This is a genomic window from Ruegeria sp. HKCCD6647-2 (genome assembly GCF_057221075.1).
Map to the genome: position 1 here is coordinate 226,923 of NZ_JBWVBD010000002.1, position 57,162 is coordinate 284,084.

Below are 57,162 nucleotides of genomic sequence, written 5' to 3' on the forward strand. Positions count from 1 at the left end.
GTGGCCTGAAAATCGTTGAACTTGCTGAAGGTGTCGCCGAGGATGAGATTCGGGCGGCGACCGAGGCGAAAATCGTCAACTGACGTCCCACCAGAGTTAAGGCCCGCCAATCGAGCGGGCCTTTGTTAGTTCAGTGTTTGGAATACGCATCCATCCGAGATCAACTCGGGCGGCGTGGCGCATAAGGCCTTGGCCACCTGAAAGGCGGCCAACACCTTGGGAACGTAGTCGCGTGTTTCCGCATAAGGCGGCACCCCGCTGTGCTTGTGCACAGCCCCCTCACCGGCATTGTATCCTGCCAGAACCAGAATCGGGTCGTTGCCGAACTCTTCCATGAGCCAGTTGAGGTATTTGACTCCTCCGGCAATGTTCTGCTCGGGCACGAGGCTGTCGTTGACGCCGAATCTGGCCGCCGTTGCAGGCATCAATTGCATCAATCCCTGCGCCCCGGCAGAACTAACTGCTTTTTCCCGTCCAGCCGACTCAACAGAGATCACCGCCAGCACCAGCGCCGGAGAAACCTTGGTTCCAACGGTTGAGCGAAGGATATCCACGCCGCGCTTCTGCGCAATATCCTGAAGCGTCTGCAGTCGTGGCGACGCTACTCCGGTCGACGCCAAAGCCTGAATTGCTTCGGTCAGTCGGCCAGAACTGGCATTTGCCAGATCCGGAGAAACTCGGTTCCAGAACGCTTTGTAAGAGCCGACGGGTTTAGAGGCAGCCCCGGCCTGTGGCAGGTTTCCGGGCGGTACTTTGGTACGCGCGATAATTTTAGATACGACCAATTCTGCACCGGTACTGGGCGCTGAAGGTTGCGCTGCATGTTCTTCAGGAGAGATTTGAACGGTCACACGGGGACGGCTGCCCGGTTTGGGCGCTTTGATACGTTTGTAAACACCGCGCGGTTCCTGCTCGGCGGCGAACACTGTGGACGCATCGGTCGTCAGCAACACCGCAGCAATTGCGCTCACAAGAGCGTTTCTAAAAACCATCTTTGCCTGCCTCAATTCGTCTTTTGGTTGAATTTGAACTCTGAATCGGCCTGCAACGCCAGAAAAACAAAGCGAATTGGGGCAATTTTGCCTCATTTGGCGCAATTTTGCACCGCCCGGATACGTACCAACAGAAAAGTTCAAACTATTTTTTGTTTAAAATCTGATGGTTACAAAAATTCCCAACAAAAAGTTAAGCTTAGAGAGAAAAAAATGCCGTTTGGCCCAATTCCTGCCACGCCGACCCGTCAAACATAGTGCCATACCGAGACGATCGGGAGCGGACTGAGAGAGAATGCTCTGGAAGACGCCGAGGTTAAATTACTTTTGATCCTTTAGGAGGGACGTAACATGATCAAGTTCATCAAGAACTTCCGTAAAGACGAAGACGGCGCCGTAACCGTTGACTGGGTCGTTCTGACCGCAGCCGTTGTTGCTCTGGCAGCCATCGCATACAACCAAGTTCGCACCGGCACCAGCGATCTGGCGGGCGACGTGAACAGCGCCCTGCAGGGTGCAAATGTTGGCTCGATCAACCTGGGCAACAGCAACTAATCCGCGACTGCGGAATAGCCTAACTGTATCGACGTAAAGTCGTGTGTGGGGGTCATGTCTTGGATAGAGGCATGACCCCTTGTTTTTAACCACTGTTGAATTGGTGACCTTATGCTGACCCAACTAAAACTCTTTGGGCCGGATGAAAGCGGCGCAATTACAGTCGACTGGGTAGTGTTGACCGCAGGCATTGTTGGCCTGGGAGCGTTGATGTACTACTACCTGAGTGGACCAATTGAAGAGATCGACAGAAAAAACGGGGAAGCCCTCGCGAACATTCAGGTCGATCCGATTTCCTTCGACTAATTGACCAGCGCTGGGCACTTCCGCTCAGATTTCGCACATCATTTCGCGAAATAGCTTACAAAATTCAGGATTGTCCCATTTTTGAACACAATTGGGACTTACTGTGAATTTCGAACAGAAGTGATGCTGGGCATCTTGGTATCGCAAACAAAGAAGAGACGAGGGACAAATGCGAGCTGTTTTTGGACTTGTTCTGGTTATCGGGGTCGCCCTGGCTGGGGGGGCTGTCTATTTGGCCCGCGACTATATTTCAGAGAATCAGGCCCAACTGGCACTGGAGAGGCAACTGCGTGAAGAGGCACTGGCCAACGTCAAATCGGTTCCGACCGTTGGCGTTATCGTCTCCAATCGATCGCTTCGGTACGGGGAAAAGCTGACACAAGAAGATGTGCGTGTCGTGCATTGGCCGGAAGACGCGATTCCCGAGGGGTCGTTCGTGGATTTGGCCGCGCTCTTTCCGGAAACCGGCAACAATGACCGATTTATCCTGCGAGCGATGGAAAAAGACGAAGCCGTGATGGAAGTGAAAATTACAAGACCCGGTGAAGCAGCCGGGCTTACCTCGCGTCTCGAAAAGGGCATGCGCGCTTTTGCCATCAGCGTTGACGTATCCTCTGGTGTGTCGGGTTTCCTGCGCCCAGGCGACAGGGTCGATGTCTATTGGACCGGATCATTGCGCGGCCTGGTTGATGGGGCGGGAGGAGAAATCACCCGTTTGATTCAAACCAACATCGAGTTGATCGCCGTAGACCAAACCGCTGGGTCGGACATCACCGGAGCGACGATTGCTCGCACAGTCACCGTTGCCGCAACACCGGAACAGATTGCGGCGCTGGCCCAGGCTCAGAACACCGGGCGGCTGTCACTGGCATTAGTAGGGGTACAGGACGAAACAATCGCCAGCGCGGTAGAAGTCGATCAGAGGAAGCTTCTGGGAATCAAAGAAGCAGCGCCCGCTCCCGTTAAAGCTGAAAAGAAGGTTTGCACCATTCGTACCCGTCGCGGCGGCGAGACAGTGGAGACCCAAATACCCTGCACAAACTGACGCCTAATCAGACTGTTAGGTGGTGAGGGCCGCGCATTCTGCGCGGCCCTCTTCGTTGCATTGTTGCGCATTATCCACATAAGGAAAATTCCAGAAACCATTGATTATTGCAAAAAAACTGGTTTTCGCGCAGGGTTCCGAGACATAGGGCACAAGACCCGAAAAAACATAGTGGTGATCGGAGAGGCAGGTCACATGACAATACGTTCCTGGATCAGCGCAACCCTGATGGGGTTGACGCTTGTTATGGGTCCGATCGGCGACGCCGCTTGGGCTGAAAATCTTCGCGTGGTGAAAAAGGGGACGGCGGAATCGCTGGATGTCCCCATTAACCGCGCGATCGTAGTGGAAAGCGAAGTCCCCTTCGCTGAACTCAGTATCGCGAACGCTGGTATCGCGGATATCTCATCGCTTTCAGAACGCACAATTTATGTTCTGGGTAAGGCGCCGGGTCTGACGACGCTGACGCTGTTTGACGGTGCCGGTAACCTGATCACGAATGTTCAGGTTCGTGTTTCACCGGATGTCACAGAATTTAAAGAACGGCTGCGTCAGATTTTGCCTAGCGAACAAATCGAGGTTCGCACCGCAAATGACGGGATCGTGCTGTCCGGTACAGTGTCCAGCAGCGCGAAACTGGCCCGTGCCCTAGAACTCGCCGAGCGGTATGCACCCGAGCGTGTTTCGAACCTGATGAATGTCGGCGGCGTTCAGCAAGTGATGCTCAAAGTGCGCTTTGCCGAAATGAACCGGTCCGTCGCCAAGAGCCTGACGGCATCACTCGGTTTCGGTGGTGGCGATGTCACTGGTGGCTTCAATACTTTGAACACGCAGGGTGCGCTGACCAACGCTTTGAATAATAATATCCCGTTAACCCAAACCAACACAGGCGCAATTCTGTTTGGCTTTGGCGCTGGATCGACGCAGGTCCGGTTGTTGCTGGAAGCCCTTGAATCCAAAGGGATGGTTCGCAGTCTCGCGGAACCAAACCTGTCTGCGCTTTCCGGTCAGGAAGCGATATTCCTTGCAGGCGGAGAAGTCCCGATTCCAGTGCCGCAGGGCGATGGTGTGGTCGCAATCGAGTACCGTCCGTTCGGGGTCCAGCTCGACTTTGTTCCTCGTGTCGTGGATGGAAACCTGATCAATCTCGAACTGACCGCCGGTGTTTCGAGTATCGACCCCAACTCCAACACGTCCATCAACGGCGATCCCGTTCCGACATTCATTGTTCGTCAGACCAGCACAACAGTTGAACTGCGCGATGGTGAGAGTTTTGCGATTGCAGGTCTGCTTCAGGATGATTTCACCGATCTGAACAATCAGATTCCATGGCTGGGTGACGTACCCATTCTGGGCGCGCTGTTCCGCAGTGCTCAATACCAACGTGAGCAAAGTGAACTGGTAATTATCATTACCGTGCATCTGGTGACACCGACTCGGGGCGAGGCGCTTGCCCTGCCCACGGACCGCGTGAAACCGCCCAGCGAGTTTGACCTGTTCATTAACGGCCAAACCGCACGAACAGAGCGCGCGGGCAACGGCGCAGCCTCAGAAGTGGCCAAACAGGACTTTGGCAGCTCCTACGGCTACGTCCTGGATTGATTGGGAGGATTGACCAATGCAGAAGTGGATCATCATCCTGGGTCTTACCGCCTCATTCGCAGGTTGCACCCGCGAAGCCGGCTATGAGATTGACCAGGGCGCATTCGGAAATGCGACACTGAACAATATCCAGGTTACAAACGGTGAATTGTCCTATGCACAAATCCTGGGCCAGCGTTTTGCCGCCGAGGTTCCAACACAGATCAACTTTGCCTTTGACAGTGCACAGCTTGATGCATCGGCTCAACGTATTCTGTTGCAGCAGGCCGATTGGATCAAACAATTCCCAGAGGCTCGGTTCCGTGTATACGGCCACACCGACGCCGTAGGGTCTGTGGCCTATAACAAAGCCTTGGGCCAGCGCCGCGCCAATGCGGCGGTTGCATTCCTTACCCGGCAGGGCATCTCGCGGAACAGGTTGGAAGCGGTTGTTTCCTTCGGTAAGTCCAGACCCCTGATCGATACACCGAACAGGGATCGGCGTAATCGCCGCACAGTCACCTCAGTTTCCGGTTTCGTTGATCGGCATCCGCAGCTTTTGGATGGTAAATACGCCGAAGTCATTTACCGAGAATATGTCGAGAGCGCCGTACCAAGAAGCGAATTGACTTGGCAGCCCGATCTCGGCGGTGGCGACGAGTAAGACAATAAAACGTGATTGGGCGGCATCGTCGCCCAATTCCCAACAATTGGTTCTTTTGCGCCTAAATCTCGCCCAACTTTCAAGCGACATTGAAAACAATAGGGTGACCTGCGGCCAGGATTGACCGCACCAGGGCGACAGCAGACCAGAACATTTCTTCCAAAGATTGTGCGGTTTGCTCAGCCCTCTCTACGAGGATTGTGTTAATGACGAGCGCGACGCCGCAAGACGAAAATACAAGCATTCTGGCCTGCACCGTCAGCCGGGACGTTCAGAATTTCGATCTTCTTATCGAAGATATGGAAGCCTCGCTGGGGGAAAGGTGGGGTGACCTGGGATTTGCCGAAGCACTCGCATTTTTTAGCCAGCCCGAGGCCGAGTCGTTGCAGTTTATTGCTCTGGCCCTTGATGGCGAGGACGAAGACAACCTGACCCTGATGGGTGAGATCATTACGCAGGCCAAAGAAAAAGGCATCAAGGTCGTATTGATCGCAGAAGATGTGACGCCTGCTTCACTGCACCAGCTGCTGCGCAGAGGTGCAGACGAATTTGTCCCCTACCCGCTTCCCGAAGGTGAATTGCAGGAAGCTATAGATCGGATGAATCAACCCGATCCGGTCGTCGCCCCTCAGGCTGCAGTTACTCTGTCGGACAGTTCAGCGAAGGAAGGCGCCCTGTTTGTTGTACAGGGACTGGCCGGTGGCGTGGGTGCAACAACTTTGGCCGTCAACCTTGCCTGGGAACTTGCGACTGTATCTGACAAAGACGCACCCAAGGTCTGTTTGATCGATCTGGATCTGCAGTACGGTACCGTTTCGACTTATCTGGACCTTCCCCGGCACGAGGCAGTGTTTGAAATGCTGTCGGACACTGACACTATGGACGAGGAAGTCTTTGGTACGTCACTGCAGACATTCGAAGAAAAGCTTCAGGTCCTCACGGCACCCTCCGATATGGTTCCGTTGGACATTATCACGCCCGAAGACGTCCAGCGGGTGATCGACACGGCCCGCGCGCATTTTGACTATGTGGTTATCGACATGCCGAAAACGTTGGTGCATTGGTCCGAAACAGTTTTGCAGGCCGCCCATGTTTATTTTGCTTTGCTCGAACTGGACATGCGATCTGCCCAGAACGCGCTGCGACTGAAACGCGCGCTGCAGGCCGAGGAACTTCCGTTCAACAAGCTGCGGTTTGCGATGAACCGGGCACCCAAATTCACTGATCTCAGCGGCAAGGGTCGGGTCAAACGCATGGGCGAAAGCCTGGGCATTTCGATTGACTTGCTTCTGCCGGATGGTGGCAAGCAGGTCATGCAAAGCGGTGACCACGGTCTGCCCCTGGCAAGTTCCGCCGCGAAAAACCCGCTTCGACGGGAAATCGCAAAGCTAGCGCAATCGCTTCATAGCCTGGGCAGCAGCAGCGCCGAGGCCGCATAGCACGAAGGGGAGCCGCCGTGTTTTCAAGATACAAGAAACAACCCGCCGCGCAGCCAGTAGATGCGCAACCACAAGCTCAGGCAACCGCTGCGACTACACCTGAAGCACAGGTTTCGCAAAGCACGGCAATGGTTCGGAAACCGATCAAGAAAAAGGTGGCCGAGGTTGTCGGCACCGACAAAGAGCGTAAACGCAAAGAGCGTTTGGGCGAGATCAAGCTGGAACTGCACCGGGAACTGCTCGAAAATCTCAACCTCGCTGCGCTGGAAAATGCCGCTGAGGCAGAATTGCGGGCCGAGATCAGTGCGATTGCAAGCGAAGTTCTGGAAGCCCGCAACATTGTTCTTAACCGTGAAGACCGCACGCAGCTGAACAAAGAGCTCTATGACGAAGTCACAGGGTTGGGACCGCTTGAGACCCTTCTACAAGACGATTCCGTCAACGATATTCTGGTGAACGGCCCGCAACAGATTTTCGTGGAACGCGCGGGCAAGCTGGAAATCAGCGACATTACATTCAAGGACGAAAAGCACCTGATGCGGATCATCGACAAGATCGTGTCCGCCGTGGGTCGTCGTGTCGATGAATCCAACCCGTATGTTGACGCCCGTCTGGCCGACGGCTCGCGTTTCAACGCCATGGTGCCGCCAATCGCGGTGGATGGTTCGTTGGTTTCCATTCGTAAGTTCAAAAAAGACAAGCTGGGCATTGACGATCTGGTTAGTTTCGGCGCGTTTACCGAGGAAATGGCCGCCTATTTGCAGGCTGCCGTGTCCACCCGCCTGAACATCATCGTTTCGGGCGGTACCGGTTCCGGTAAAACGACGACGCTGAACGCACTTTCCAGTTTTATCGACGACGCTGAACGTATCCTGACCATCGAGGACACAGCGGAACTCCAGCTTCAACAGACGCATGTGGGTCGGATGGAAAGCCGCCCGCCAAACGTCGAAGGCAAAGGGGAAGTCAGCCCACGCGACTGTCTGAAGAACGCCCTGCGTATGCGCCCCGACCGCATTATCGTGGGCGAGACACGCGGCGCCGAAGTGATCGACATGTTGCAGGCCATGAACACCGGTCACGACGGCTCGATGACCACGATCCACGCCAACTCGGCCCGTGACGGGATCTCGCGTCTGGAAAACATGATCGCCATGGCCGGGATCGAAATGCCGATCAAGGCGGTGCGTAGTCAGATTGCCTCGGCTGTGAACCTGATTGTACAGGCCAGCCGCCTGCAGGACGGTTCGCGCCGCATGACCTCGATCACCGAGATCACCGGTATGGAAGGCGACGTGATCTCGATGCAGGAAATTTTTAAATTTCAACGCGTTGGACTTACTCCGGACAACAAGATCATCGGCCATTTCACGGGAACAGGTGTGCGCAGCCACTTCTCGGAACGCTTCCGTCTGTGGGGCTTTGATCTGCCGGCGTCCATCTACGACCCAACCACGATGTAGGAGACCAGGGTTATGCAACTCCCAACAGAGGCGCTTATCTATGTCGCCATATTTGTCGGCGTTCTTGCTCTGGTCGAAGGTATCTATCTGGTCGCCTTCGGAAAATCCATCAGCCTGAACAGCCGGGTCAACCGCCGCCTCGACATGATCGACAAGGGTGTCGGTCGCGAACAGGTTCTGGAACAGCTGCGCAAGGAAATGCGGCAGCACATGAAAAGCCAGAGCATTCCGCTTTATTCCCTGCTGGCGGACAAGGCGCAGAAAGCTGCGATCGCTTTCAGCCCACGGCAACTGATCATGATCATGGCCCTGGTTTCGGGCATGGCTTTCATGGCGCTTAGCATCGGTACGGCGACTGACGCTGCCCTGCGTGCAGCGATTTCGGTCGCCATCGGTGTTGGTGCTGTCTATGCCTGGGTCAACAACAAGGCCAAAAAGCGGATGGCTCTGATTGAAGAGCAGCTTCCGGACGCAGTGGAACTGATGGTCCGCTCGTTGCGTGTCGGTAACCCTTTCGCATCTTCCGTTCAGATTGTCGCGTCAGAGGTCGAAGACCCTCTGGCGACGGAGTTCGGCGTGATTTCGGACGAAGTTGCCTATGGTCGGGAAGTCGGCGAAGCACTCAAGGAAATGGCTGAACGCCTGGATATGCAGGATTTGCGCTTTCTTGCGGTTGCGGTGTCCATTCAGCAGCAATCTGGTGGTAACCTTGCTGAAATTCTGGCCGGCCTGGCCAAAGTGATCCGCGCCCGGTTCCGCCTGTTCCGCCGCGTCAAGGCGATCACCGCCGAAGCACAGTGGTCAGGGAAATTCCTGTCCGGCTTTCCCGTGGCCTGTCTGGTGTTCATTCTGGTCAAGGATCCGAACTACTATGACTCGGTTCTGGATCACCCGTATTTCATTCCGGCATGTTTCTTTGTCGGCATCATGCTGACGTTGAATCTGATCGTCATGCGCATTCTCACCAACATCAAGGTCTGAGGTCACTGCCATGGAAATCCTTTCGCAAGCAAATGAGTTTCTGACACAACACCTTGGTGAGTTCGGCCCTCTGATCGTTATCGGGGTCTTGGGTCTTTTCATGATCCTGATCACCATTCCGATGATCCTGAATCAGCCGGAAGACCCGTTAAAGAAACTGCAGCGGTCCAATACTCCGCCCAAGAAAAGCAAGAAAGACAAGAAAGAGCGCCTCCGCAACTCGGGACAGAACGAACAACTTGAGAAGTTTGCGAACTTCCTAGAGCCGAAGAGTCAGGAAGAATACTCGGCGGTGCAACTCAAACTTCGTCAGGCGGGGTATCAATCCAAAGACGCGGTGCGGTTTTTTCATTTCGCCCAGTTTGCGTTGGGATTGGCCGGGCTTCTGATTGGAGTCCTGTTGGTGACCGTCTTTGCCGGCGATCAGGAATTCGATGCTCAGCAACTTCTGATCCGGGTCCTTGTTCCTGGCGCCATCGGCTATTTCATTCCCAAGTATTGGATCACCCGTCGCGTGGCCGAACGTGAAGAGGCAATCACAGCCGGCTTCCCGGACACTCTGGATCTGATGCTGGTCTGTGTCGAGGCCGGCCAGTCCCTGGATCAGGCCATTGTGCGCGTCGCTTCGGAAATGAAGGCGTCCTACCCCGACATCGCGCTCGAGTTCGAAGTTGTCGCCCACGAAATGAAGGCGGGTAAAGAAAAGGACTCGGTCTTGCGTGATTTTGCGACACGATGTGGCGTGCAGGACGTCAGTGCCTTTGTCACCGTGATGATTCAGTCGGCAACATTCGGTACATCAATCGCCGAGGCATTGCGGGTCTACGCCGGAGAAATGCGTGACAAGCGCGTGATGCGCGCCGAAGAGGCCGCGAACAAGTTGCCAACCAAAATGACACTTGCCACAATGATGCTGACCGTGCCTCCGTTGCTGGTCATTCTTGTGGGTCCTTCGGCAAAAGGTCTTACGGAGTTCGGCAGCGGCGGTGGAACAACCACCGGACTTTGACACCCCGATGAACCCGGCAATTTCTGCTGCCCTCGGACGGCTTCGAAATGCAGCTCAGGCCATCATGGTATTCGCCATGGTGGCCTCTTGCACAGATGACGGATTCGGCGACGATCCTTTCGCACCAGGGGTTGATCCAAAAGGGGCACCCATTGATGAAATCGCGGTTGGCAATCGTTTGATGGCTGCGGGCGAATATGAACTGGCGCTTGAATCATTTACCCGTGCTGCCCTGAACGAAGGGATGACGCCTGAAGTTCTGACATCCATCGGCACGGCAAATCTGGGGCTGCGCCGGCTAGGGCAAGCGGAACCTCTGTTGCGTCGTGCTGTCAAAAACGAACCAGATTGGCCCGTGGCCTGGAACAATCTTGGTGTCTTTTTGATGGAAACCGGTGAATACGCCGAAGCGGCACAGGTCTTTCGGCAGGCTTACGCGCTGGACAATGGCGAAAGTGACGCAATCCGTGACAATCTGCGGTTAGCACTCGCAAAAATGGAAAATCCTGCTAATAATACCCCTAAAGAACAAGAATTTGAGCTGGAGCAACAAGGGAACGGAGAATTCCTGTTGCGTAAAATCCAGTAACAGAGGCAAGAGCAGTAGAGGACGCAAAAATGCGCCAACCCTTCTTGATTCCGACCATCGTTGCGTGCGGGGTGGTTCTGACCGCCTGTGCAAAAGAAACCGAAGAGGAAAAGGTCGAACGCACCTTTCAGGAAGTGAACGTCATTGACGAGACCAACCTGAATGACGTGATGCTGAGCGCCGCCAATCCGAACGAAGCCGTAACCTATTTCCAGGGCGCGGCGGCCAAGAATCCCGACAGAATAGACCTGCAGCGTGGGCTGGCTTTCTCTCTCACGCGGGCCAAACGCAGCACCGAGGCCGCCGCCGCATGGAAGCGTGTCACTCAAATGAAGGGTGCAAGCAACGCGGACAAAGTCGAGTACGCCGATGCGTTGGTGCGCAGCGGCAACTGGAACGGCGCCAAGACGACGCTGGATTCCATTCCTCCGACCTATGAAACATTCAAAAGGTATCGGCTTGAGGCTGTCGTCGCCGACTCGAACAAGGACTGGAAACGTGCGGATCAGTTTTATGAAACCGCTGTGGGCCTGACAACGCGCCCGGCCGGTGTCATGAACAACTGGGGATATTCCAAGTTGACCCGGGGTCAGTATTCCGAGGCTGAACGCCTGTTTACAGAAGCAGTCCGCCAGGACAATTCCCTGTTCACTGCAAAAAACAACCTCGTCCTGGCGCGCAGCGCGCAGCGGAAATACAGCCTACCGGTTGTTCCAATGAGTCAGACCGAGCGTGCGCACCTGTTGAACACGATGGCCATCTCGGCGGTCAAACAGGGCGACATTAAAACAGCCAAAAACCTGTTCCGCGAGGCAATCGCCACGCATCCTCAGCACTACGACGAAGCTGTCCGCTCTCTCCGCGCGCTCGAGGAAGCCTGATCCATGGCCATACCGGCGCTGGCGGCGGCATGGTTCTTACCTTTTGTGCTGCCGATCTGCTTTTACGTGGCGTTCACGGACATGCGTGAAATGCGGATCAAGAACCATGCAGTTTTGGTGCTGGCGCTGGTCTTCGTCGTCGTAGGTTTTTTCGTGCTGCCTCCGTGGTCCGGAGCGTGGGTCTCGGGCAATGTTGGGCCACTGGCTTTGACCCTGCCCGTATATGTCTGGCAACTGCTTCATATCATTGTTGTTTTGCTGATCGGGATTGTTTTGAACGCAGCCGGTGTCATGGGGGCCGGGGACGCCAAGTTTTGTGCCGCTGCGGCCCCGTTTATCTGGCTGGGAGACGTGCTTCTGGTTCTGATCATCCTGATGGCAACGACGCTTGCCTCTGTTGCCGCACACAGGCTGGCAAAACACACAAGGTTGCGCCAAATCGCGCCACATTGGGAAAGCTGGGACAGCGGCAAGAAGTTCCCCATGGGTTTCACATTGGCCGGCGCGCTGTCCATCTATTTGATTCTGGGCATAATTAACGGATCGTAAACAATCATAAGCCCGCCTTGCCTGCGCCTTGGTCATGCCACAAATCCGCGCCACATTTTCCCAAGCTGCCCCGCGTGGGGCGATTGGTGTGACGACAGGACAGACGAGCGACGCTCATGAATATGCAGACCACCGCCGTTATGGCCCCTCCTGCCCCCAAAGGGTTGGGCGAAATGCAACTCCCGCTGGTGATGATGCGGGATATTCTGCTGAAAACAATCTTTCGCAAAAACGTGAATACCGTCACCGAAGTGGCCGAGGCGATCTGCCTACCGGGTTCCGTGACCCAGGAACTGATCGACATCGCGCGCGAACAGAAGCTGATCGAGGCAACCGGCACGCTGAATGCCAACAGCGGCAACGAGATGGGGTACCAATTGACCGACGCCGGCAAGGCGCGTGCTCTGGATGCGCTCAGCCAGTCGGAATATTTCGGCGCCATGCCTGTACCGCTTGACGTGTATCGCGAGCAGGTAAAGCGTCAGTCGATCCGCAACATTCAGGTCACCCGAGATCAACTGACAGGTGCGATGGGCCATCTGGTCCTGCCCGACAGCTTGCTGGATCATCTGGGTCCGGCGGTTAGCGCCGGACGTTCGATCCTGATGTATGGCCCGCCGGGTAACGGTAAATCGTCGATTTCTAACGGGATTCGCGACGCGCTGGGGGACAATGTTTATGTCCCGCGCGCCATCGAATATTCCGGTCAGGTGATCACCGTTTACGACCCGATCGTGCACACGGCCATTGAACAGGAAGCCGACGACCCCAACAGTCTGCGCCGCCGCAAACGTTTCGACACGCGATATGTGCAGTGCGAACGTCCGACTGTTGTGACCGGTGGTGAACTTTCGCTCAGCATGCTTGACCTGGTCTACAACCCGACCGCGCGAACGTATCAGGCGCCTTTGCAGCTGAAATCGACCGGTGGCATCTTCATCGTGGACGACCTTGGCCGTCAGCAGGAACCGCCCCAGGCGTTGATCAACCGTTGGATCGTCCCGCTGGAAGAAAGTAAGGACATTCTTGGCCTGCAGTCGGGAGAAAAGTTCGAGGTTCCATTCGATACGCTGGTCATCTTCTCGACCAACTTCCACCCGAATGAAATCTTCGACCAAGCGGCCCTGCGCCGTATCTTCTTCAAGATCAAAATCGACGGCCCGAACCAGGAGAACTTCCTGAAAATCTTTGCAATGGTGGCCCGCAAACGCGGTATGCCGCTGGACGAGGCGGCGCTGGTGCATTTGCTGAAGGTCAAATACCCGACCATCAACAACATCTATGCGAACTATCAACCGATCTTCCTGATCGACCAGATGATCTCGATCTGCGAATTCGAGGGCATCCCCTATCAGATGAGCCCGGACCTGATCGACCGCGCCTGGTCCAACATGTTCGTCAAAGACGAGAAAATCGTAAAATAACGCCATGCCAATCCGGCGCGGAGACGGGTAGTCTGCCTCCATGACGCAGATTCCCGCCCGGATTCAAGACTGGTTCACCGCCAGGGGTTGGTCCATCCACCCACATCAGCAAGACATGTTCGACCGTGCGCGCGACCCCGCAACCTTGCTGATCGCGCCTACCGGTGGCGGCAAGACCATGGCCGGGTTTTTGCCCACCTTGGCGGAATTGTCCGGTGGGTCTTATTCGGGTTTGCACACAATATACGTCTCGCCACTCAAGGCTTTGGCCGCGGATATCCGACGCAACCTGCGCATCCCGGTTGATCAAATCGGCTTGCCTATCCGGATTGAAGATCGCACCGGCGACACTTCGGCCACGCAAAAGAAACGGCAGCGAGTGGATCCGCCCCATATCCTGCTGACGACGCCCGAAAGCCTGGCTCTGTTGACCTCATATGAAGACGCGCCGCGCATGTTTGCCGGGGTGGAGCGAGTGATCGTCGACGAGATTCACGCCCTTGCTGAAAGCAAGAGGGGTGACCAGCTTATGCTGGCTCTGGCGCGCCTTCAGACCCTCTGCCCAGATCTGCGTCGAGTCGGGCTTTCCGCTACTGTCGAAGACCCCGAGGCGATTGCCCGCTTTCTAGCCCGCCATCCGGATCCATGTGAAATCATTCAGGCGGACCCCGGTCCCGACCCCGACATTTCGATGCTGGAAACTACGGAAATGCCACCCTGGTCCGGCGGTGGGGCCGCTTATGCGATCCCCGCCGTTTTGGACCAGATCAGGCGCCACAAAACAACGCTGGTCTTTCACAATACGCGGGCTCAGGCCGAGATATTCTTTCATAATCTCTGGCTTGCCAATGACGAAGGGTTGCCCATCGGTATTCATCACGGCAGCCTCGACCGACAACAGCGCGAACGGGTCGAAGCTGCCATGGTACGCGGAGACCTGCGCGCGATAATCTGCACCGGCAGTCTGGACCTGGGCATTGACTGGGGAGACGTCGATCTGGTGATCCAGATTGGCGCGCCCAAGAACGTCAAGCGGCTTGTGCAGCGGATCGGACGCGCGAACCATCGCTACAACGCGCCTTCCAAGGCTCTGCTGGTGCCTGCAAACCGGTTTGAGGTGGTCGAATGCGTCGCAGCCCTTGAAGCTGCGAGGGCTCATGAACTGGACGGTGAACCGCGCGGCCGGGGTCCAAGGGATGTCTTGTGCCAGCATATATTGATCACCGCTGCCGCGGGTCCGTTTCAGGCCGATACGCTGTATGCAGAAATGACTAATGCCGGTCCCTATGCGCATCTTTCCCGGGCCGAGTTCGACGCTTGCCTCGACTTCTGTGCCACCGGTGGCTATGCGCTGCGCGCCTACGACCGCTGGCAACGGCTGCAACAGCGACCCGATGGTTCATGGCAATTGCGCGATCCCCGGGCGGCGCAACGTATCAGGATGAATCTGGGCACGATTCAAGACACCGACACCCTGAAAGTTCGCCTGAAACGCAATCGGGGGGGCAAGCCTCTGGGCGAAATAGAAGAAGGCTTTGCCGCGTCACTTACGCCCGGTGACACATTCCTGATCGGCGGGCAGATCGTGCGTTACGAAGGCCTGCGCGAAATGGTGGTCGAAGTCAGCCGGCGCGCAGACAAAAAGCCCAAGATTGCAACCTTCATGGGCACGAAGTTCGCCACATCCACACAGCTAAGCGACCGAATTCTGCGCATGTTCGCATTGCCTGACTGGCCGCAGCTTCCGCCCCACACGGCGGATTGGCTGGCCCTGCAGCGAGACATGTCCCGCCTGCCCCAACGCGACCGGCTGCTGATCGAGAGCTTTCCAAATGACGGCCGCGAAAACCTTTGCGTCTATGGATTTGCCGGACGCAACGCACAACAGACCTTGGGCCTGCTGCTGACCAAAAGAATGGAGGAAACGGGTCTCGCTCCGCTGGGGTTCGTAGCCACGGATTACGCCACGCTGATCTGGGGGCTGGATGCGGTGACCGACCCACGCCCCTTGTTCAATCTGGATGCTCTGCGTCAAGGGTTGGAGACTTGGCTGGCAGGGAATGCCGTGATGAAACGTACTTTCCGCGCTTCGGCCACAATTGCCGGTCTGATTGAACGCAACACCGGCGGTCAGCGCAAATCGGGTCGGCAGGCGACGTTTTCGTCCGACATCCTTTACGATACACTACTGAAATACGACCCCGACCATCTTCTGATGCAGGTTACCCGAGAAGAAGCCATGCGGGGCTTGGTTGATTTCGGGCGAATAGAAGCGATGATTGCCCGTATTGGCGACAGGATCGACTTGATGCGGTTGAACCGTGTCTCGCCCCTTGCCGCGCCACTGTTTCTGGAAGTTGGGAAAGTCCCCGTCAAAGGCGCCGCCGAGGAACGGTTGCTGGCGGAAGAAAGTGCACGTCTGATGAGCGCGGCCGGTCTGACCATGGGTTGAAGCCACTTGCAAATCCGAACGGAAACGGCAAAGAACAGATCATGAACGCTTTTGAATTCTCGTTTTCCGGCCAGCGCATGATTGCATTGGGGACAGGCGCTTTGTGGTGGCCCAAGCAAGACCTACTGTGTGTTTCCGATCTGCATTTGGGAAAGTCCGAGCGTATAGCCCGGCGTGGCGGCCCTACCCTGCCTCCGTATGACAATCGCGAGACGCTGAACAGGCTAGCAGCGGATTTGACACGGGCGATTGCGAAAACGGTTGTCTGTCTGGGCGACAGCTTTGACGATCTGGATTCTTCCCGCTCAATGGACACGGCGGACAGATTACAAGTTACTTCTCTGCAGGCAGGTCGGCGATGGATCTGGATCGAAGGCAACCACGATCCGGGTCCGGTTGAACTCGGCGGAGAGCATTTGACGGATTGGTCATGCGGACCGCTGACCTTTCGCCACATCGCGCAAAAAGACGCCAAATGCGAAATCTCGGGTCATTATCACCCTAAGGCACGAATAAGCGTCAGAGGCCGTTCGATCACCCGCCCCGCGTTTCTTATGGACAGCAGAAAGTTGATCCTTCCGGCCTACGGTACCTATACCGGCGGGCTGCGCAGCACTGACGGGGTGCTGTCCGCATTGATGGCTCCGGATGCGCAGGCCATTCTGACCGGACCTCAACCCCAGATCATTCCGATGCCTCGCTAGGTCAAAGCAAACCGGCCTTTTCCAGCCCGGGGCGGTATTTCCGACTGACGGGAACCAGATCATCGTTGCAGAGTTTCAGGTAAGTTCGGCTACCCTGTTTCTCGACCCCGACAATAGCTGCACCCGTCACCCAATGCGACCTATGGGTACAGTAACCCGGCTCAGGGTCCATCTCTTCGATCGCATCGGTAAAGCGCGAGCGAATTGTGAATATCCCGGCGGACGTGACAACATCGACGTAGTGGTCCCGCACCGTCAGGCGATACACCTGACCATCGAAACCGGGCGACAGGCGGCGATACAGGCGGGGCACCGGCTGGGGTTGCGGATCATAAACCTCCCCCTCTCGTTGCCGTATCAGCATCAGACCAGTGGCCAGCATCACGCCGTACGGCATCACCATCAAAGGGCCCGGCGATTCCTGGCCACTGAACGTGAATACCAGCCAGGTCAGCAACCACAACGCCGGCGCAAACTGAGCTAGAATCAATAAGGCGAAGGCCGCGTCGCGAAGGTACACTGTTGTGTGGTGAATACGTTCACGCACCAGTTTTCCTGCGACCCATGTCACGGTCAGAGCCAGAGCGATGACACCGGTCCAGAATGCCAGACGAACAGGATAGGAGATATTCACGTCTCGAAATGGAGCAAAGGAATACGCCAACAGAGGAATAAGCACGAAAGCGGCCAATACCCGCTGAAGATTGAAATGTACGAAAATTGGGCTCAGTTTCGACATGGCACTTAGTAACAAACTCCGCCCAAGGCCCAGCCTTCACACCCCGGTCGGCCTGAAGATTCTCAGCTTAACTGGCTGGAATTGAAGGTTTATCACCGGTTGGCTTATATTCAAACCCACTAACTTGCGAATTAGTGATGCTGTCAGGACATGAAAAAGGGCCGAAAAGCGCGACGGCTTTTCGACCCTTTTCATTCAACGACGCGCGTGACTGGCGTCAGGCTGTCAGGCCTTCGGGTTCCGGCAGACCGTTCGCCCGGCAGCATGCGGTCAGAGTGTTGGCCAGCAGGCAGGCAATTGTCATTGGCCCAACACCACCCGGCACCGGCGTGATCGCACCTGCGCGCTCAGAGGCGCTGGCATAGTCCACGTCACCTACCAGCTTGTTCCTGCCGTCGCGCTCGATCCGGTTGATACCAACGTCGATCACTGTGGCGCCTTCCTTGATCCAGTCACCGGGCACCATTTCGGGGCGGCCAACGGCGGCCACGACGATATCGGCACGGCGCACAACATCCGGCAGGTCTTTGGTACGCGAATGCGCAATGGTCACGGTGCAGCTGTCGCCCAGCAGCAGTTGCGCCATAGGCTTGCCCACGATGTTAGAGCGCCCGATCACAACTGCATCCAAACCGGACAGCGAACCGTGATAATCGCGCAGCATCATCAGGCAACCCAGCGGCGTGCAGGGGACCATCGATTTTTGCCCTGTGCCCAGCAGACCAACGTTGGAGATGTGGAAGCCGTCGACATCCTTAGCCGGATCGATGGAATTGATCACCAGGTCTTCGTTCAGATGCTTGGGCAGCGGAAGCTGCACCAGAATACCATGCACGGTGGGATCGTTGTTCAGCTTGTCGATCAGCGTCAGCAGATCCTCTTCGGAGGTGTCGGCATCCAATTTGTGCTCGTACGAGTTCATACCGACCTCGACGGTCATCTTGCCTTTCGAGCGGACGTATACCTGGCTCGCCGGGTCTTCTCCCACCAGAACCACAGCCAGGCCCGGAGTGATGCCGTTTTCTTCCTTCAGCTTCGCAACCTGATCGGCCACCTGCGCGCGTACTTTGCCGGCAAAGGCCTTACCGTCGATAACCTCAGCTACCATCCTTTGATCCCTTCTCTCCAAAAGCGGATCGGGCGCAAAAAGCGCCCGGTTATTCAGTCGGGGCCGAGCACACGTTCCTCACGAGCGATCGACCAGTCAATCAATATGCGCCATAGTCGTTCGGCCAATTCTGGGTCCATCCCCAATTCACCGGAGCTTGCACGCACGCGCTGCACCACTTCTTCGACACGATCCGGAATTCGGGCCGGCAGGCCCTCGCCCGGTTTCAGCTCGGACGCGCGGTCGATGTAGGACGCACGCGTCACCAACATTTCGATCAGTTGGCGATCCAGCTTGTCGATCTGAGCCCGCAGTTCCTGCATCGAATGACAGTCTTGCGGCGGTGTCAGAGTGGGCATTGCGATCTCCTCATGGCCCGGGGATTCCCCGGACCACGAGATGTCTTATTCGGCGGCTTAGAACAAGCCCTCGATCTCACCTGCGTCATTGAGGCAGATCGATTCCGCGGCAGGTTTGCGCGGCAGGCCGGGCATGGTCATGATCTCGCCGCAGACGACGACGATAAAGCCGGCACCGGCGGAAAGGCGAACCTCGCGCACCGGAACCGAGTGGCCGGTGGGCGCGCCGCGCAGGGACGGGTCAGTCGAGAACGAATACTGCGTTTTCGCCATGCAGACTGGCAGGTTGCCATATCCCGCAGCTTCCCAGTCTTTCAGCTGGTTGCGGATCTTGGCATCAGCCAGAACCTCGTCCGCGCGGTAGATGCGCTTGGCGATGGTTTCGATCTTCTCGAACAGCGGCATGTCGTCGGGGTAGATCGGCGCAAAGTTCGCGCTGCCACCTTCGACGATTTCGACAACCTTCTCGGCCAGCGGTGCGGAACCATCCGAGCCCAGCTCCCAGTGACGCGACAGGATCGCTTCGACACCGTGCTCACCGCAGTAGTCTTTGACCGCCTGAACTTCGTCATCGGTGTCGGTGACGAAGTGGTTGATCGCGACGACAACTGGTACGCCGAACGATTTCACGTTCTCGATGTGACGACCCAGATTGGCGCAGCCCGACACGACGGCGTCGACATTCTCGGCGCCCAGATCGGCCTTGGCCACACCGCCGTTCATCTTCATCGCGCGCACGGTGGCAACCAGAACGACTGCCGACGGTGCGATACCTGCCTTACGGCACTTGATGTTCATGAACTTCTCGGCACCCAAGTCGGCACCAAAGCCGGCTTCGGTCACGACATAGTCAGCCACTTTCAGAGCGGTCTTGGTTGCGATGACCGAGTTACAGCCGTGTGCGATGTTTGCGAACGGGCCGCCGTGGACAAAGGCCGGGTTGTTTTCCAGCGTCTGCACGAGGTTCGGCTGCATCGCGTCTTTCAGCAGCACGGTCATTGCGCCTTCGGCCTTGATGTCGCGGCAGTAGACCGGCGAGCGGTCGCGGCGGTAGGCCACGATGATGTCGCCCAGGCGCTTTTCCAGATCCTGAAGGTCGGTAGCAAGGCAGAGGATCGCCATGACCTCGGATGCCACGGTGATGTCATATCCTGCTTCGCGTGGGAAACCGTTCGATACGCCACCCAGAGAACAGGTGATCTGACGCAGCGCACGATCGTTCATGTCGACCACACGACGCCACACGACGCGGCGCATGTCGATGGCCTGCTCATTGCCCCAGTAGATGTGGTTGTCGATCATGGCCGACAGCAGCGAGTGGGCCGAGGTGATGGCGTGGAAGTCGCCGGTGAAGTGCAGGTTCATTTCTTCCATCGGAACAACCTGCGCGTAACCGCCACCTGCAGCGCCGCCCTTCATGCCGAAGTTCGGGCCAAGCGAGGCCTCGCGGATACAGATCATCGCGTTCTTGCCGATGCGGTTCAGACCGTCGCCCAGACCTACGGTGGTGGTGGTCTTACCCTCACCCGCAGGTGTCGGGTTGATCGCGGTCACGAGGATCAGCTTGCCGTCCTCACGGTCCTGCACCGAGTTGATGAAGTCCTGGCTGACCTTTGCCTTGTCGTGCCCATAAGGCAGCAGGTCGTCGCTGGAGATGCCCAGCTTGGCGCCGATTTCCTGAATCGGCTTCTTGTTCGCTTCGCGGGCGATTTCGATGTCGGATTTGTAGCTCATTGGGCAGGGTCCCTGGTTGAATGCCGTGCAAAACCGACGCGGTACGTCGGCGCTGGGTAACCCATACCGTTGTGTACATTCCCGATGGATATGGATTCCGACATAATCATGCCGTGAAACGGCGTGGCGCTATTTCCACGGTTTCAAATCGGAAACGTCCGGCCTCTATGGTGCCCACGCCCTTTGATCCGGAACGAATAACCTCATTACATCGCCCACCTTCAATTCACCGGGTCGTTCGACCCAAGCCGTTACCCCGCGCCGCCCCGCGGCGGCTGGTTTGAACGCAGCCCCGTGACCGGGTAGATCTGCTTCGATCTCTTTACCGGGAAACACGCAGGGGCGGTTTTCCATATCCACGGTAATCGTCAAACCACCCGTTGCCTGCAACCGCGACGATGGTGGGATATGGGTAAAATCAGGAATTCCGCGCAATACGATACTGGCACCCAGGAAAGACGGATCCAACCAGTCCAGCGCCATATCCTTTGCAATAATTTCCATTTCGTCTGCCGACAGAACCGAGAGCTGGCGAACATTGCGGATTTCAGTCCCGCTCGGGTAGAGATTTCTTACTCTCGAACAGGACGCCCGATTGACCCCTTCGTGCCGGGCACCGCGCTCGCCTGAGAAATTCAGTTCCAGCCTGTCGACTGCCCGCGCGCGCAAAGAGCCGCCCGCCGGGACATGCCCAAGCCAGGTCACTTCACCAGAATATTCGGTTTCCCTGAGCACCGGCATCTTTGCATTTCTCCGGCCCCGGCGATCGTGAATGGAACCCGCAACGCACAGATAGCCGGAGCAAGAAATCTGGCGACAATCAGGGCTTGGACGACTCAGCCCAAGCCTTTGAATAGAGGCAAATGGCCAGAATCGTCACAACGACAAAACCCAGTTCCATCAATTCCTCGCCGACGATCAAGCCAAATTCGAACAAAGGCGAAATTTCAATCCCAAACGGGCTGAGTTTACGACCCGCGCCGTCGATACCTTTCGAAACAACAGCCAGAGAAAAGGCCGCTATCACCGCCCAAACCCAGGCAAGCTTGTCTCGCATTCCATGCACCACTTCGTGCCAGTTGTAGCGGACCAATCGAACACAGACGACTAAGACCAGTGCTACAACGGCCAAACCAACCAGCTTTTCAACCAATGGGGCGTCACCGGAATACAGGCGCGCCTGCAGGATACCCTTGCTGAGAAACTTCTTGTCGAAGTCCATCTCGCGCGCCGCGAACAACAAAAACAGCACAGGGACATGCCAGCTTTGTCGCAGAACGTTTGGGGGAAACAGCCAGGTAAACGTCGCCGCAGCAAATACCCAAAGGATAGCTGAAGCGACCTCAACCGGGCCACTTTCGGTCGTAACGGAGCTCAGGCCACCACCGTACCATAATGCAAACGAAGCACTGGATGCTGCAATTGCCGCGGCCACCCAGAAAGGCACGAGACCAACGGCACCCATTGGCCTTTCGGCATAGATCGACTTCACCTGTATTACCTGCGTCATGTTTTTGTTACATAGGCACGCAGGATTTGGGAACTGTCGTCGAGCGTTGCAACGGCCCCGACATCACAAAGGCCGGAGGTGATCTCCGGCCTTGTTTTATTCTACAACTTTTTTGGCAGATCAGGCTGTTGGCTCCGGCTCCATGCCACCGTCGGGAGGGGATTTCTTGGCTTTGGTCTTGGGAATGGCCGTGACGCTTGGCGCGTTGCCTTCATCCGGGCTGTCGCCTTCATCGTCGCTTTCGTTGGGCGACTCGCCATTCATGACGCGCTTGATCTCATCTCCCGTCAGGGTCTCGTATTCAAGCAGCCCTTGCGCCAGTCTTTCCCAACCTTCGCTCTGCTCGGTCAGGATCTGGTAGGCGCGTTCATAGCCTTGCTGGATCAGGCGCTTCACCTCTTCCTCGATCAGCTCTTTTGTATGAGCTGATACCGAGAACCCGGCTGTGTTGCCCTGATAGCCCTCATGAGCCTCGGCATAGTCGATATTGCCGACCTTGTCCGACATACCCCAGCGCATCACCATGGCGCGCGCCAACTGGCTGGCCTGCATGATGTCTCCCGCCGGACCGTTCGAGACGTGGTCTTCACCGTATTTGATCACCTCGGCAGCTTTGCCGGCCATGGTCATGGCCAGCTTTTGCTCACATTCATCACGGTGATAGTTCAGACGATCCATTTCCGGCAGGGACACAACCATACCCAGCGCACCACCGCGCGGAATGATCGTCGCTTTATAAACCGGATCACACAACGGCAGGGTCAAACCAACCACGGCGTGACCGGCCTCGTGATACGCGGTTTTTTCCTTCTGGTCCTGCGTCAGCACCATCGAGCGCCGCTCGGCCCCCATCATTACTTTGTCCTTGGCGTTCTCAAAGTCTTCCATGGTGACAAAGCGACGACCCACACGCGCAGCCATCAGCGCCGCCTCGTTCACAAGGTTGGCCAGATCAGCACCCGAGAAACCCGGTGTACCACGCGCAATGATGCGCAGATCGACATCGGGGCCCAGCGGCGTTTTGCGTGCGTGAACACCCAAAATCTTTTCACGACCTTTAATGTCGGGGTTGCCGACAGTGACCTGACGGTCGAACCGGCCCGGACGCAGCAGTGCGGGGTCAAGAACGTCCTTACGGTTGGTGGCTGCCAGAATGATCACGCCTTCATTGGCCTCGAACCCGTCCATCTCGACCAGCAACTGGTTGAGCGTCTGTTCGCGCTCGTCATTGCCGCCGCCGTAACCGGCACCACGATGGCGACCCACGGCATCGATCTCGTCAATGAAGACGATACAGGGCGCGTTCTTCTTGGCCTGTTCGAACATGTCACGCACACGGCTCGCACCCACACCCACGAACATTTCGACAAAGTCGGACCCCGAGATGGTGAAGAACGGTACGCCCGCTTCGCCTGCGATTGCACGCGCGAGCAGCGTCTTACCGGTCCCCGGAGGGCCCACCAGCAGCGCGCCTTTCGGAATCTTGCCGCCCAGACGCGAGAATTTCTGCGGGTTGCGCAGGAATTCCACAATCTCTTCCAGCTCTTCTTTTGCTTCGTCGATCCCGGCCACGTCGTCAAATGTCACACGGCCATGCTTTTCCGTCAGCATCTTCGCCTTGGACTTGCCAAAGCCCATCGCCCCGCCTTTGCCGCCGCCCTGCATCCGGTTCATGAAATAGATCCAGACACCGATCAGCAGCAGGAAAGGAAGAATGCTGAGGATGAAGGTCTGGAATCCGGACTGCTGCTGCTTTTCGGCGCGAACAGGAATGTTTTTGTCGATCAACAGCTTCGTTACTTCGGCGTCGCTGGGCTTGATCGTGACATAGTCGCGATTGTCGTTTGTGCGATAGCGAATCTGTTCACCGTCCAGCGTCACGTTGGTGACATCTCCGGCATCCACGGCGCTGACGAATTCGGAATAAGTTCTTTCGTTGCTTTGAAGCGTTCCGCCCGATCCGCTGAACAGATTGAACAGTGCAAGAATCAACAGGAACAGAACGACCCAGAAGGCGATGTTACGAGCGTTGCCCAAGGAAAATCTCCTAAAACGTTTCGACAGACGGGGATCTGTCGCGTTGCTTCTTAAAATAGAGATGATTGTAGCAGGTTCAATGCGATAAAATCGAAGTGTAAAACTCAGGTCTTTCCTGCGGCGCTTCTGTTTGCCACGAATTGCTGAAACCGGCCAGAGGTGCCGCCAACACGGTATCGTTGGACCAGGCGGCGGGCGAGGACAATAGTGCTGCGCGGGGTTTGCCTGTTGCGCGCCAGTCTGCAAGCTGTGCGATCCCGTCTTCTCCCAAAGCCCGAATTTCGACGTCGGTGGTCGCCGGGCCGGTCAGGATCCAGCGATTGTCCCACAGCTCTCCGGGGCGCACCGTGTGGTTGGCGACGGCGTTTAGTTCTCTGCAAATCCAAGTCTTTTTGCCTTCGGGGATCAGGATGCAGCCCCCAAGGGTGGCCGCCGTGGCCGCCGAAATGGCTCGCAGTGCCTGATCTGTCGCACTGCGCCGCGGCGCGTATTCACCGCTTGCAATCCACAGGATCGTAGCCACCAGAATACGGCGGCGAATTTCGTCCGGCAGTGCCTCGAAGCCGGCGCAATCGATGCATAGATCCCCATCCTCAACCTGCACCACCCGGCGAGCGGACTCCTGCGCATATTGCGCCAATGCCTCACGCGCTTGTGCCAGGTTATCAGCCACTCGTGACAGGGATTCCGCCGTTATTCCAATCTGATCCAGCCCGGATAGTGCCGTTCGCGCCTTGATCCGATCAAACCGTTGGTCCTGATTCGAAGGGTCATCGATCCAACTGATGCCTTCCGCCCGCAGGTAGTTCCGCAGATGCTCCCGGGTTGTCGACAACAAGGGACGCAGCAATTTGATGCCGCCTTCCAATCGCATCGGTGCCATTGCCGACAGGCCCGACACCCCAGACGCACGCGCCAGCCGCATCAGAACGGTTTCCGCCTGATCATCCGCCGTATGGCCCAGCGCAATCGCTTCGAGCCCAAGCTCGTTTGCCCATTGGATCAGCAATCGGTATCTTGCGCGGCGGGCCGCATCCTGCAGATTGCCGGTGCCGTCCCAGCCGCTCCACCTGAGTGTCTCATGCGGGATATTCCAACCCCGTGCCAGTGCCGCCACTGTCTTCGCCTCAACGGCCGAGTCCGGTCGCAGACCATGATCCACAGTCGCAGCAAACACCTCCGCCTGCTCGCGCCGTGCTACATCGGTCAGCAGGCGCAGCAGAGCCGTCGAGTCACTGCCGCCGGACACCGCAACACCCAATCGTTGCGGTAGCGGGTCAGGCAAGCGCGCGCTGAGTTCATAGCGAAGAGTTTCGGCGTCAGAGGTCAAGAACAGCCCAGCGATGCCATTTCCTGTGCGGCAGAACCGGCCGGGGCCGAAGTCGGGAAGCGTACACCCACTTCACCCAGTGTTATGCAGGCCTGATCGGTTTGCCCCAAACGTCCAAGCGCCGCGCCCAGTTCGAACAACGCTTCGGGTGCCAATGGGCCTTCGGAATCGCCGGTAAAGCTGGCCAGAAATGCTTTTGCCGCTTCGCGTGTATCCCCCAGGCCCTCAAGGGCCTGTCCACGCCGCAAGTTGGCGCGCGGGGCCAGCGGGCTGCCGGGATAGGACAGGTCGAATTGAGAAAACAGATCCGCCGCTGTCTGGAAATCTCCATCCGCCAACGCCTGCGCAGCTGCGTCGAAATCAGCCTGTTCGCCTACGGCCAGCTCTCCCTGCTCGGCAACGGACGGTTGCACAGGTGTCGGAGCCGCCGTCACTGCAATCTGGTCGTCCCCGCCTAAGGTAGTCGTTTCGCCCAATGTACTGAGGTCGCCGCCCTCGAGCTCGACCAGGCGAAATTCCAGGTCACCTATCCGATTGGTGCCGTCGGTGACAATGCTTTGCACACGTTGATTCAACTGCTCGGTCTGGCGCGTCAGACGCTGCAACTCGGCCTCGATGGCGTCTACGCGCTCCAGCACAGAACTGCCGGACAGATTTGGCGCCGGAGAGCCCGTTGTCGAGAACTCGCGCTTCAGACGCTGGATTTCCACATGAAGCACCGTCAGTTCCTGCCGGATATCTGCCAGCGTCTGCTGATCCTGCGCCTGTGCCACACCAGCGACGGTCACCACCGCCGCCAGTACCAAACCTGCAATTCGCATCGTCTTACCCCAGTGTTGAGCCGGTCAGCACCGTGACCGCCCGGCGGTTCTTGGCATAGCATTCTTCGGTACTGCAAATCTCGATCGGGCGTTCCTTGCCATAGCTGACGGTTTGCAGACGGTTCCCCGCAACGCCGCGCGAGATCAGGAATTCCCGGGCTGCGTTCGCCCGCCGCGCACCCAGGGCGAGGTTGTATTCCCGCGTGCCCTGCTCGTCCGCGTGCCCTTCGATTGTGGCCACGTAGTCCGGGTTGGCCAACAGCCAGTCCGCCTGTCCTTGCAAAATGGTCTGCGCCTGCGGAGACAGCGTCGACTGGTCCACGGCGAACAGCACGCGATCCCCGACCGTTTGCTGGAAATAGGCTGGCGAACGCGGGTCGCTTGGCGATCCCGGAACCAGAGCACCGCTGCCACCTGCACCGCCGCCCAATGCCGAAGGATCGTTGTTCGTACAGGCGGCTATCAGGGCCAGCGCGCCCACCGCCGCGAATTTGCTCAGAAGTTTCATCTCAATGCCTCGTGTTCCGTTTTGTTTATTGACGTCTCTACTAGCATAGCGCGAGTTTCTTGTGAACTTTGACGACCCGCTGCCGTCGATCAATTCTGCAGTGGCCCCCAGGACGGGTCGCTGCCGCCATCCGGTGTGCGCACCGGACGAAGATTGCGCCCCGAAATATCGACCGAATAAAGCGAGGATCGCCCGCTGGCACCCTGCGTTTCCCGTGTGAACATGATAACGCGCCCGTTGGGCGACCAGGTCGGGCCCTCATCAAGGAAAGAAGCCGTCAGAAGACGCTCTTCACTGCCGTCCGCACGCATGACACCGATATGAAACCGGCCTTTGTTTTGTTTGGTAAAGGCAATCAGATCACCGCGCGGCGACCAGACCGGGGTACCATAGCGACCCTGACCGAAACTGATCCGCGTCGCCTCACCACCGCTTGCAGGCATTATGTACAGCTGCGGCGAACCCGAACGGTCGCTTTCGAACACGATCTGGCTTCCGTCCGGAGCGTAGCTGGGCGCGGTTTCAATCGCCGGCGTGTTGGTCAAACGCACGCTTTGGCCCGAGGCCAGATCCATTTTCCACAGATCCGTATTGCCACCTTGCGTCAGCGAATAAACGATAGACCGTCCATCTGGCGAAAAACGCGGAGAGAAGCTCATCGTGCCTTCCTGCGTTTTCAGCGCCTGCTGCCGCACCCGGGCGACGTCCATCACGTAGATACTCGGTTGGCCAGATTCATAGCTGGTGTACAGCAACCGGTCGCCCGAGGGAGAGAACCGAGGAGCAAGCACGATTGCTGCGCTGTCGGTCAGGTATTGAACGTTTGCACCGTCATAATCCATGATTGCCAGCCGCTTGCGCCGCTGATCCTTCGGCCCGCTTTCCGAAATGAAGGCGACACGGCTGTCGAAATAGCCTCCCTCGCCGGTGATCCGACTATAGACCTGATCGGCGACCTTGTGCGCCATGCGCCGCCACCCCTCAGTGGTGCCCGCGAACTGCAACCCGTTGCCCAATTCCTGGCCCGAGAATACATCCCAAACCCGGAACCGCACCGTCAGTCGCTTGCCCGAGACATTGACCGCCCCGGTCACCAATGCTTGCGCATTGATCGCCTTCCAGTCAGCAAACTGGACGGGGGCGTCGAAACTGCTGACCCGGCTGATGAAAGCATCCGAAGAAATCTCGCGGAACAACCCGGTTCCCGTCAGATCCTCTGCTACCACGCGCGAGATGTCCTGCGCATATTGGGCCGCGGCTGCGCTGTCTGGCACGAAGCTCGGCACCGCGAAAGGCATCGGCTCAATGATCCCCTCGTCGATTTCCAGACGCAGCGGTCCGCTTTGCGCGTAAACCGGTGCCGCCAGCAACGAAAGGCCAACAAAGAGGCTGGTCAGAAGTTTCATCATTTGATCCGCATCCTCTCGGGATTGAATGTAATCTCAATATCCTGCCAATGGTCGAATTTGTCAGCAGGCAGGGTGTATCCTTTGGCCCCGCAGCGTAAAATCGCGCGCCGGGCGGCCTCATAGGCTTGTTTCGCAGACGAAGCCGTACCGCCGGTACTGTCCAGCATCCGCATACTACCGCCCACCACCTTACCGTCACGGGACAGCGAGAATCCAACAACAACAACCGTTTGCAGGGCGTCCGTCGACAGCGACCCGACGTTCCAGCACCTTGACACGGCCAGACGCATGGCGTCCTTTTCACCACTGGTCAGGGGTGGGCCAGAGGGTTCGCTGCTCTGACCGAGCGCCTGGGCCAACGCGTCGTCGATGGCTTGCTGGTTGTTTTGTGCGGGCTCTTCCGCAGGTTCGGCGGATTCCGCGACTTCAGGCTGAGCCGGTGGCTGGGGGCGATTGGGCCGTGTACGGGGTCGTGGAGACGTCAGGGGCGACGTTTCGTTTGTCTCCTCCGCCTCGGTCACGATTTGATCGGTGGCTTCTTCCGGCGCGGTCTCATCCTGCTGTTCCTGTTGGGTTTCGGCCCCGTCGTCCAACGAGACGGGTGGCGTCTCAACGTCATCCAGTTTGACATCGGGCGGTGGCGGCGCGACGGGTTCCGGAGCAACCCTGTCCACCGGACGAGGCTGGGCCTCGGGGCCGGGTGGCACCGGCAATACCGCAACCTCGGTTTCAGGTTGCTCCAATGTCGGCGGTTCTTCGGTCAGTTCAGGCTCGGGGGCTATTTCAACGGATTCCGGTTCGGGTTCAGGCTCGGGTTCGTCGGGTGTGGTTGTCTCGGGGCTTGGTTGCACCACCTCCGTCGGCAGCGGAGCATTGATTTCAACCTCGGGCTCTGCGGGTTGTTGCAGGTCGGTGGGCGGTGCCGGGACTTGCGGCGCCTCGCGCTGGGCAGTCATGGACGCGAATTGCTCAGACGATATCAGGGATACATCCTGCACCGCCATCGGCAGCGGCTCGGACCGAAAGGTCCCGCCGAACAGCGCCCAGCTGATCAGGCTGACATGCGCAATCGCCGAAATCTTGGTGCCGGTCTCCACCGTGCGACCTCACTCTCCACCATCGTCCAGCGTCGGCCCGCCAGTATCGGTCACAAGGCCCACATTGGAGAACCCACCCGCATTCAGCGCGCCCATAACCTGCATCACCTGCGCGTACGGGATCGCGCCATCGGCCCGCAGGAACACGCGGTCACTGCTGCGTTCTGCTGCAATCGCGCGCAGTTTTCCAATCAACTCTTCGCGCAGAATATCGGTTGTCTGTATCTGCACCCTGCCATCAGCCGTCAGTGTCACTGTCAGCGGTTCTTCGCTGTCGCCGGGCAGAGCACTGGCAGCCGTCTTCGGCAAATCCACGGGCACACCGACCGTCAACAGTGGTGCCGCCACCATGAAGATAATCAGCAACACCAGCATGACATCCACGAAAGGTGTCACATTGATCTCGGACATTGGGTTGGCGCGACCACGCCGACGCCCGCGCCGACGCCCGTTCCCACCAGAAGGTTGTTGTACCGCCGCGCCCATTTCAGCTGTCCAACTGGCGCGACAGGATGGTGGCGAACTCGTCGGCAAAGGCCTCGTAGCCATTGACGATGCGATCGCTGTCCGCGCTCAACTTGTTGTAGAAGATCACTGCCGGGATCGCCGCCAGCAGGCCAAGACCCGTCGCCAGCAGTGCCTCGGCAATACCGGGCGCCACAACGGCAAGGTTCGTGTTTTGCTGCTCGGCAATCTCGATGAAGGCGTTCATGATGCCCCAAACGGTGCCAAACAGGCCGATAAAGGGCGCGGTCGAACCGACCGTGGCCAGAATGGGCAGACCTTTTTGCAGGGTTTCGGCTTCTTTCGCAATGGCCACATCCATCGAACGGTCAATCCGTGCTGTGGCGCCTGCGATCAACCCACCATCCGTCCGATGCGAGCGTCGCCATTCGATCATACCGGCTGCGAAAATCTTTTCTGAGCTTCCATCGGGTTGAGTCCCGATCTGCTCGAACAGCTCGTCCAGCGGATTACCTGACCAGAATGATTCATCAAACACCTGCGCCTCGCGCCGAGCGGACCGATAGTTGATCAGCTTTTGAATGATGATCGCCCACGACCAAAAAGATGCGACCACCAGGATCAGCATCACCACCTTGACGATAAATGTCGCGCGGGCAAACAGCCCCCACATGGAGAAATCGATCTCCTGCGCCAGCGCCAGCGTTTCAGCTTCCATGAACCTGCTCTTTATTAAATGCCTGACAGCCATTTGGCCTTGTTTTGCCAAACGCTAACGCAGTTGGTCATGAAATGCCAACAGAACCACCCTGGCTGGCCATTTTGTTACAGCAATGCGCGAATCTCTGCCGGAAGCCGCACTGGTTTGCCCTGATCGTTCATGCATACCGCTGTGACAACTGCGCGAAAAACCTCAGTATCGCCGCGTTTGACCAATTGCGACATGGTCAAACGCACACCTGAGATCGATACAACACCCGTCTCGATCGTCAGCTCGTCATCGAATTTTGCAGAAGCCAGATAATCTGCCTCGATCCGGCGCACGACCCAGACGACACCTGCATCCCGCATGGCGTTCTGATCGTTGCCCAGGTTTCTGACCCAGTCCGACCGGGCGCGCTCGATGAATTTGAGGTAGTTCGCGTGATAGACCACGCCGCCCATGTCGGTGTCTTCATAATATACGCGGACCGAGTAGGTGTGCGTGTGTTTTCCGGCAGATTTTTCATCCATGCTGACAAGTCCGGCAAATCTGTTGGCGACAATTCTACTGGCACGACAAGGCCATTTCCCCACAGGGATGCACGCATGTGGCACGACCTGCAATCCCGGATTTCAATGCTTTACTCGAAATCCGCGCGGCGAGCGTCTAGGGTTTGCCTTATCATTTGACGCAGAATGGACGCACGCATGGTTCAGGCCGCACAGAAAAAGACCGGGACACATCTGCCGGTTCTGCAGGGGGTGCTGCCGTTCAACCGGACGCGCCTGCCGACCGAAATCCTTGCCGGGCTTACTTTCGCATGCCTCGCGATCCCAGAGGTGATGGGCTACACTAAAATCGCCGGAACACCTGTCGTTACAGGGCTTTACACGATCCTTATTCCGATGGCCCTGTTTGCGATTTTCGGATCGTCCCGACATCTGGTGGTGGGCGCGGATTCGGCCACGGCGGCAATCACCGCGTCGGCATTGGCGGGAATGGCGGTTTCTGGAACGTCCGAATACCTGGCTCTGGCCTCCCTTCTGGCGCTGATGGCGGCGGTGCTTTTGATTGCCGCCCGGATTATCGGATTAGGCTTTCTGGCTGACTTTCTGTCCAGAACGGTACTTGTCGGTTTCCTGACTGGCGTCGGCATTCAAGTTGCGACGGGCGAGTTGCCGGGGATGCTTGGGATAAAGGTCACCGGCCACGGAACGGTTGAGAAACTTCAGGGAACTTTTCAGAACATCGATCAGGCCAGTTGGTCGACGCTGGCGGTTTCCATGGCTGTGTTATTCATCGTCGTGGGCTGCACGCGGTTATCCAGGAAAATCCCGGGCCCCCTGATCGCTATTCTCGGCGTGATCCTGTGCAGTTGGGCCTTCAATTTCGATACGTTCGATATCGCCCTTCTGGGCGCGGTACCGGGTGGTTTGCCCTCCCTCTCGCTGCCCGATGTCGACTGGAACTGGTCTTTGTTCAAACAGCTGCTCCCCACTGCGGCTTCAATCTTTGTCGTCATACTCGCGCAGAGTGCCGCCACCTCGCGCGCCTACGCAGCCCGGTATGAGGAGAAGTTCGACGAGAACACCGACCTCGTCGGGCTGGGTCTCGCCAATTTGGGGGCCGCCTTTACAGGCACGTTCGTGGTCAACGGCAGTCCAACCAAGACTGAAATGGTGGCCAGCGCCGGTGGTCGCAGCCAGCTCGCACAACTGACGACCGTGGCCATTGTGCTGGTGGTAATTCTGTTTCTCACCGGCCCCCTCGCCTATCTTCCCAATGCCGCACTTTCGGCCATCGTGTTTCTGATCGGCGTCAAGTTGATCGACGTGCGTGGGCTTGCGCGGATTTACCGTCAAGCCCGGTCAGAATTCTGGATTGCAACGGGAACAGCCGCCGTTGTCGTGATTGTCGGTGTTGAACAAGGAATCCTCTTTGCCATGGTCCTTTCGCTCATCGACCACACGCGCCGGGGATATCGACCGAAAAACTCTGTGATCGTCAAAAATGAAACCGGTGGCTGGCACGCAAAAGCTCTCGAGCAGCCAAACCAGTTCGAACCCGGCCTGGTGATCTATCGGTTCTCTCACAGCTTGTACTACGCCAACACGCAGCGCCTATCCGATGACATCAACATGATCATCCAAAACGCCAAATCGCCCGTTAACTGGATATGCATCGACGCATCTTCTGTGGATGATGTGGATTTCACGGCCGGCTATACGCTCCGATCTGTTCACGAGGCCTTGCAGGAAAAAAACATCGAGCTGGTGTTTGTTTATGTTGAACCCGACGTCAAAGCAGAATTGGATCGGTATGGTGTAAGTGCTCTGGTTGGAGAAGCCGCGTTTTTCGACAGCGGAACTGACCTCCTGCACGCCTTTCACAATCGCAAGGGCGATATTGCCAGCGGACATTGACCGAAGGCGGCAAAGACCGCCGCCTACTGTGGCAGCTCCAGCCTGGCAAACAGACGCAATGCATGGGATGGGTCCTGCGCGGCCCCCGGCAAAACCGGATCATACGCCGCGCGGATCAGCGCAGCTATTTCCGGGCGCAGAATCGTTGCATCCCCTGCGATTGCCAACGGGGATTTACTTCGAAAGGCGATGTCCGACCACAACAGAATTGTCTGCACAACCTGGCTCAGGGCCAAAGTCTCGGCCGGAACCTTCGACAACTCTGCGTCCATCTTCAAAAAGACAAAAGCAGCTCGAATGGCGCCGTCTTCCTCAAACCGAAATATGCGATACTGATTGGCCTCAGCAGCAACCAATCGATCCACTAGCGGCGCGAGGTCCGGGATCAGCCGATCCAGATCGGGGACCGCAAGCAATTCCTGCCACTCGCGAAAGAAGAAGACCATGCAGTTGGCACCAAGCTCCGGGTCGGTTTCAGCCATCTTGTGACCGGCCAGGGTCACAACGGCCTCGAACGCCCCTTTCACCGTGGACAGGGTTTCGTCCTCGACACCAAATACGATGGGAACGATCGGCCGCCCCCAGCGCGCAAACAGGAACTCACCGCTTTCGCGGGTGAACAGCACCTCGATTTCTTCCGGTGTCACGCCCAACCCTTCATCTTTTCAAAAATACTCTCGCCGAAGGCTTAAGATCTAAAAGGGCCAGCTTCAACCAAACAGATCGTTTTGGCCTCTGGGCGCAGCCATCCCCAAATGCGCCCATGCTTTCTGCGCCAGCATTCGTCCGCGCGGCGTACGCTGGATCAACCCTTGCTGCAGCAAAAAGGGTTCAATGACTTCCTCCAGTGAATCCCGACTTTCAGACAACGCAGCCGAGAGCGTCTCGATCCCCACAGGACCACCCGCATAGTTTTCGGCAATCAGTTTCAGATACCGCCGATCCGCACCATCCAACCCCAGATTGTCGACACCCAAGCGGGTCAACGCTCCGTCGGCCAATTCTCGCGTGATCCGCCCGTCTCCTTCAACAATGGCGAAATCCACCACGCGCCGCAGCAGCCGCCCCGCGATCCGGGGCGTTCCCCGCGACCGCCGGGCAATCTCGCGCGCGCCATCGTTATCTGCCGGCGCGCCGAGTTTACGGGCGTTTCGGGTGACGATCTCGTGCAGCTCGTCCACCGTATAGAATTGCAGCCGCGTCGGAATGCCGAAGCGGTCACGCAGCGGCGTGGTCAACAACCCCATCCGCGTCGTCGCCCCAACCAGCGTAAAGGGCTGCAATTCGATTCTCACCGTGCGTGCCGCCGGGCCTTCACCGATCACCAGATCCAGCTCGAAATCTTCCATCGCCGGATACAGCACCTCTTCGACCGCCGGGTTCAGCCGATGGATCTCGTCAATGAACAGTACATCGCGCGCTTCCAGATTGGTCAGGATCGCCGCCAGATCCCCCGCCTTGGCCAGCACCGGCCCCGAGGTCATGCGGAAATTCACCCCCAGCTCGCGCGCCATGATCTGCGCCAGCGTGGTCTTGCCCAGGCCCGGAGGACCATGGAACAGCGTGTGATCCATCGCCTCGCCCCGCTGACGCGCGGACTGGATGAATATGCGCAGATTGGCTCGCGCTTCCGCCTGGCCGATGAATTCATCGAGGCCCTGAGGGCGCAATGCGCGGTCATTGTCTTCCGGCAATGGCTCGGGGCGCAGGGCGGGGTCGGCATCAACCATCTTCTCAACCTTTCGGAGCCAATAGTTTCAAAGCGGCGCGGATCAGGTCGGCCTCGCCTGCGTCGGGCGTGCTTGCCGCAGCCTCCGCAACGGCGGATGCGGCTTCGGATGGTCCATAGCCCAGATTGGACAGGGCAGACAACGCACCCGCCGAGGCCGCCGCCGCCCCCGAGGTCGGCCTGGCTGCGCGTTTGGGCACAAGAGCCGGCTCAGCCAGTTCGACAACGTCGAGGTCCGGGCCGTCCATCGCTTCGGCTACCGTACCCCCCATGGCCATAACGCCCGGCGCCTTGTCCTTGAGATCCAGTACGATCCTCTGCGCCGTTTTCGGGCCGACGCCCTTGGCCGCCTTGACGGCACCCCAGTCACCCAGGGCAATTGCGCGACTGACACCGTCCGGTCCCAGCGCACTGAGAATGGCCAGCGAAACCTTGGCACCGACACCCTGTACCGAACACAGCAAACGGTGCCATTCTTTTTCGATCAACGACAGAAAGCCATAAAGCTGCATCAGGTCTTCCCGGACGACCATGTCGGTGTAAATCGATACGGCTTCTCCGACACCCGGCAAGGCGGCCATGGTCCGGTCGGAACAATAAACGATGTACCCGACGCCGCGCACGTCGATCAGCACGTGATCCGCCGCACGGTAATCCAATCGCCCTGTCAACTTGCCGATCATGCCCGCACCTCTTTCAACCGCGCCTGCTGAGATTTTCCGTAATAGGCGTGGCAGATCGCAATCGCCAGGGCATCCGCCGCATCCGCTCCTCTGGGCTGGCACCCCGGCAGCTGAAGCTTGACCATGTGAAGAACCTGCTCTTTTTCCGCGTGCCCTACCCCAACCACAGTTTTCTTGACCCTGTTGGGCGCATATTCCCCCACCGGCAGCCCGGCCTGAGCCAGCGTCAGCAAGGCAACGCCACGCGCCTGACCCAGCTTGAGCGTTCCCGCACCGTCCTTATTGACAAATGTCTGTTCGATTGCGGCCTGATCCGGCTGATGTTCGGCAATGACTTCGACAATCTGGTTGTGCAGCGACAGCAGGCGTTCCCCCAGATCGTCCCCGTCCGACTTGCACAATCCATTTGAAACGTGACTCAGGCGGCTGCCATTTGATTCGATGACGCCCCATCCCAGGGTCCTAAGCCCCGGATCAATGCCCAGAATCCGCATGTTTTGCCTCGGCCTGCTCGGGTTTTCCTGATCTTTTTTACCGATTAGCACGAAACATGAACATTTTCCAAGCGAATTGACCTCACGGCTAAAAACGACACATCTGTTCCGCTGGCGACAAAGAGGACTGTTTTCGACCTCGAATGGTCTGGAATCGACCCGTTTCATTAAGGCATTTTCACCAATTATTTAAGGGGATTACAGGTTCTCAGAGCATTGCAGAAACTGCATAGGACACATGCAAAAAATGCTCTTGCACGGGTAATTCGACATCACTAGATGCCCGGCAGATCGCAAGATCAAAGCTTAACACAAACCAGAAGGAAACAGGATATGGCTGCACTGGACACTACCCGCATCGCCTCCACTGGCTCGTTCGGCCTCGTTGGCCGTATCGGCGCAATTTTCGTATCGGCGGTGAGCGCCGTTGTGGAATGGAACGACGCCCGCGTAACCCGCAACGCGCTGAGCGGTCTGACCGACCGTGAACTGGAAGATATCGGCCTGTGCCGCGGTGACATCGACGTTGTCGCCGAAGGTCGCCGGTAAGGCTGTTACAGCCGCCACTCACATGCCCCTTCCTCCTCCCTGTGGGGCAAGAAAGAACACCGCATGCTGCAAAGCACGCGGTGTTTTTTTTCCAATAGGAGATGTATCGGGCGGGTCAGTACCAGAGTTTGACGAATTGCACCGACAGAAATTCGGATACCGGGTCGATCTGCATGATCCAGGCGCCGGCTTTTTCTACTGACGTTCCTGCGTTCAGACTGTCTACGCGGTCCTGATAGGTCGAGGCCCCGAGGTGGAACAGCAAGAACGCTTTAAACGCAAAAAAGCCAACCAGGGCCAGGATCAACACACGCGCTGGAATCGCCGAACGCACCCGCTGCGGCTTCATCACAACCAACCCGTCCGAGCGCATGGTCGCACGGTATCCGCGGTTCAGCTTTTGATGTTTCTTGGACAGACGCGTAATGCGCTGATTGAATTCCAGTTGTTTTCCAGTCATGGCAGCCTCCGAAAACCGCCCCCCGATTGCATCCAGTAAGGTTAGGAACAGAATGCGACAAAAGAGTGGCGAGACTCCAGAAAACTCCCGTAAATGGTCTAATTTTGGCCCTGTTTCGTTAAGATTAGCGTCGTCCATTCACCAATTTCGCCCCTCCGAGCCAAATTGAACCCATTTTGAGCATAAACAGACAGCACGTCGTCAGCCTGCTCATTCAGGATTCCGGACAGAATCGCCTGCCCTTCAGCGCGCAAATTGCTCGATATTTCGGGCGCCAGCACAACGAGAGGGCCTTTCAGGATATTGGCAAAAATTAAGTCATAAGGCGCGTGGGACTGCAGGTCGGGATGATCAAATCCCGCGGCTTCGACACAGTGAACCTTTCCGGCCATACCGTTTGCTTTCAGGTTTGCCTCTGCCACGTCGACAGCCACCTGATCGATGTCACTGGCCAGGATGTCGCCGTCCCACACCCGCGCCGCGGCCATGGCCAAAACTGCTGTGCCACAGCCGATATCGGCCACTTTGGTGGCCGAGAATCCCTGATCCAACAGCCAGTCCAGCGCCTTGAGGCAACCCAAAGTGGTGCCATGGTGGCCGGTGCCGAACGCCATGGCCGCCTCGATCAACAAGGGAATGCCGTCGTCGGGAACCTTGTCCGCGTCGTGGCTGCCATGGACAAAGAACCGGCCCGCCTCGACCGGAGCCAGTTCGCGGCGCACATGAGCCACCCAATCGGTTTCGGGCAATTCCGAAACCACAAAGGGCTTGGCTTCGAATGCGGCGGCCAAAACGGCCAGCGCCGTTTCATCCGGGGTTTCGGTGAAATAGCCTCCGACCTCCCACAATCCCGACCCGTCTTCGACCTCGAACACGCCAATGCCGGTGGGTTCGGGTTCAAGACGTTCCATCGCTTCACCCAATCCTTCTGCGGCAGTTTTACCGGTCAGGGTGGTCAGCGCGGTAAATGTGGGCATGGGGGCCTCCTGTCTAAGCTGCATCAGCGCCTAGGGCGATGGATAGCCAAGGTCAAGCGCAAGCGCCTATTCGGCTGGCGCAGGCGCGTATTTTGACAGGATCGTTTCGTTGCCGGGTTCGGGGTGGCGCGGGATCAGCAGCGACAATGCCAGAGACACCAGAGCCATCGCAGCCGCCAGACCAAACACCGCGCCGGGCGAAATCACCCACAGCAATCCAAGCAAGGCAGGCAGGAACACCGCTGCGATATGATTTATGGTAAAGGCCACAGCAGCGGTCGGCGCGATATCCGCCGGGTCCGCGATTTTCTGGAAATAGGTCTTCAGGGCCAGCGCCAACGCGAACAGCACGTGATCAATTACGTAAAGGATCGCCGCCAGCAGCACGCCCCAGCCGAACCAGTAGATCCCCCCATAAGCCGCGAACACGATGGCCAGCCCGGTGTATTCGAAGATCAATGTGCGGCGTTCGCCAAAGACAGCCACAGCTTTGCCAAGCATGGGGGCGGCTGCCATATTGATCATAAGGTTGATCAGGTAAAGGCTGGTCAGTTCATGCACCTCGAACCCGAATTTCTCGACCATCATGAAGCCTGCAAAGACGACAAATATCTGCCGCCGGGCACCTGCCATGAACTGCAACGCGTAGTACAGCCAATAGCGGCGACGCAGCACCAGCTTCTTGGTTTGAGGCGTCGGGGCTTCAAATTGTGGATAGGCGAACAGACAAAACAATGCCAGCAGCGCCGTAAATCCACCGGCAGCCATGAAAACGGTGTTATAAGACAGGTCGAACCGATCCCAGGTCAGCACGATCAGGCCATAGACCACCGCCGTCGCCGCCGAACCCATGGCCACCAGCCACCCCAGAACCTGCGGCGCCCGGTCCTTGGGCAGCCACTGCAACTGCAGCGATTGGTTCACTGTTTCGTAATAGTGAAAGCCGATCGAGCTGAACAGAGTGACAAATAGCAAGCCACCCAAGCTCGGGAACCACGCAGTTACTGCCGTTGCGACACCCAGCATCATCAGTGAGATCATCGCCAGAACCTGTTCGCGGACAAACAGGATCACTGCAATCACGCCGACAGCCAGAAAACCCGGAATCTCGCGCACCGTGTGCAGCAGACCGATATCCGCCCCGTCGAAATTCGCCACTTCGATCACGAAATTGTTTAGCAGCGCGCTCCACGCATTGAATGCGATCGGCATGGTCAGCGCCATCACGAACAAGAGCGTCACTGGACGGCGCCAGAACGGAAGGCTCTGCGCCTCAGACAAGGGCACGGGTTTCTGCATGAGACTCCTGTACGCCCATTTCCGCACTTTGGCGAGAGGCAAGAAGGCACAGTGGCTCTGCATGTATGCGGAAGTCAGTAAAAACTCTGTGGGTCGATATCCACGGTCAGCCTGATATCGCCTTTCAGGCGCAACGGCGCGATCCAGTGCGCGATGGCGTCCTGAATGGGTGCGCCTTTCGGCGCTTTGACCAGCAAACGAACCCGGTGCCGCCCGCGGATACGTGCAATCGGCGCGGGCGCGGGCCCAAAGACCTGCGCACCGATCTGGCGCAGTGGCGCGTCGTTGCGCGCCATCGCATTGCCGATGTCAAACACCGGCCCGACCTCTGGTCCGGACAGAACGATCCCGGCCATCCGGCCAAAAGGTGGAACACCGGCGGCCTGTCGCCCGGCAGCTTCGGCTTTCCAGAATCCTTCCTCATCACCGGACAGGATTGCCCGGATCACCGGGTGTTCCGGCTGAAACGTCTGCAATAGGGCCTGCCCCGGCTTGTCCGCCCGTCCCGCGCGCCCTGCAACTTGCCGCATAAGCTGGAATGTCCGTTCGGCCGCCCGAAGGTCGGCACCATGCAGGCTCAGGTCGGCGTCAATGACACCAACCAATGTCAGTTTCGGAAAATTGTGTCCCTTGGCCACCAATTGCGTTCCGATGATCAAATCTGCATCGCCTTCGGCAATCTCTTCGATTTTGGCCTTCAATGCCCGAGCCGACCCGAACAGATCGGAACTGAGCATCGCGATCTTGGCCTCGGGAAAGGTCGCTTCGGCCTCCTCGGCCAAACGCTCGATACCTGGTCCGACAGGAGCCAACTTGCCCTCGACCCCGCAGGAAGGGCACGCTTCGGGCATCGGCTTGGTCTCACCGCATTGATGGCACATCAGGCGTTTCAGAAACCGATGCTCGACCATCCGTGCATCGCAGTGATCACAAGCGATCTGCTCACCGCACGCCCGGCACAGCGTCACAGGTGCATAACCGCGCCGGTTTATGAACAGAAGTGACTGTTCACCCCGTTCGACCCGTTGTTGTACCGCCTGTCGCAGGGATGGGGAAATCCATGTTCCCGGCTGCATTTGCTCGGCCCGCATGTCGATTGGCTTCATTTCGGGCAATACCGCATCACCAAAGCGCGAGGTCAGATCGATCCGCTCATACTTGCCCGCCTCGGCATTGGCCCAGCTTTCCAGTGACGGTGTTGCGCTGGCAAGGACGACCCGAGCCCCGCAGATCGCGGCCCGCAACACGGCCATATCGCGGGCGCTGTAGTGCACGCCGTCTTCCTGTTTGTAGGACGTGTCGTGTTCCTCATCGACGACAACCAGACCCAGATTTCGGAACGGTAGGAACAACGCGGACCGCGCCCCGACAACAAGATGCGCATCCCCTTGCCCGACCATCCGCCAGACCCGGCGGCGTTCGGTCATCGTCGCCCCCGAATGCCATTCTGCCGGGCGGGCGCCAAACCTTGCTTCCACCCGGGTCAGAAATTCCGCGGTCAGTGCAATTTCGGGCAACAGAACCAGCGCCTGCCGACCCATCCGCAGGGCCTCGGCAACAGCTTCCAGATAGACCTCGGTTTTGCCCGAGCCTGTGACGCCTTTCAGCAGCGTGGTTGCATAATCCCCTGACCGCTGGCCATTCCGCAATTTCATAACTGCGGCGGCCTGATCGTCGGTCAATGCCTTGCCCGGCAAATCCGGGTCAAGATGCGGATAAGGCAAATCCCGGGGGCTGTCTTCCTCGCGCACAGCGCCCTGTTTAACAAGCCCCTTGATGACAGAGGATGTGACCCCCGCCTGCTCAGCCAATTCTTTCAGCGTGAAGGCGAGCCCACCATAATCGCGCAAAACCTCCAATACACGGGATCGCGCATCGGTCATCCGGTCCGGTTCACCGCTGCCGAGACGATAAATTTTGCGCATCGATGGCGGATCGCTCAGCCCCGGCGCGCGCGTCGCCAGCCGCAGCATCGCAGGCATCGGCGTTAGAGTGTAATCTGCCACCTTGCCCAGAAACACCCGCATTTCTTCCCGCATCGGGGCAACCTCAAGCACCCGGATCACCGATCGCGCCTTGGCCAGATCAAAGCCCCCCTGCCCCGGTCCCCAGACCACGCCCAGCACCTTGCGCGGCCCGAGTGGCACTTCGACGAACGCACCCAGAAAACACCCGCCCTCGGGCGCCTTGTAGTCCAGCGTTCGGTCCAGCGGCTGTGTGGTCAGCACCGCCACCAGCTCTCCGTGGTCGAAATACTCCTGAGTGCTCACCGCATATCCTTGGAAGGGGTTTCAGCATGGGTCTCTTTGAGGTAAAGCCATCCGCGACCAAGGCCAACCCATCAAAGGACTGCCCTCATGAAATTCTTCGTAGACACCGCCGAGATCGACGCCATCACCGAACTGAACGATCTGGGCATGGTGGACGGTGTAACCACCAACCCCTCGCTGATCCTGAAATCGGGCCGCGACATTCTGGAAGTGACCAAAGAGATCTGTGACCTGGTCGACGGCCCCGTGTCCGCCGAGGTTGTTGCCACCGAGGCCGACGACATGATCGCCGAAGGCCGCAAGCTGGCTAAGATTGCGCCGAACATCGCCGTTAAGGTTCCGCTGACCTGGGCCGGCCTAAAGGCTTGCAAGACGCTCACGGACGAAGGCCAGATGGTTAACGTGACCCTCTGCTTCTCGACCAATCAGGCGATTCTGGCCGCCAAGGCGGGCGCAACCTTCATTTCGCCCTTCATTGGTCGCCTCGATGACATCAACATGGATGGGATGGAACTGATCGCGGACATCCGTCAGGTCTATGACAACTACGGGTTCGAAACCGAAATCTTGGCTGCGTCGATCCGCACCGTGAACCACGTGACCGATAGCGCGCGCATCGGTGCCGACGTGATCACCGCGCCTCCGGCCGTGATCAAGAAGCTGGCCGATCACCCGCTGACCGACAAGGGTCTGGAAGCTTTCCTGTCTGACTGGGCCAAGACCGGTCAGAAAATCCTCTGATAGGATACGAGACCGCACGGCGCCATCAGGCGCCGTGCCCGGCCCAACCGGACATTCCTGATCTCTGATCGGGTCTGTCCGGGCGGGAGCCCCCTCGCCACAACACGCAAGGAAATCCACTTTTGCGTGCATTTTTCCCAAGGTAATTTTGGCAAGGCATGTTATAAGCCGCCAAAACAAAAAAGACCGGACGGGACATGAGCAGTAATCCGAAACTCGAGGACAATCTCCGTGCGGCGATTCTGGCTGAGCCGGATGCCGTGCTGGAAGACAAGGACCTGATGCAAGCGCTGGTGGCTGCAAATGAACAGGCGCGCGGCGAGAACATAATCGACCTGCGCGGCATTGCGATGCAGCGGCTGGAAGATCGGCTTGGACGTCTGGAAGACACGCACCGGTCGGTGATCGCAGCGGCCTATGAAAACCTCGCCGGCACAAATCAGGTCCATCGCGCCATTTTGCGCCTTCTCGAACCCACGGAATTCGAAGATTTCCTGCTGACACTGGGCAAGGACGTCGCCGAGATTCTGCGCGTGGATCAGGTTACCCTGGTTCTGGAAACAACGGCCGTGCGCGACGACCCGGCCGTCGAAAAGCTCGGCGGTGTTTTGAAGATTGTAGAACCGGGATTTATCGACGGCTACCTGACACGGGATCGAACCACACCTGCGCGCGAGATCACGCTGCGTGAAATTCACCGACCCAACCGCCAAATATATGGCGATCAGATCAATCCCTTGCAGTCCGAAGCCTGTTTGAAACTGAATCTCGGACCAGGTCGTTTGCCCGGGATGATCGTGATGGGGGCCAGGGACCCGCGTCATTTCACGCCGCAGCTTGGAACCGATCTTCTGGCCTTTTTTGCTGGCGTGTTTGAACGCTCGATGCGTCACTGGCTGTCGTGAGCCTGATCTCTCCAGCCGTACGTGATGCTCTGCAGCATTGGCTGAACAGTCTGGGGGCCTTGGCAGGGCGTTCCGAAAACACCCAGAACGCCTATCGCGGTGATGTCACCGAGTTTCTGTCGTTCATGACATTGCACCACAGCGAACGGCAAGGTTTGGCCGCGCTGGAGCGCATTACGGTGGCCGACATGCGGGCGTGGATGGCGGACCAGAGAGGCTCTGGTGTGGGTGCACGATCGCTGGCGCGCAAGCTCTCGGCCGTCAAAAGCTTTTACCGATGGCTGGCTGAACGCGAAGGGTTCGAACCCACTGCAGTCTTGTCGACCCGGGCACCGAAATTCACAAAAAAACTGCCTCGCCCACTTGCCGAGGACGCTGCCAGGGCGATGATTGACACGGTCGAAACGCAATCCACCTCGGATTGGGTTGCAGCGCGGGATGTTGCTGTTGTCACGCTGCTCTACGGATGCGGATTGCGGATTTCCGAGGCGCTGTCACTGAAAGGGGCCGATGCACCGCTGCCGGACACTTTGCGAATTCTGGGCAAGGGCGACAAGGAACGGATTGTGCCGGTCATACCGGCCGCGCGCGCGGCAGTAGACCGTTATCTGCGTCTCTGCCCACACCCGCAATCTTCCAACGCATCCCTTTTCCGTGGTGTCCGAGGCGGGCCGCTCAATCCACGGGCCATCCAAGGTGTGATGGCCAAGGCCCGGATGCAGTTGGGCCTGCCTTCGACCGCCACGCCGCACGCGATGCGGCACAGCTTTGCAACGCATCTGCTGTCCGCAGGCGGTGACCTGCGTGCGATACAGGAACTGCTGGGGCACGCCTCGCTTTCCACAACGCAAACTTATACTGCCGTGGATACGGCACGGTTGATGGAAGTCTACAACCGCGCCCATCCCAAAGCGTGATCAACGGCAAAAAACAAACAGATCGAAGACACTTGTCTGTCAACAGGCTTTTTGCTTTGCATCTGCCCCACGCATCGTACATGACAGCCGCATGACACTCAGATTCAAAGCGCTTTTCGTCCATCTTTTCACTGCAACAGGCGCCGTTTTCGCAATGCTGGCCATGCTGGCCGCGGTCGAGGGAAAATGGAGCCTGATGTATTTGTGGCTGGTTGTATCTTTCATCGTTGACGGTATCGACGGACCTCTGGCCCGCCACTATCACGTCAAGAAGAATGCGCCTGAGTTCGACGGGGTGCTGCTGGATCTGATCATCGACTACCTCACCTATGTCTTCATTCCGGCCTTTGCGTTGTTTAAATCCGGGCTGATGGACGGCTGGACCGGTTGGTTTGCCATCATCGTGATCACCTTTGCCAGCGCAATGTACTTCGCTGACACGCGCATGAAAACAAAGGATAATTCCTTTTCGGGTTTCCCTGGCTGCTGGAATATGTTCGTCGTCGTGATCTTCGCGCTCGAACCCAATTTCTGGGTCATCCTGTCGCTTGTCACGCTTTTGTCGCTGGCGATGTTTCTGCCGCTCAAATTCGTGCACCCGGTCCGGACCGAGCGTTGGCGCACGCTGACCCTGCCAATGGCCTTTGCCTGGACGTTCTTTGCAGGCTGGGCGGCCTGGGTCGACTTTCATCCCGAAAGCTGGGCGCATTGGGGCCTTGTTGTGACCAGCCTTTACCTTGTCTCCGCCGGTATTGCGCAGCAGGTTATTCCGCCGCGCAAAGCCTGATAAAGGTGGTTCGGGTCAGAGGACTTCCTGCACCTCAAACTCCGTTCCGTTATGGGTAAAAACGTCCCCCTCCTGCAGCCCGGCCATGGCCAGGTAAATGGGGCTCTGCGTTGAAATACCCATATAGGTCTTGCCGTCCACTTCGAACCGTGTGGTCGAAACACAGACGACAAACCGCCGATTGTTGAACTTGATTACAGCACCCGGGCGCACCGTGTCGGTGACGCTGAAATCCGTATTCTCGATCACGTCGATCTTGGCATGGTGGGCATGTACAGGCGCATCAAACGCCGCCGCAAGATCAGCATTCTCGCGCGAGGCCGCGATGTCGTCCTTGTCATGACCCTCGCGGTCATCCAACTGAGAATCCTTGAGGAACGCGTCATAGTGTGCCTGCGCGGTCGCCAATTCCTGTTCTTCCAGCGACATCAGGCGTTCAACGATGATCTTCTTGCGTGCGGCAGCGTCTGTTGGGCCAGTCATTCAATACAGTCCTTCGAATTCAGCATCTGACATAAGTTGAAGCCCGAAAACGCGGAATGCAACAGGAATCCCTTGCTCAGATCAACAGACCCGCCGCGCCTTCATGCCGCAACAGCGCAACCTTGGTCTCAACCCCGCCCTGTCCGGAAAAGCCGACCATCTTGCCATTTGCGCCCAGAACACGGTGGCACGGGATAATGATCGGAATGGGATTGCCACCACAGCCGCGTCCGACCGCCTGCGCCGAATACCCGAGTTCATTGGCAAGTTCGCCGTAGGTTCGCGTGTCTCCGAAAGGTATGGCGAACATCGCGTCGCAAACACGGCGCTGAAATTCGGACCCTTTTATCCGATAAGGCAGATCGAATTTTTGCAGGCGCCCTTGGTCATAGGCCCGAAGCTGCGCTGCAGCCTCGCGCTGCAACAGGGAGCCCGGGTCACCTTCGGCACCGTCCCAGGTCAGACCAACGATGGCCTCGTCTTCTTCGACAATGCCCAAGCGCCCGAAACGGGTTTCTATCGCAATTTGTCCCATAGAGAGATGCTGACAGAGGAAGCATCGATCCCGCAACCCGTTTTTTGACGATCCGTGTCGTGCAAAGATCAGATGTGCATATCGGCGCGAGGCAGTGCTTGATTGGCACTGCCTCGCATAATCGGATGGGAGTCAGCCCAGCGCCTCATCACAACGACCGCAAACGCCGGGGTTGGAATGACGATTCACATCCGGCAGGATTTTCCAACAGCGCTGGCACTTGGCGCCTTCGGCTTTTTCGAAGACCACGCCGACGCCCTCGATCTCGGGTACACGGAAGGCTTCGGCCGGGGCCGGATCACCGGTCACGGTCACACCAGACGTGATGCACAGGTCGTCAACGTCGAACGTAGCCAGAAGATCGCGCGTATCGGCATCCTCGACATGTACGATCGGCGCCGCCTCTAGGCTGGACCCGATCACCTTGTCCTGTCGCTGAACCTCCAGGGCCGCGGTCACAGCGCGGCGGACGCGGCGGATCTTGGCCATGTTGGCCTCCAGTTCTGCGTCGCGCCATTCGGCGGGCGTATCAGGGAAATCCACCAGATGAACCGAGCTGTCATCCGCCGGGAACCGCTCCAGCCAGACCTCTTCCATCGTGAAAACCAGAATCGGCGCAAGCCATGTGGTCAGGCGGTGAAACAGGATGTCCAAAACGGTACGTGCTGCGCGACGGCGCAAGCTATTGCCGTCGCAATACAGCGCATCCTTGCGGACGTCGAAATAGAAGGATGACAGATCAACTGTCGCAAAGGTGAAGACCACGCTGAACACGCCTTGGAAATCGAACGCTGCATAGCCCTTGCGCACCTGCTCATCCAGATCGGCCAGACGGCTCAGCACCCAGCGTTCCAGACGCGGCATATCCTCGGGCGCGACGCGATCCGCTTCGCTGAAGTCCGCCAGCGAACCCAGCATGAATCGCATGGTATTGCGCAGGCGGCGATAGCTGTCGGCAGTGCCTTTCAGGATTTCCGGCCCGATCCGTTGGTCGGCAGTATAGTCAGTCTGAGCCACCCACAGGCGCAGGATGTCAGCGCCATATTGCTTGACGACCTCTTCCGGCACGATGGTGTTGCCCAGCGATTTGGACATCTTGTTGCCCTTGGCGTCCAGCGTGAAGCCATGGGTCACCACATTGCGGTAGGGCGCACGGCCCTTGGTGCCGCAGGCTTGCAGCATCGACGAGTGGAACCACCCGCGATGCTGGTCGGTGCCTTCCATGTAGACGTCGGCGATGCCGTCCTCGGTGCCGTCCTCGCGGTCGCGCAGAACGAATGCGTGGGTCGAACCGGAATCGAACCACACGTCCAGCACGTCGAACACCTGATCGAAGTCATCCGGGTTTGCGATTCCGTCGAGGATCTTTTCTTTGAACCCATCCGTGTACCAGACATCTGCGCCGTCCTTCTCGAACGCTGCCTTGATGCGGGCGTTCAGGTCTGCATTGCGCAACAGGTAATCCGCGTCGGTTGGCAAAGCCCCCTTTTTGGTGAAGCAGGTCAGCGGAACACCCCACGCACGTTGACGGGACAGAACCCAGTCCGGGCGCGCTTCGATCATGGAATACAGGCGGTTGCGGCCGGTCTGCGGTGTCCATTTCACCAGCTCATCGATGGAGCGCAGAGCCCGTTCACGGATGGTGTCACCCATTTGGCCCATACCATCATCCAGCTTGCGGTCGACCGATGCAAACCACTGCGGCGTGTTGCGATAGATGATCGGAGCTTTCGAGCGCCACGAATGCGGATAGCTGTGCTTGATCTTGCCGCGCGCCAGCAGGCCACCGACCTCTACCAGCTTGTCGATGACGGCTTTGTTTGCGTCACCCTCTCCGCCCTTGCGGGACAGGATGTATTTTCCGCCAAAGAACGGCAGATCGGCGCGGAACGAGCCGTCATCCATCACGTTGTAAGTGATGACCTGTTCCAGCATGCCCAGATCGCGGTAAAGTTCGAATTCCTCCATACCGTGCGACGGCGCACAGTGGACGAAGCCAGTCCCTTCGGTATCGGTAACGAAGTCGGCAGCCCGGAAGTCGCGGATGTCGTCCCATTCGCCATGGCCACCCTCAGCCCCGGCCAACGGGTGGGTCAGTTGGACGCCCGCCAGCTCATCTTCGGTCACGTCACGAACACGGGCCCATTGGTCGTCGTTCAGACGCGCACGGCCCAGAACGTCGGCCGCCAGATTGTCCGCCAACAGGAACTTGTCACCCACGGCGGCCCAGCACTCGTCCGGCGTGTCGGTGACTTCGTACAGACCGTAAGAGATGTCCTTGCCAAACACGACCGCCTTGTTCGACGGCATAGTCCATGGAGTCGTTGTCCAGATCACGACAAAAGCGTCATCCAGATCGCCCGCATTTACGACCTTGAACTTCACCCAGATAGTGAAGCTTTCCTTGTCGTGATACTCGACTTCAGCCTCGGCCAGAGCGGTTTTCTCGATGGGCGACCACATCACAGGCTTCGAGCCCTGATAGAGCGTACCGTTCATCAGGAACTTCATGAACTCGTCAGCGATCACCGCCTCGGCGTGATAGTCCATGGTGATGTAGGGATCGGGCCAGTTGCCGGTGATGCCAAGACGCTTGAATTCGTCGCGCTGGATGTCGATCCAGCCTTCGGCGAACTTGCGGCATTCCTGACGGAAGTCGACGATGTTCACCTCGTCCTTGTTCTTGCCCTTCTTGCGGTACTGTTCCTCGATCTTCCATTCGATCGGCAAGCCGTGGCAGTCCCAGCCCGGCACATAACGCGCGTCGAAGCCCATCATCTGATGGGACCGCACGATCATGTCTTTGATCGTCTTGTTCAGCGCGTGGCCGATATGCAAATGGCCGTTCGCATACGGAGGGCCATCGTGCAAAGTAAAGGGCGTGCGGCCCTCTTTCTCGCGCAGGCGGTCATAGACGCCGATCTTCTCCCAACGCGCCAGCCATGCAGGCTCGCGCTTGGGCAGGCCGGCGCGCATTGGGAATTCGGTTTTGGGCAGGTTCAGCGTGTCTTTGTATTCAGGTGTTTGGGTCGTGTCGGCGCACATTGGGGGCGTCCTTGGATGATCTTGACTTGTGAAGGATCGAAGCGGTCAGTGCGATATCTCAAGCACCTTTGCCCGGCGTCTCAGGTGGGTCAGAGCGCCGGGGATATAATTCGAATAATGATGGCCAGCCGGTCAAACATGGCCGCGCTTATAGGATGCCTTCGCCTAATGGTCCAGAGGTTCCGCCACCTGCGGCGAATGGCGCAGCTTGGCCCAACGGTTCAGCCACGCAAGCCCCGCCAACGCCAGTCCCAAAGCCAGCAGCGAGAATACGCGGATCAGCCCGCCCAGACCGGCGATGTCGATCAGGAACACCTTTGCCACGGCCAGTCCGATCACGGCTAGCCCTGCTTTGCGCATCAGATCGGACTGACGCGCAAGAGACTGGTAGAACAGCACGGCCCCGACCAGCAGCAAGACCATTGTGTAGGTGTATAGCTCGGGCTGTGTGACGCCGTTGGCTTCATACATGCCTTCGGCGCCCTGCCAGACGTGCCGGATCATCAACCCAAGCCATACAGTTGCCAGAACCCCGGCAATGGCGAAACTGACCTGCCGGAGCCGAACAGGCATCGCAACAATACGCCAGGCTGAAAATCCAATGGCCAGCGCGGGCAACAGGTAAGCGATTGCAAGTGTATTCACCATCGGCGGTCCCAGTACCGGATCGGCATATTGATTCAGCAGCGGGTTCTGATCGGTGAGCGCTTGGACCAGCCGGATGCCGCCATGTGCAGCAAAAAAGGCCGCCAGCGCATAACGTGCATAGTTCAGCTTACCGCCCAGCTGGAACCTCTGCACCTGAGCATACGCCAGCAGCAGCCAGATGACCGCCAGCAGCCCCAGCCCCCAGTGGCTATCCCTTGCCCCCCCTTCGCCGAACCCTTCGAGCCAACGCAAAAGCAACAAAGAAAGCAGAATGCCGCCCGTGGCCCAGGCCGCGCTTTCCAGCAACAGCGAGGCAAGCGGTCTTGTCAGAGGTTTCAACAGCCACCACGCGACCAGGAAACCTGCGGCCGCGGTCGCGTAAACCAGCGTCATCTCGTGAATTGGCGCAGTGTCGGCCCAGTCAAGACCCGGATCAAGAACTAGGCGCACAGTCACTGTGAACACGCCCGCCCAGATGAACCACGTCATCGGTGGCAGAGTGAATTTCCGGTCCAGCGCTGCGGCAACAACAATTGTTGCGGTCAGGGCAATGGTCAGCGCTGCGGAGCTCAACACTATGACGCAGGCAAAGGACAGGCAGGAGAGCGCCGAAAGTGTCGCGAGTGCCGGGCGCATCCTGTCATCGCCATCAACGCGTGCAAATCGCTCTGCCAGAACGACCATCATCGCGCCCAGCGCTATCGCGTGCAGCGCCCAGGGGTATGCTCCGATCACTGACGCCGGGCGCCAGCCGATCTCCAACGCAATCGCCAGCAGGGGGGCGAACAGGACCGCGGCCGCAGCCCAAATCGCCCGGTATTGTGTGGACCGGAAAGACCGCCATGCGGCAAGACAGCTGATCAGAGCGCCAAGAGCCACCAAAACGGTTACCACAAACGGATAATCGGCCTCGGCCGTTTCCGAGTAGGTTTCGGCAAACGTACGTTCGACAATGCCGCCATCCAATCCATGCGCCAGGACAAACCAGATCAAACCTACAGCGGGGAACAGGCTGACATCTTGCAGTGCCGGTGCTTTCTGTGCCCACAGGATCAAGGCCAACGCCAAAATTGTGAACAATGTGATCGTCAGCCAGAATTCGGCACTGGTGTCCGCCCAATGCATCGACAGGATGAAGGCACTAACGGCAACCGCGCCAAAGGCCAGCCGGGTCGGGAATTCAGGCCAAGCTTCCCCTTTTCTGCGGCGGGCGATTTCAGCGATCATTGGCCCTGAATGGTTGGGCCACACGCGTTGCACCGGGATTGCAATTGCGATCAAGGCCAGCGCCGTGGCGCACAGCAGATAAGCAGGTTCGGTCGCTGACGAGGACAGCACAAGCAACATCGAAGCCGTATACGCGCCAATCAGGGTCAGCACCGACACCCATGCCCAGCGGCGGACCGTATCGATACCCAGACCGAGAACAGCAATCACGAAGAAGTAACCGTAAAGCCAGCTGGGATCATCTGAGGAGCCGCCTACGGCAAATGGCGCTGCAAAGGCACCGATCAGTCCAACGGCGGCCAGCAAAGGCCCGTGGAACCATCCCAATACCAGCCCGACCAAGGCAATGACAACCATCCCGGCCAGAGCAGTTTCGGCGTTGATCAGGTCGTACAATTGGCGTGCGGCCAAGACACCACCGAACAAGGTCACCAGACCAGCGCCAGAAAAAACCGATGGCAGATAGGCAGTGGCAGATTCCTCGTCATCGCCGAAACGACGGCGCAGAATTTCACCCGCCGCGATCAGTGCCACGCCAAAGGCGAGCGCTGCCAGGACACGAGCGAACGGCGGGAGAAGGCCGTTTTCGACGCCATACTGGACCAGAAATATCCCCGCGAGCGCCAGTGACAGCGCGGAAACGGCGTAGAACCAGTTCTCTCGCAACCACGCGCCCAGCGCCGCAATCCTGTCCTCTCGCAGCACGATTGCCGCCGGGGGGCTTTCTGGCGCGCCCGGCATCTCATCCTGATCCTGTTGGGTTCCATCCGCGCCCTGTGACCTGTTTACTTTAGGCGCGGACCACGGAGCAGGTCGCGGCCTATCAGCTTTGGGCGTGGCAGTTTCCGGCGCAGGGGTCTCTTGCGGTTCGATTGCCTCAGGGCGTTCTGTTTCCGGTTGAGTATGACGCGCAATCTGCTGCTCCAGCAGCTCAACCCGTTTTCGCAGGCGAGACTGCCCGACCAGCAGCACAACGATCGAAATCGGGATCGCAAGCACGATCAGCCCAACGATGGCAAGCGCAAGATCCAAGCATCACCTCCGAATAAAACAGATACCAGAATATACCGACCCTGTTGCGGGCAATAGTCCGGAAATTCAAATGGAATCAGCCTGTTGCCAAGCAGTCGAATTCAGGGCCAAGCAAGATCGGGTCGCGACAACATCAGCCAGAGAATGGCCAGCACCGCCAGAAACGCAGGAATTCCGCAGGCAATCCAAATCCGGAACAGCCTTTGGTATTCGTCAGATAGCGGAGTGTTCTGGTCTGCGGCCGCTTGGGCCAGGCCACGAAGCCTCGTCTGCATCCAAACAACTGGAAGCCAAAACAATCCCGCCAGAACGTAGAGCAGTAGAGAAAGTGCAATCCAACCCTCACTGAAACTCCAACCCAACTGCCATGCCAGCAATGCGCCCGTGATCGGCTGCAGGATCACCGCAGTCGTCGTGAACAGCAGGTCGCCCAGCACAACGATACCCGCAGTATGCGCGATGATGCGTGGATCACCGCTGCGATGCGCCATCAGCATGAAAAAAGCGATACCTGCTCCGGTTCCCAACAAGACACAGGCGCCAATGACATGCGACCAGCGCAGGAACAGTTCCCATTCCATCTAACGGCTTTCCAACACGCCGCGCACGAAAAGCGGCAAAAGGATTGCAGGGAGGATTTTGACCAACGGCCCCAATGGATCGGCCCAGAGGGACGGCACAGTAAACGTTGCCGCAATCAGATAGAACGTTGCTACAGCCGCCTGCGCGAGGCACACCCGTGCCGCCCAGGGCCGCCACAACAGGGCCGCACCAAGCACGAGATCGACGATTGACCAGAAAAGGACACTCGCTGTCGCAAGTGCCAGCGGCCAGCTAGCGGTGGTCAGAATCTCGGCAGCTTGTCTTAGGCTCATTAGCCCGAACACGCCCGAGGCCATCCAGAAAACGCACAAAATGGCGATGGCAGGCGGCAGCAGCAAACTCATCCGCGCGGAAAGGCGATGCTCGCGCGCGCTGGTCAAACCGTTGTAATTCTGCGGCAAGGATGCGATCCGACGGCCCGAAGCCGCGCGATAAGGTTCAGGATTGCCTGTCACCCCATCAACCATCACGGACATTGCAGTACTGCGTAGTGGCGAACGCCAACCCAAACGGCCCAACAGATCGGCACCGGCGGCAATCCATGTTGTGACCACATGCGGCACTGTCACAGTCGCGTGCGCGGCTGGAAATCCCAACCAGCTGCGTGTTTCCGATACCACCTCGGACAGAGTCTGCGGCGTGTCTTCGACAAGGTCGTAGCTGCCCTGAGGAATGTCCGAGCGGATCGCCAGGATGACAGCATCGCACAGGTCGTCCATCCCGACGCATTGCACCGGTGTTTCGGGATACGCGATTGGCTGTATCAGGGGGATCGCGGCCAGCATCCGCAGCAAGGTCGTCCCGCCATAGTCGGTTTGCCCGATAACGAGCCCCGGCTTCAGGATCCAAAGCCGCGCACCGCACCGGCGCAGCGCTGCGTCGCCTGCGGCTTTGGTCCGCATGAACAAAGTCACTGCTTCCGCTTCAGCCCCGATTGCCGAGATTTGCACAATCGCGATGTCACGTTTTGCGCAGGCCTCGCCCAGAGCCGCAATAGCCGTGTGATGTACGGCCACCAAATCGTCCTGCAAACCCTCTTGCAGTGCGCCCGCGCAATTCACGACTACATCGACGTCCGTCAATACGTTTTGCCAGTCTTGCGCGCCGGACAACTCACGCAGGTCGCCCCGGATCAATGCCATTTCGGGCAAAACCCGGCCACCCGTTTTCGGGTTTCGAACCATTCCGGTCACTCGCGCGCCTTTGGTCACTAGTGCACGCGTGACCGATGCGCCGATGAAACCATAAGCGCCCAACACTAAAACACTTTTCCCGCGCAAGTCCGGGTTTGGCATAGTAACTCGACCGTTTTGGGCAACACTAACGGATCGTGTCGCCCGGGCCAGCGCTGTTTCGCGCCCTGCGACAACTGAGCAGTTCAGGGATGGAATAGCGAACCGACCATATAGGCAATCAGGGCGGCCGCCCCTCCGATCACGAAAGTTTCGAACCCCGAACGCCACCACGGCGCCAACGACCAATGGCTCTTGAGCGCACCGATGGCAAAGAAGACGCCCATCGTCATCCAGGCAGAAACGGCAAAAGCGTTATCGAGCGACAGCAGAAACGGCAGCAAAGGGATCATGCCGGCCACCAGAAATGAAAGGAATGTCGCCAAAGCGGCCTTGATCGGGTGCGGGTCCACGCTGCCCAGCCCGTATTCGCCTTCGATCATCAGGTTGATCCAGTTTTCGCGACTGGCGGTAATTGCGTCGGTCGCGTCATCCAGCACCTGACCTGAAAGCCCCTTCTGCAGAAGGATTTCGCGCACCTCTCGACGTTCGCCATCAGGATAAAGGCGGATATGGCGTTCCTCGATTGCGCGAATGCGGCGGATATTGTCCGTTTCGGCTTTGGTCGCGGAATAGTTCCCTGCCGCCATCGAGAAACCGTCGGCCAACACGTTGGCCAGGCCAAGCGCGACGATAACAAACGGCGAAAGCCCGGCCCCTGCCACTCCGGCAACGATGGCGAATGTCGTGACGGACCCGTCAATGCCGCCATAGACCACATCGCGCACTACACCCCGTCCGGGCGGCGCGTTGATCCGTGCGGCGATTTCCTGCTGGCTGTGGCCGTGATCGGTCATGGCTGGCTCCGTGCTGACTATGCAAACCCAGCGTGACCGTGGCTTTGCGACAGATCAAGTCTTGGAAAACAGCCCACTTAAGGCGCGTTTGACCATGCCGCGCGTCGATGGCTTGTGCCGGTCGGAGAACGGAAGCGGGCGGCAAACCTCCATCGCCGCAACCCCGACACGGGCGCTGAGCGCACCGTTGACCAGCCCTTCGCCAAACCGGCGCGACAGTTTGCTGAGGACCGAACCACCCAAAATGGGTTCCAGAAGATCATCCCCCACGGCAACCGCTCCGGTTGCCACCAGATGCACAAAGACGGCCCGTGTCAAACGCCAGCTACCGAGAAACCCGGCGCGTCCGCCATAGATCTCGGCTATCCGGCGGATCATACGCAACGAAGCGGCGAGGGCGGTCACAACATCTGCCAGCGCCAATGGCACCAAAGCCGTCACAGTCGCCACCTGCCTGGCGGCGGCCTCAACCTCGCGGCTGGCGGCGGCGTCGAGCGGCGCCAGAACTTCGTCCTCGGCCAGTGTCAGAAGGGTCGAGGCGTCGAATTGCTCTCCCATCCGTTCTTGCAAACGGTCGCGGCCCCACCGGGTTTCCTCGCGCCCCTTGTAAAATGAAATCAGCCGGTTCGTGACTGCGCGAGCCTGCGCCAGATCATCTTCGGCAAGTGCCGCATCAGCTGCACGGCGCATTCCGTCAACGCGCGACAACCGTCCGATCGCGGCCAGTTCGCGCAAGGCTATGACCAAGCCGACCAGCAACAACGCAACGATCAGTGCCGAAATGATCCCGCCCAAAACCGGTGACCGGGCCAGCAGGGATGTTGCGAAATCCCAGGCGGCAACGGAAGCAACCGCGCCAATGACGGCCAGCGCAAGACCCCAGAACCAACGCGACAAGGCCGAAGGCTTTCGCGCAGCCAGGCGCGCGGCGCCCTGCATGGCCTGCCCCTGAGGCAGCGGGATATCCGGAACCGGAGGAGCCTGCGCGACGTCTGTGACCGGCGCGTCGTCTTCAAGATCAATCACTACGGGGCCTTTAGCCACGGCCAGCCTCCTCACTGTGCCAGACATACTTGATGTCGGGCAGATTTTCATCGTTGTCCGCCCCATCGCTGCGCGCAACTTCGGCAAATCCGTTGCGCTCGTAAAAGCGGCACGCGGGGGCGTTGGCCTGAAAGGCAAACAGAGACAGCGAGGGCTGGCGCGACTTGGCATGGTGCAGCAATTGGCGACCAACCCCCTGCCCGCGCGCCGATTCCATCAGATACAGCGAGTGAATTTCCTGTCCTTTGAGGGCCAGAAATCCGACCACGCCATCCTCGGTCTCTGCCACGGTGACCCAACCCTGATCGATCATCCAACCGCAAAAAGCGATAGTTTCCGCACAAGTATGCAGCTCGGGCATCCAGGGGTTTTCCTGGGCAAATGCGTGCAGAATTTGTCCGGTACGACCGGCGTCAGTGCTGCGGGCGGGCCTGAGTTCTGCGGTCACAGGCGGTCTCCGATCAGGAATTGGACGGCGCGGTCCAGGCGGATATGCGGCGGACCATCTCCAGGTTGCAGTGTAAGGGGCGCTGGCGCAAAGGCCATGGAACCAAAATCCTCTCCCAGCCACGATACTGCTCCATTTCGCGCCGGACCCAGCAGGTGCGAGGGGTCTTCGGGCAGTTCGCCCGGATAAAAGGCCGCCTGTTTGCCGCTATCCAGCAGGGCGCCGCGAACACAAGGCAACTCTGCCCCGTTGTGGTTGCGCATTTCCTCAGTCGTCGCGCGCAAGGCGGCCAGAGACAGGGCGGCCGTTTCCGCACGGGCGAAATCAGCACGATCGCGGGCCTCTCGTGTCAGCGCCTCCATGATCGCGGTCAGACGCGGGTGCTGCAGATGGTGTAGATGGTCGGCCTTGGTCGCGGCAAAAAGGATGCGTTCGACCCGTTTTCCAAGCAACAACTGGCTGAGCCACGCATTCCGTCCGGGGCGAAAAGCGGCCAGAATGTCGGCCATGGCTCTGCGCATATCCTCGACCGCCTGCGGTCCTTTGTGAATGGCGCCCAGCGCGTCAACCAGAACAACCTGCCTGTCAATCCGTGCGAAATGATCGCGAAAGAACGGTTTGACGACCTGTGCCTTGTAGGCTTCGTATCGCCGCTCCATTTCGCGCTGCAACGTGCGACGACGAGACGGGCCGGAAACGGGCAAAGGCGCAAAGGTCAAGACCGGCGACCCCGCCAGATCACCTGGCAAAAGGAACCGGCCCGGTGTGCAGTCGTAAAAACCGTCTGCCCGCGCCGCGTGCAGATAATTGGTGAATCCGCGCGCCAACTCCTGTGCCGTGAGCTCATCATGCGGCCCTGAGGGATCGGCAGTTTGCAGACTTGTCAGAAACTCTCTCGCCTGTGGGCGGTTTTCGATCCGTGTCAGCGTCTCCTTCGACCAATCCGAATAGGACCTGTCCAGCAAAGCAAGGTCCAGAAGCCACTCGCCCGGATAATCCACGATATCGAGATGCAACGTTCGCGGCCCCTGGAGCCCGGACAACAAGCCGCCCGGTTGCACTTTGAACGACAATCGCAATTCGGAAACTGCCCGCGTGCTGTCGGGCCAATGCGGCGAAGGGCCAGTCAGCGCCGACAGATGCGCCTCGTAATCGAAACGGGGCACGGTATCGTCGGGCTGGGGTTGCAGGTAAGCCGCTGCAATCCGCCCCTCTTGCTGCGCAAAAAGACCGGTCATGCGGCCGCGATCCAGCAGGTTTGCCACCAGAGAGGTGATGAACACCGTCTTGCCTGAGCGTGCCAACCCGGTGACGCCAAGC

At 58.3% G+C, this 57,162-nt stretch carries 56 protein-coding genes (2 of these 56 running past the window's edge); 22 read left to right on the top strand and 34 right to left on the bottom strand.

The genetic code is table 11. The annotated features are described in order from the left end of the window. Positions 1 to 83: the final stretch of a CoA transferase subunit B gene (locus AC2TDJ_RS07195; RefSeq protein WP_480840679.1), read on the top strand. It extends 544 nt beyond the left edge of the window; the window shows 83 of its 627 coding nt (coding positions 545-627); the start codon falls outside the window, past its left edge; its stop codon occupies positions 81 to 83. A gap of 42 nt (positions 84 to 125) precedes the next feature. On the opposite strand, the gene AC2TDJ_RS07200 is transcribed toward AC2TDJ_RS07195, so the two are convergent. Beyond that, the gene (locus AC2TDJ_RS07200) at positions 126 to 992 is read right to left on the bottom strand and encodes a lytic transglycosylase domain-containing protein (RefSeq protein WP_480840681.1); all 867 of its coding nucleotides are present in this window, start codon (positions 990 to 992) and stop codon (positions 126 to 128) included. Positions 993 to 1,343: 351 nt separating this feature from the next. On the opposite strand from AC2TDJ_RS07200, the gene AC2TDJ_RS07205 reads away from it, so the two are divergent. From AC2TDJ_RS07205 to pdeM, 15 genes are all read left to right on the top strand, one after another. Beyond that, positions 1,344 to 1,547 (top strand): hypothetical protein, encoded by a 204-nt coding sequence (locus tag AC2TDJ_RS07205; protein ID WP_480840683.1) that lies wholly within the window; start codon positions 1,344 to 1,346, stop codon positions 1,545 to 1,547. A gap of 111 nt (positions 1,548 to 1,658) precedes the next feature. Then, positions 1,659 to 1,853 (top strand): hypothetical protein, encoded by a 195-nt coding sequence (locus tag AC2TDJ_RS07210; RefSeq protein WP_480840685.1) that lies wholly within the window; start codon positions 1,659 to 1,661, stop codon positions 1,851 to 1,853. 169 nt (positions 1,854 to 2,022) lie between these two features. Then, the gene (gene cpaB / locus AC2TDJ_RS07215) at positions 2,023 to 2,898 is read left to right on the top strand and encodes a Flp pilus assembly protein CpaB (protein ID WP_480840687.1); all 876 of its coding nucleotides are present in this window, start codon (positions 2,023 to 2,025) and stop codon (positions 2,896 to 2,898) included. A 195-nt stretch (positions 2,899 to 3,093) separates the two neighbouring features. After that, positions 3,094 to 4,500, top strand: a complete 1,407-nt coding sequence (locus tag AC2TDJ_RS07220; RefSeq protein WP_480840689.1) for a type II and III secretion system protein family protein — start codon at positions 3,094 to 3,096, stop codon at positions 4,498 to 4,500. Positions 4,501 to 4,516: 16 nt separating this feature from the next. Further along, a complete protein-coding gene (locus AC2TDJ_RS07225; RefSeq protein ID WP_480840691.1) occupies positions 4,517 to 5,143 on the top strand; it encodes an OmpA family protein in 627 nt (208 codons plus the stop codon). Between the two features lie 206 nt (positions 5,144 to 5,349). Further along, positions 5,350 to 6,582 carry a CpaE/TadZ family protein gene (locus AC2TDJ_RS07230; RefSeq protein ID WP_480840693.1) on the top strand — a complete coding sequence of 411 codons (1,233 nt, stop codon included), beginning with the start codon at positions 5,350 to 5,352 and terminating at the stop codon, positions 6,580 to 6,582. Positions 6,583 to 6,599: 17 nt separating this feature from the next. After that, entirely contained in the window at positions 6,600 to 8,045 is a 1,446-nt protein-coding gene (locus AC2TDJ_RS07235; protein ID WP_480840695.1) for a TadA family conjugal transfer-associated ATPase, read from the top strand. Between the two features lie 12 nt (positions 8,046 to 8,057). Next, entirely contained in the window at positions 8,058 to 9,026 is a 969-nt protein-coding gene (locus tag AC2TDJ_RS07240) for a type II secretion system F family protein (RefSeq protein ID WP_480840697.1), read from the top strand. Positions 9,027 to 9,036: 10 nt separating this feature from the next. Next, positions 9,037 to 10,035 (top strand): type II secretion system F family protein, encoded by a 999-nt coding sequence (locus tag AC2TDJ_RS07245; RefSeq protein ID WP_480840699.1) that lies wholly within the window; start codon positions 9,037 to 9,039, stop codon positions 10,033 to 10,035. Between the two features lie 64 nt (positions 10,036 to 10,099). Continuing rightward, positions 10,100 to 10,624, top strand: coding sequence for a tetratricopeptide repeat protein (locus AC2TDJ_RS07250; protein WP_480841429.1), 525 nt, complete (start codon positions 10,100 to 10,102; stop codon positions 10,622 to 10,624). 29 nt (positions 10,625 to 10,653) lie between these two features. Then, positions 10,654 to 11,505, top strand: a complete 852-nt coding sequence (locus tag AC2TDJ_RS07255) for a tetratricopeptide repeat protein (RefSeq protein ID WP_480840701.1) — start codon at positions 10,654 to 10,656, stop codon at positions 11,503 to 11,505. 3 nt (positions 11,506 to 11,508) lie between these two features. Continuing rightward, positions 11,509 to 12,054: a prepilin peptidase gene (locus AC2TDJ_RS07260; RefSeq protein WP_480840703.1), complete on the top strand. Its 546-nt coding sequence runs from the start codon at positions 11,509 to 11,511 to the stop codon at positions 12,052 to 12,054. Between the two features lie 116 nt (positions 12,055 to 12,170). Next, a complete protein-coding gene (locus tag AC2TDJ_RS07265; protein WP_480840705.1) occupies positions 12,171 to 13,478 on the top strand; it encodes a P-loop NTPase family protein in 1,308 nt (435 codons plus the stop codon). A gap of 40 nt (positions 13,479 to 13,518) precedes the next feature. Beyond that, on the top strand, positions 13,519 to 15,930 hold the full coding sequence (locus tag AC2TDJ_RS07270) for a ligase-associated DNA damage response DEXH box helicase (protein WP_480840707.1): 2,412 nt from the start codon (positions 13,519 to 13,521) through the stop codon (positions 15,928 to 15,930). A gap of 41 nt (positions 15,931 to 15,971) precedes the next feature. Further along, a complete protein-coding gene (gene pdeM, locus AC2TDJ_RS07275) occupies positions 15,972 to 16,634 on the top strand; it encodes a ligase-associated DNA damage response endonuclease PdeM (RefSeq protein ID WP_480840709.1) in 663 nt (220 codons plus the stop codon). A 1-nt stretch (position 16,635) separates the two neighbouring features. Here pdeM and AC2TDJ_RS07280 read toward each other — a convergent pair whose 3' ends face one another. The 15 genes from AC2TDJ_RS07280 to ybgC all read right to left on the bottom strand — a co-directional run bounded on the left by AC2TDJ_RS07280 (position 16,636) and on the right by ybgC (position 30,984). Continuing rightward, entirely contained in the window at positions 16,636 to 17,373 is a 738-nt protein-coding gene (locus AC2TDJ_RS07280; protein ID WP_480840711.1) for a LytTR family DNA-binding domain-containing protein, read from the bottom strand. A gap of 217 nt (positions 17,374 to 17,590) precedes the next feature. After that, positions 17,591 to 18,481: a bifunctional methylenetetrahydrofolate dehydrogenase/methenyltetrahydrofolate cyclohydrolase FolD gene (gene folD, locus AC2TDJ_RS07285; RefSeq protein WP_480840713.1), complete on the bottom strand. Its 891-nt coding sequence runs from the start codon at positions 18,479 to 18,481 to the stop codon at positions 17,591 to 17,593. A 53-nt stretch (positions 18,482 to 18,534) separates the two neighbouring features. After that, positions 18,535 to 18,840, bottom strand: a complete 306-nt coding sequence (locus AC2TDJ_RS07290) for a chorismate mutase (protein WP_480840715.1) — start codon at positions 18,838 to 18,840, stop codon at positions 18,535 to 18,537. 57 nt (positions 18,841 to 18,897) lie between these two features. Further along, a complete protein-coding gene (locus AC2TDJ_RS07295; protein WP_480840717.1) occupies positions 18,898 to 20,574 on the bottom strand; it encodes a formate--tetrahydrofolate ligase in 1,677 nt (558 codons plus the stop codon). A 165-nt stretch (positions 20,575 to 20,739) separates the two neighbouring features. Beyond that, a complete protein-coding gene (locus AC2TDJ_RS07300; protein WP_480840719.1) occupies positions 20,740 to 21,315 on the bottom strand; it encodes an MOSC domain-containing protein in 576 nt (191 codons plus the stop codon). Positions 21,316 to 21,394: 79 nt separating this feature from the next. Next, positions 21,395 to 22,084, bottom strand: a complete 690-nt coding sequence (locus AC2TDJ_RS07305; RefSeq protein ID WP_480840721.1) for a hypothetical protein — start codon at positions 22,082 to 22,084, stop codon at positions 21,395 to 21,397. A gap of 120 nt (positions 22,085 to 22,204) precedes the next feature. Further along, positions 22,205 to 24,121 carry an ATP-dependent zinc metalloprotease FtsH gene (gene ftsH, locus AC2TDJ_RS07310; RefSeq protein ID WP_480840723.1) on the bottom strand — a complete coding sequence of 639 codons (1,917 nt, stop codon included), beginning with the start codon at positions 24,119 to 24,121 and terminating at the stop codon, positions 22,205 to 22,207. Positions 24,122 to 24,197: 76 nt separating this feature from the next. Beyond that, on the bottom strand, positions 24,198 to 25,451 hold the full coding sequence (gene tilS, locus AC2TDJ_RS07315) for a tRNA lysidine(34) synthetase TilS (protein ID WP_480840725.1): 1,254 nt from the start codon (positions 25,449 to 25,451) through the stop codon (positions 24,198 to 24,200). After that, a complete protein-coding gene (gene ybgF / locus AC2TDJ_RS07320) occupies positions 25,448 to 26,272 on the bottom strand; it encodes a tol-pal system protein YbgF (protein ID WP_480840727.1) in 825 nt (274 codons plus the stop codon). Before ybgF ends, tilS begins: the two co-directional genes overlap by 4 nt. Before the next feature lie 4 nt (positions 26,273 to 26,276). Beyond that, a complete protein-coding gene (gene pal / locus AC2TDJ_RS07325) occupies positions 26,277 to 26,780 on the bottom strand; it encodes a peptidoglycan-associated lipoprotein Pal (RefSeq protein ID WP_480840729.1) in 504 nt (167 codons plus the stop codon). 89 nt (positions 26,781 to 26,869) lie between these two features. Beyond that, complete coding sequence (gene tolB, locus AC2TDJ_RS07330; protein ID WP_480840731.1) at positions 26,870 to 28,189, bottom strand: Tol-Pal system beta propeller repeat protein TolB; 1,320 nt, start codon at positions 28,187 to 28,189, stop codon at positions 26,870 to 26,872. Next, on the bottom strand, positions 28,186 to 29,286 hold the full coding sequence (locus tag AC2TDJ_RS07335) for an energy transducer TonB (protein WP_480840733.1): 1,101 nt from the start codon (positions 29,284 to 29,286) through the stop codon (positions 28,186 to 28,188). Before AC2TDJ_RS07335 ends, tolB begins: the two co-directional genes overlap by 4 nt. Positions 29,287 to 29,295: 9 nt before the next feature. After that, positions 29,296 to 29,772, bottom strand: a complete 477-nt coding sequence (gene tolR / locus AC2TDJ_RS07340; RefSeq protein ID WP_480840735.1) for a protein TolR — start codon at positions 29,770 to 29,772, stop codon at positions 29,296 to 29,298. Position 29,773: 1 nt separating this feature from the next. Further along, positions 29,774 to 30,469, bottom strand: coding sequence for a protein TolQ (tolQ, locus tag AC2TDJ_RS07345; protein WP_480840737.1), 696 nt, complete (start codon positions 30,467 to 30,469; stop codon positions 29,774 to 29,776). 107 nt (positions 30,470 to 30,576) lie between these two features. Continuing rightward, the gene (gene ybgC, locus AC2TDJ_RS07350; protein ID WP_480840739.1) at positions 30,577 to 30,984 is read right to left on the bottom strand and encodes a tol-pal system-associated acyl-CoA thioesterase; all 408 of its coding nucleotides are present in this window, start codon (positions 30,982 to 30,984) and stop codon (positions 30,577 to 30,579) included. A gap of 165 nt (positions 30,985 to 31,149) precedes the next feature. On the opposite strand from ybgC, the gene AC2TDJ_RS07355 reads away from it, so the two are divergent. Continuing rightward, on the top strand, positions 31,150 to 32,877 hold the full coding sequence (locus AC2TDJ_RS07355) for a SulP family inorganic anion transporter (protein WP_480840741.1): 1,728 nt from the start codon (positions 31,150 to 31,152) through the stop codon (positions 32,875 to 32,877). Between the two features lie 23 nt (positions 32,878 to 32,900). Here AC2TDJ_RS07355 and AC2TDJ_RS07360 read toward each other — a convergent pair whose 3' ends face one another. The 4 genes from AC2TDJ_RS07360 to ruvC form a co-directional block, all read right to left on the bottom strand. Further along, entirely contained in the window at positions 32,901 to 33,524 is a 624-nt protein-coding gene (locus AC2TDJ_RS07360; RefSeq protein ID WP_480840743.1) for a hypothetical protein, read from the bottom strand. A 63-nt stretch (positions 33,525 to 33,587) separates the two neighbouring features. Continuing rightward, positions 33,588 to 34,607 carry a Holliday junction branch migration DNA helicase RuvB gene (gene ruvB, locus AC2TDJ_RS07365; protein WP_480840744.1) on the bottom strand — a complete coding sequence of 340 codons (1,020 nt, stop codon included), beginning with the start codon at positions 34,605 to 34,607 and terminating at the stop codon, positions 33,588 to 33,590. A 4-nt stretch (positions 34,608 to 34,611) separates the two neighbouring features. After that, a complete protein-coding gene (gene ruvA, locus AC2TDJ_RS07370) occupies positions 34,612 to 35,289 on the bottom strand; it encodes a Holliday junction branch migration protein RuvA (protein ID WP_480840746.1) in 678 nt (225 codons plus the stop codon). Then, positions 35,286 to 35,783, bottom strand: a complete 498-nt coding sequence (gene ruvC, locus AC2TDJ_RS07375; RefSeq protein WP_480840748.1) for a crossover junction endodeoxyribonuclease RuvC — start codon at positions 35,781 to 35,783, stop codon at positions 35,286 to 35,288. Before ruvC ends, ruvA begins: the two co-directional genes overlap by 4 nt. A 333-nt stretch (positions 35,784 to 36,116) precedes the next feature. On the opposite strand from ruvC, the gene AC2TDJ_RS07380 reads away from it, so the two are divergent. Continuing rightward, complete coding sequence (locus AC2TDJ_RS07380; protein WP_480840750.1) at positions 36,117 to 36,332, top strand: DUF1127 domain-containing protein; 216 nt, start codon at positions 36,117 to 36,119, stop codon at positions 36,330 to 36,332. Positions 36,333 to 36,447: 115 nt separating this feature from the next. Here AC2TDJ_RS07380 and AC2TDJ_RS07385 read toward each other — a convergent pair whose 3' ends face one another. The 4 genes from AC2TDJ_RS07385 to AC2TDJ_RS07400 all read right to left on the bottom strand — a co-directional run bounded on the left by AC2TDJ_RS07385 (position 36,448) and on the right by AC2TDJ_RS07400 (position 41,338). Further along, complete coding sequence (locus AC2TDJ_RS07385) at positions 36,448 to 36,792, bottom strand: hypothetical protein (protein WP_480840752.1); 345 nt, start codon at positions 36,790 to 36,792, stop codon at positions 36,448 to 36,450. 98 nt (positions 36,793 to 36,890) lie between these two features. Then, positions 36,891 to 37,769 (bottom strand): 50S ribosomal protein L11 methyltransferase, encoded by an 879-nt coding sequence (locus tag AC2TDJ_RS07390; RefSeq protein ID WP_480840754.1) that lies wholly within the window; start codon positions 37,767 to 37,769, stop codon positions 36,891 to 36,893. 66 nt (positions 37,770 to 37,835) lie between these two features. Then, the gene (locus AC2TDJ_RS07395; protein ID WP_480840756.1) at positions 37,836 to 39,068 is read right to left on the bottom strand and encodes an MFS transporter; all 1,233 of its coding nucleotides are present in this window, start codon (positions 39,066 to 39,068) and stop codon (positions 37,836 to 37,838) included. Positions 39,069 to 39,142: 74 nt separating this feature from the next. Beyond that, positions 39,143 to 41,338 carry a primosomal protein N' gene (locus AC2TDJ_RS07400; RefSeq protein ID WP_480840758.1) on the bottom strand — a complete coding sequence of 732 codons (2,196 nt, stop codon included), beginning with the start codon at positions 41,336 to 41,338 and terminating at the stop codon, positions 39,143 to 39,145. An 87-nt stretch (positions 41,339 to 41,425) separates the two neighbouring features. Between AC2TDJ_RS07400 and fsa the strand changes: the two genes are divergently transcribed. From fsa to AC2TDJ_RS07420, 4 genes are all read left to right on the top strand, one after another. Then, the gene (fsa, locus tag AC2TDJ_RS07405) at positions 41,426 to 42,079 is read left to right on the top strand and encodes a fructose-6-phosphate aldolase (protein WP_480840760.1); all 654 of its coding nucleotides are present in this window, start codon (positions 41,426 to 41,428) and stop codon (positions 42,077 to 42,079) included. A 197-nt stretch (positions 42,080 to 42,276) separates the two neighbouring features. After that, positions 42,277 to 42,984: a DUF484 family protein gene (locus AC2TDJ_RS07410; RefSeq protein ID WP_480840762.1), complete on the top strand. Its 708-nt coding sequence runs from the start codon at positions 42,277 to 42,279 to the stop codon at positions 42,982 to 42,984. Then, a complete protein-coding gene (locus AC2TDJ_RS07415) occupies positions 42,981 to 43,901 on the top strand; it encodes a tyrosine recombinase XerC (protein ID WP_480840764.1) in 921 nt (306 codons plus the stop codon). The genes AC2TDJ_RS07410 and AC2TDJ_RS07415 overlap by 4 nt, the downstream gene beginning before the upstream one ends. Positions 43,902 to 43,992: 91 nt before the next feature. Next, positions 43,993 to 44,688, top strand: a complete 696-nt coding sequence (locus AC2TDJ_RS07420; protein WP_480840766.1) for a CDP-alcohol phosphatidyltransferase family protein — start codon at positions 43,993 to 43,995, stop codon at positions 44,686 to 44,688. Between the two features lie 15 nt (positions 44,689 to 44,703). Here the strand turns inward: AC2TDJ_RS07420 and AC2TDJ_RS07425 are convergent, their stop codons facing one another. The 10 genes from AC2TDJ_RS07425 to AC2TDJ_RS07470 all read right to left on the bottom strand — a co-directional run. Continuing rightward, entirely contained in the window at positions 44,704 to 45,171 is a 468-nt protein-coding gene (locus AC2TDJ_RS07425) for a hypothetical protein (RefSeq protein WP_480840768.1), read from the bottom strand. 76 nt (positions 45,172 to 45,247) lie between these two features. Beyond that, positions 45,248 to 45,706, bottom strand: coding sequence for a methylated-DNA--[protein]-cysteine S-methyltransferase (locus AC2TDJ_RS07430; protein WP_480840770.1), 459 nt, complete (start codon positions 45,704 to 45,706; stop codon positions 45,248 to 45,250). A gap of 132 nt (positions 45,707 to 45,838) precedes the next feature. After that, positions 45,839 to 48,751 (bottom strand): isoleucine--tRNA ligase, encoded by a 2,913-nt coding sequence (gene ileS / locus AC2TDJ_RS07435; protein WP_480840772.1) that lies wholly within the window; start codon positions 48,749 to 48,751, stop codon positions 45,839 to 45,841. Between the two features lie 165 nt (positions 48,752 to 48,916). Beyond that, complete coding sequence (locus AC2TDJ_RS07440; RefSeq protein ID WP_480840774.1) at positions 48,917 to 51,658, bottom strand: DUF2339 domain-containing protein; 2,742 nt, start codon at positions 51,656 to 51,658, stop codon at positions 48,917 to 48,919. Positions 51,659 to 51,759: 101 nt separating this feature from the next. After that, complete coding sequence (locus AC2TDJ_RS07445) at positions 51,760 to 52,239, bottom strand: DUF2269 family protein (RefSeq protein WP_480840776.1); 480 nt, start codon at positions 52,237 to 52,239, stop codon at positions 51,760 to 51,762. Beyond that, entirely contained in the window at positions 52,240 to 53,556 is a 1,317-nt protein-coding gene (locus tag AC2TDJ_RS07450) for an SDR family oxidoreductase (RefSeq protein WP_480840778.1), read from the bottom strand. It abuts the gene before it with no gap. A gap of 83 nt (positions 53,557 to 53,639) precedes the next feature. Then, on the bottom strand, positions 53,640 to 54,350 hold the full coding sequence (locus AC2TDJ_RS07455) for a VIT1/CCC1 transporter family protein (protein ID WP_480840780.1): 711 nt from the start codon (positions 54,348 to 54,350) through the stop codon (positions 53,640 to 53,642). A gap of 54 nt (positions 54,351 to 54,404) precedes the next feature. Then, complete coding sequence (locus AC2TDJ_RS07460; protein ID WP_480840782.1) at positions 54,405 to 55,394, bottom strand: YcjF family protein; 990 nt, start codon at positions 55,392 to 55,394, stop codon at positions 54,405 to 54,407. Then, positions 55,387 to 55,842 carry an N-acetyltransferase family protein gene (locus tag AC2TDJ_RS07465; protein ID WP_480840784.1) on the bottom strand — a complete coding sequence of 152 codons (456 nt, stop codon included), beginning with the start codon at positions 55,840 to 55,842 and terminating at the stop codon, positions 55,387 to 55,389. The genes AC2TDJ_RS07460 and AC2TDJ_RS07465 overlap by 8 nt, the downstream gene beginning before the upstream one ends. Beyond that, positions 55,839 to 57,162 carry the 3' portion of a YcjX family GTP-binding protein gene (locus AC2TDJ_RS07470; RefSeq protein WP_480841431.1) on the bottom strand. 92 nt of this gene lie beyond the right edge of the window, so only the last 1,324 of its 1,416 coding nucleotides appear in the window; its start codon lies beyond the right edge, outside the window; its stop codon occupies positions 55,839 to 55,841. Before AC2TDJ_RS07470 ends, AC2TDJ_RS07465 begins: the two co-directional genes overlap by 4 nt.

What these genes read in the sequence shown, in the direction of transcription:
- AC2TDJ_RS07290 (WP_480840715.1), bottom strand. Translation starts at nt 18,840, where the DNA reads ATGCCCACTCTGACACCGCCGCAAGACTGTCATTCGATGCAGGAACTG.
- cpaB (WP_480840687.1), top strand. Translation starts at nt 2,023, where the DNA reads ATGCGAGCTGTTTTTGGACTTGTTCTGGTTATCGGGGTCGCCCTGGCT.
- AC2TDJ_RS07380 (WP_480840750.1), top strand. Translation starts at nt 36,117, where the DNA reads ATGGCTGCACTGGACACTACCCGCATCGCCTCCACTGGCTCGTTCGGC.
- AC2TDJ_RS07455 (WP_480840780.1), bottom strand. Translation starts at nt 54,350, where the DNA reads ATGACCGATCACGGCCACAGCCAGCAGGAAATCGCCGCACGGATCAAC.
- pdeM (WP_480840709.1), top strand. Translation starts at nt 15,972, where the DNA reads ATGAACGCTTTTGAATTCTCGTTTTCCGGCCAGCGCATGATTGCATTG.
- AC2TDJ_RS07280 (WP_480840711.1), bottom strand. Translation starts at nt 17,373, where the DNA reads ATGTCGAAACTGAGCCCAATTTTCGTACATTTCAATCTTCAGCGGGTA.
- pal (WP_480840729.1), bottom strand. Translation starts at nt 26,780, where the DNA reads ATGAAACTTCTGAGCAAATTCGCGGCGGTGGGCGCGCTGGCCCTGATA.
- AC2TDJ_RS07300 (WP_480840719.1), bottom strand. Translation starts at nt 21,315, where the DNA reads ATGCCGGTGCTCAGGGAAACCGAATATTCTGGTGAAGTGACCTGGCTT.
- AC2TDJ_RS07425 (WP_480840768.1), bottom strand. Translation starts at nt 45,171, where the DNA reads ATGACTGGCCCAACAGACGCTGCCGCACGCAAGAAGATCATCGTTGAA.
- ruvA (WP_480840746.1), bottom strand. Translation starts at nt 35,289, where the DNA reads ATGATCGGCAAGTTGACAGGGCGATTGGATTACCGTGCGGCGGATCAC.
- AC2TDJ_RS07245 (WP_480840699.1), top strand. Translation starts at nt 9,037, where the DNA reads ATGGAAATCCTTTCGCAAGCAAATGAGTTTCTGACACAACACCTTGGT.
- AC2TDJ_RS07265 (WP_480840705.1), top strand. Translation starts at nt 12,171, where the DNA reads ATGAATATGCAGACCACCGCCGTTATGGCCCCTCCTGCCCCCAAAGGG.
- AC2TDJ_RS07420 (WP_480840766.1), top strand. Translation starts at nt 43,993, where the DNA reads ATGACACTCAGATTCAAAGCGCTTTTCGTCCATCTTTTCACTGCAACA.
- AC2TDJ_RS07390 (WP_480840754.1), bottom strand. Translation starts at nt 37,769, where the DNA reads ATGCCCACATTTACCGCGCTGACCACCCTGACCGGTAAAACTGCCGCA.
- AC2TDJ_RS07445 (WP_480840776.1), bottom strand. Translation starts at nt 52,239, where the DNA reads ATGGAATGGGAACTGTTCCTGCGCTGGTCGCATGTCATTGGCGCCTGT.
- folD (WP_480840713.1), bottom strand. Translation starts at nt 18,481, where the DNA reads ATGGTAGCTGAGGTTATCGACGGTAAGGCCTTTGCCGGCAAAGTACGC.
- AC2TDJ_RS07305 (WP_480840721.1), bottom strand. Translation starts at nt 22,084, where the DNA reads ATGACGCAGGTAATACAGGTGAAGTCGATCTATGCCGAAAGGCCAATG.
- AC2TDJ_RS07385 (WP_480840752.1), bottom strand. Translation starts at nt 36,792, where the DNA reads ATGACTGGAAAACAACTGGAATTCAATCAGCGCATTACGCGTCTGTCC.
- ruvB (WP_480840744.1), bottom strand. Translation starts at nt 34,607, where the DNA reads ATGGTTGATGCCGACCCCGCCCTGCGCCCCGAGCCATTGCCGGAAGAC.
- ybgC (WP_480840739.1), bottom strand. Translation starts at nt 30,984, where the DNA reads ATGGATGAAAAATCTGCCGGAAAACACACGCACACCTACTCGGTCCGC.
- AC2TDJ_RS07395 (WP_480840756.1), bottom strand. Translation starts at nt 39,068, where the DNA reads ATGCAGAAACCCGTGCCCTTGTCTGAGGCGCAGAGCCTTCCGTTCTGG.
- tolB (WP_480840731.1), bottom strand. Translation starts at nt 28,189, where the DNA reads ATGATGAAACTTCTGACCAGCCTCTTTGTTGGCCTTTCGTTGCTGGCG.
- AC2TDJ_RS07230 (WP_480840693.1), top strand. Translation starts at nt 5,350, where the DNA reads ATGACGAGCGCGACGCCGCAAGACGAAAATACAAGCATTCTGGCCTGC.
- tolQ (WP_480840737.1), bottom strand. Translation starts at nt 30,469, where the DNA reads ATGGAAGCTGAAACGCTGGCGCTGGCGCAGGAGATCGATTTCTCCATG.
- AC2TDJ_RS07200 (WP_480840681.1), bottom strand. Translation starts at nt 992, where the DNA reads ATGGTTTTTAGAAACGCTCTTGTGAGCGCAATTGCTGCGGTGTTGCTG.
- AC2TDJ_RS07430 (WP_480840770.1), bottom strand. Translation starts at nt 45,706, where the DNA reads ATGGGACAAATTGCGATAGAAACCCGTTTCGGGCGCTTGGGCATTGTC.
- AC2TDJ_RS07225 (WP_480840691.1), top strand. Translation starts at nt 4,517, where the DNA reads ATGCAGAAGTGGATCATCATCCTGGGTCTTACCGCCTCATTCGCAGGT.
- AC2TDJ_RS07220 (WP_480840689.1), top strand. Translation starts at nt 3,094, where the DNA reads ATGACAATACGTTCCTGGATCAGCGCAACCCTGATGGGGTTGACGCTT.
- AC2TDJ_RS07270 (WP_480840707.1), top strand. Translation starts at nt 13,519, where the DNA reads ATGACGCAGATTCCCGCCCGGATTCAAGACTGGTTCACCGCCAGGGGT.
- AC2TDJ_RS07205 (WP_480840683.1), top strand. Translation starts at nt 1,344, where the DNA reads ATGATCAAGTTCATCAAGAACTTCCGTAAAGACGAAGACGGCGCCGTA.
- ileS (WP_480840772.1), bottom strand. Translation starts at nt 48,751, where the DNA reads ATGTGCGCCGACACGACCCAAACACCTGAATACAAAGACACGCTGAAC.
- AC2TDJ_RS07260 (WP_480840703.1), top strand. Translation starts at nt 11,509, where the DNA reads ATGGCCATACCGGCGCTGGCGGCGGCATGGTTCTTACCTTTTGTGCTG.
- AC2TDJ_RS07410 (WP_480840762.1), top strand. Translation starts at nt 42,277, where the DNA reads ATGAGCAGTAATCCGAAACTCGAGGACAATCTCCGTGCGGCGATTCTG.
- ruvC (WP_480840748.1), bottom strand. Translation starts at nt 35,783, where the DNA reads ATGCGGATTCTGGGCATTGATCCGGGGCTTAGGACCCTGGGATGGGGC.
- ybgF (WP_480840727.1), bottom strand. Translation starts at nt 26,272, where the DNA reads ATGCGAATTGCAGGTTTGGTACTGGCGGCGGTGGTGACCGTCGCTGGT.
- AC2TDJ_RS07355 (WP_480840741.1), top strand. Translation starts at nt 31,150, where the DNA reads ATGGACGCACGCATGGTTCAGGCCGCACAGAAAAAGACCGGGACACAT.
- AC2TDJ_RS07250 (WP_480841429.1), top strand. Translation starts at nt 10,100, where the DNA reads ATGGTATTCGCCATGGTGGCCTCTTGCACAGATGACGGATTCGGCGAC.
- AC2TDJ_RS07210 (WP_480840685.1), top strand. Translation starts at nt 1,659, where the DNA reads ATGCTGACCCAACTAAAACTCTTTGGGCCGGATGAAAGCGGCGCAATT.
- fsa (WP_480840760.1), top strand. Translation starts at nt 41,426, where the DNA reads ATGAAATTCTTCGTAGACACCGCCGAGATCGACGCCATCACCGAACTG.
- AC2TDJ_RS07450 (WP_480840778.1), bottom strand. Translation starts at nt 53,556, where the DNA reads ATGCCAAACCCGGACTTGCGCGGGAAAAGTGTTTTAGTGTTGGGCGCT.
- AC2TDJ_RS07240 (WP_480840697.1), top strand. Translation starts at nt 8,058, where the DNA reads ATGCAACTCCCAACAGAGGCGCTTATCTATGTCGCCATATTTGTCGGC.
- AC2TDJ_RS07295 (WP_480840717.1), bottom strand. Translation starts at nt 20,574, where the DNA reads ATGAGCTACAAATCCGACATCGAAATCGCCCGCGAAGCGAACAAGAAG.
- tolR (WP_480840735.1), bottom strand. Translation starts at nt 29,772, where the DNA reads ATGGGCGCGGCGGTACAACAACCTTCTGGTGGGAACGGGCGTCGGCGC.
- AC2TDJ_RS07255 (WP_480840701.1), top strand. Translation starts at nt 10,654, where the DNA reads ATGCGCCAACCCTTCTTGATTCCGACCATCGTTGCGTGCGGGGTGGTT.